Annotated in this window: 58 protein-coding genes, 2 tRNA genes, 2 pseudogenes and 3 riboswitches (1 of these 65 running past the window's edge); of the genes and pseudogenes, 53 read left to right on the forward strand and 9 right to left on the reverse strand. The window is 37.9% G+C overall.

Annotated features, from left to right (window positions below; all coding sequences use genetic code 11):
• Window positions 1-24 precede the first annotated feature (24 nt).
• Both BAZO_RS05165 and BAZO_RS05170 read left to right on the forward strand, forming a co-directional pair.
• A tRNA-Ile gene (locus BAZO_RS05165) sits at window positions 25-98 on the forward strand.
• A 32-nt stretch (window positions 99-130) separates the two neighbouring features.
• A tRNA-Arg gene (locus tag BAZO_RS05170) sits at window positions 131-204 on the forward strand.
• Window positions 205-265: 61 nt separating this feature from the next.
• Here BAZO_RS05170 and BAZO_RS05175 read toward each other — a convergent pair.
• Window positions 266-874: a LysE/ArgO family amino acid transporter gene (locus tag BAZO_RS05175; protein ID WP_003330266.1), complete on the reverse strand. Its 609-nt coding sequence runs from the start codon at window positions 872-874 to the stop codon at window positions 266-268.
• 259 nt (window positions 875-1,133) lie between these two features.
• Here BAZO_RS05175 and BAZO_RS21575 point away from each other — a divergent pair.
• The 7 genes and pseudogenes from BAZO_RS21575 (at window position 1,134) to abc-f (ending at window position 5,800) form a co-directional block, all read left to right on the forward strand.
• A pseudogene (locus tag BAZO_RS21575) lies at window positions 1,134-1,327 on the forward strand (helix-turn-helix transcriptional regulator).
• 520 nt (window positions 1,328-1,847) lie between these two features.
• Window positions 1,848-1,964, forward strand: a pseudogene (locus tag BAZO_RS21580) (sigma-70 family RNA polymerase sigma factor); the annotation flags it as partial.
• 110 nt (window positions 1,965-2,074) lie between these two features.
• Entirely contained in the window at window positions 2,075-2,779 is a 705-nt protein-coding gene (locus BAZO_RS05185; RefSeq protein ID WP_003330270.1) for a class I SAM-dependent methyltransferase, read from the forward strand.
• A 16-nt stretch (window positions 2,780-2,795) separates the two neighbouring features.
• Window positions 2,796-2,927 (forward strand): hypothetical protein, encoded by a 132-nt coding sequence (locus BAZO_RS23170; protein WP_267880049.1) that lies wholly within the window; start codon window positions 2,796-2,798, stop codon window positions 2,925-2,927.
• 64 nt (window positions 2,928-2,991) lie between these two features.
• Window positions 2,992-3,417, forward strand: coding sequence for a hypothetical protein (locus tag BAZO_RS05190; protein WP_003330271.1), 426 nt, complete (start codon window positions 2,992-2,994; stop codon window positions 3,415-3,417).
• Between the two features lie 204 nt (window positions 3,418-3,621).
• Entirely contained in the window at window positions 3,622-3,894 is a 273-nt protein-coding gene (locus BAZO_RS05195; RefSeq protein ID WP_003330272.1) for a hypothetical protein, read from the forward strand.
• Between the two features lie 271 nt (window positions 3,895-4,165).
• Window positions 4,166-5,800 (forward strand): ribosomal protection-like ABC-F family protein, encoded by a 1,635-nt coding sequence (gene abc-f / locus BAZO_RS05200; protein WP_003330273.1) that lies wholly within the window; start codon window positions 4,166-4,168, stop codon window positions 5,798-5,800.
• Between the two features lie 54 nt (window positions 5,801-5,854).
• Here the strand turns inward: abc-f and BAZO_RS05205 are convergent, their stop codons facing one another.
• Complete coding sequence (locus BAZO_RS05205; protein ID WP_081585642.1) at window positions 5,855-6,271, reverse strand: GNAT family N-acetyltransferase; 417 nt, start codon at window positions 6,269-6,271, stop codon at window positions 5,855-5,857.
• 100 nt (window positions 6,272-6,371) lie between these two features.
• On the opposite strand from BAZO_RS05205, the gene BAZO_RS05210 reads away from it, so the two are divergent.
• The 5 genes from BAZO_RS05210 (at window position 6,372) to BAZO_RS05230 (ending at window position 11,298) form a co-directional block, all read left to right on the forward strand.
• Entirely contained in the window at window positions 6,372-6,797 is a 426-nt protein-coding gene (locus BAZO_RS05210) for a hypothetical protein (protein ID WP_003330275.1), read from the forward strand.
• 24 nt (window positions 6,798-6,821) lie between these two features.
• Complete coding sequence (gene nosZ, locus BAZO_RS05215) at window positions 6,822-8,702, forward strand: Sec-dependent nitrous-oxide reductase (protein ID WP_003330276.1); 1,881 nt, start codon at window positions 6,822-6,824, stop codon at window positions 8,700-8,702.
• 56 nt (window positions 8,703-8,758) lie between these two features.
• A complete protein-coding gene (locus tag BAZO_RS05220; protein WP_003330277.1) occupies window positions 8,759-9,322 on the forward strand; it encodes a hypothetical protein in 564 nt (187 codons plus the stop codon).
• Window positions 9,319-10,644, forward strand: a complete 1,326-nt coding sequence (nosD, locus tag BAZO_RS05225; RefSeq protein ID WP_003330278.1) for a nitrous oxide reductase family maturation protein NosD — start codon at window positions 9,319-9,321, stop codon at window positions 10,642-10,644. The genes BAZO_RS05220 and nosD overlap by 4 nt, the downstream gene beginning before the upstream one ends.
• Window positions 10,645-10,707: 63 nt before the next feature.
• Window positions 10,708-11,298, forward strand: coding sequence for a YhcN/YlaJ family sporulation lipoprotein (locus BAZO_RS05230; protein WP_003330279.1), 591 nt, complete (start codon window positions 10,708-10,710; stop codon window positions 11,296-11,298).
• A gap of 91 nt (window positions 11,299-11,389) precedes the next feature.
• Here the strand turns inward: BAZO_RS05230 and BAZO_RS05235 are convergent, their stop codons facing one another.
• Complete coding sequence (locus tag BAZO_RS05235) at window positions 11,390-11,845, reverse strand: cupredoxin domain-containing protein (RefSeq protein ID WP_003330280.1); 456 nt, start codon at window positions 11,843-11,845, stop codon at window positions 11,390-11,392.
• Between the two features lie 161 nt (window positions 11,846-12,006).
• Window positions 12,007-12,102: riboswitch (glycine riboswitch) on the forward strand.
• A 2-nt stretch (window positions 12,103-12,104) separates the two neighbouring features.
• A riboswitch (glycine riboswitch) is annotated at window positions 12,105-12,182 on the forward strand.
• A 53-nt stretch (window positions 12,183-12,235) separates the two neighbouring features.
• Here BAZO_RS05235 and BAZO_RS05240 point away from each other — a divergent pair.
• The 4 genes from BAZO_RS05240 to BAZO_RS05255 all read left to right on the forward strand — a co-directional run bounded on the left by BAZO_RS05240 (window position 12,236) and on the right by BAZO_RS05255 (window position 14,480).
• Complete coding sequence (locus BAZO_RS05240; RefSeq protein WP_003330281.1) at window positions 12,236-12,847, forward strand: trimeric intracellular cation channel family protein; 612 nt, start codon at window positions 12,236-12,238, stop codon at window positions 12,845-12,847.
• A 63-nt stretch (window positions 12,848-12,910) separates the two neighbouring features.
• Entirely contained in the window at window positions 12,911-13,618 is a 708-nt protein-coding gene (locus BAZO_RS05245) for an MOSC domain-containing protein (protein ID WP_003330283.1), read from the forward strand.
• Between the two features lie 33 nt (window positions 13,619-13,651).
• Window positions 13,652-13,750: riboswitch (guanidine-I (ykkC/yxkD leader) on the forward strand.
• 74 nt (window positions 13,751-13,824) lie between these two features.
• Complete coding sequence (locus tag BAZO_RS05250) at window positions 13,825-14,166, forward strand: DMT family transporter (protein ID WP_003330284.1); 342 nt, start codon at window positions 13,825-13,827, stop codon at window positions 14,164-14,166.
• On the forward strand, window positions 14,166-14,480 hold the full coding sequence (locus tag BAZO_RS05255; RefSeq protein ID WP_003330285.1) for a DMT family transporter: 315 nt from the start codon (window positions 14,166-14,168) through the stop codon (window positions 14,478-14,480). The genes BAZO_RS05250 and BAZO_RS05255 overlap by 1 nt, the downstream gene beginning before the upstream one ends.
• Before the next feature lie 51 nt (window positions 14,481-14,531).
• Here the strand turns inward: BAZO_RS05255 and BAZO_RS05260 are convergent, their stop codons facing one another.
• Window positions 14,532-14,999 carry an acyl-CoA thioesterase gene (locus tag BAZO_RS05260; protein ID WP_003330286.1) on the reverse strand — a complete coding sequence of 156 codons (468 nt, stop codon included), beginning with the start codon at window positions 14,997-14,999 and terminating at the stop codon, window positions 14,532-14,534.
• 151 nt (window positions 15,000-15,150) lie between these two features.
• On the opposite strand from BAZO_RS05260, the gene BAZO_RS05265 reads away from it, so the two are divergent.
• Window positions 15,151-15,804, forward strand: a complete 654-nt coding sequence (locus BAZO_RS05265; protein WP_003330287.1) for a YczE/YyaS/YitT family protein — start codon at window positions 15,151-15,153, stop codon at window positions 15,802-15,804.
• Window positions 15,805-16,013: 209 nt separating this feature from the next.
• Here BAZO_RS05265 and BAZO_RS05270 read toward each other — a convergent pair whose 3' ends face one another.
• Entirely contained in the window at window positions 16,014-16,499 is a 486-nt protein-coding gene (locus tag BAZO_RS05270) for a hypothetical protein (protein WP_003330288.1), read from the reverse strand.
• Window positions 16,500-16,728: 229 nt separating this feature from the next.
• Between BAZO_RS05270 and BAZO_RS05275 the strand changes: the two genes are divergently transcribed.
• A complete protein-coding gene (locus BAZO_RS05275) occupies window positions 16,729-17,052 on the forward strand; it encodes a PadR family transcriptional regulator (protein ID WP_003330289.1) in 324 nt (107 codons plus the stop codon).
• Window positions 17,053-17,064: 12 nt separating this feature from the next.
• Complete coding sequence (locus BAZO_RS05280) at window positions 17,065-17,934, forward strand: hypothetical protein (RefSeq protein WP_003330290.1); 870 nt, start codon at window positions 17,065-17,067, stop codon at window positions 17,932-17,934.
• Between the two features lie 66 nt (window positions 17,935-18,000).
• Here BAZO_RS05280 and BAZO_RS05285 read toward each other — a convergent pair whose 3' ends face one another.
• The gene (locus BAZO_RS05285) at window positions 18,001-18,906 is read right to left on the reverse strand and encodes a YitT family protein (protein ID WP_003330291.1); all 906 of its coding nucleotides are present in this window, start codon (window positions 18,904-18,906) and stop codon (window positions 18,001-18,003) included.
• Window positions 18,907-19,011: 105 nt separating this feature from the next.
• Between BAZO_RS05285 and BAZO_RS05290 the strand changes: the two genes are divergently transcribed.
• The 11 genes from BAZO_RS05290 (at window position 19,012) to BAZO_RS05340 (ending at window position 30,652) form a co-directional block, all read left to right on the forward strand.
• Window positions 19,012-19,800: a class I SAM-dependent methyltransferase gene (locus BAZO_RS05290; RefSeq protein WP_003330292.1), complete on the forward strand. Its 789-nt coding sequence runs from the start codon at window positions 19,012-19,014 to the stop codon at window positions 19,798-19,800.
• A gap of 148 nt (window positions 19,801-19,948) precedes the next feature.
• Window positions 19,949-21,358 (forward strand): sigma-54 interaction domain-containing protein, encoded by a 1,410-nt coding sequence (locus tag BAZO_RS05295; protein ID WP_087946151.1) that lies wholly within the window; start codon window positions 19,949-19,951, stop codon window positions 21,356-21,358.
• A 17-nt stretch (window positions 21,359-21,375) separates the two neighbouring features.
• Window positions 21,376-22,230, forward strand: a complete 855-nt coding sequence (ablB, locus tag BAZO_RS05300) for a putative beta-lysine N-acetyltransferase (RefSeq protein WP_003330294.1) — start codon at window positions 21,376-21,378, stop codon at window positions 22,228-22,230.
• Window positions 22,231-22,460: 230 nt separating this feature from the next.
• Window positions 22,461-23,858 carry a lysine 2,3-aminomutase gene (kamA, locus tag BAZO_RS05305; protein ID WP_003330296.1) on the forward strand — a complete coding sequence of 466 codons (1,398 nt, stop codon included), beginning with the start codon at window positions 22,461-22,463 and terminating at the stop codon, window positions 23,856-23,858.
• Between the two features lie 77 nt (window positions 23,859-23,935).
• Window positions 23,936-24,208 carry a YokU family protein gene (locus BAZO_RS05310; RefSeq protein ID WP_003330297.1) on the forward strand — a complete coding sequence of 91 codons (273 nt, stop codon included), beginning with the start codon at window positions 23,936-23,938 and terminating at the stop codon, window positions 24,206-24,208.
• A gap of 97 nt (window positions 24,209-24,305) precedes the next feature.
• Window positions 24,306-25,646 carry an aspartate aminotransferase family protein gene (locus tag BAZO_RS05315; RefSeq protein WP_039957026.1) on the forward strand — a complete coding sequence of 447 codons (1,341 nt, stop codon included), beginning with the start codon at window positions 24,306-24,308 and terminating at the stop codon, window positions 25,644-25,646.
• 12 nt (window positions 25,647-25,658) lie between these two features.
• A complete protein-coding gene (locus BAZO_RS05320) occupies window positions 25,659-26,360 on the forward strand; it encodes a CoA transferase subunit A (RefSeq protein ID WP_003330299.1) in 702 nt (233 codons plus the stop codon).
• Window positions 26,345-27,007, forward strand: coding sequence for a 3-oxoacid CoA-transferase subunit B (locus BAZO_RS05325; protein ID WP_003330300.1), 663 nt, complete (start codon window positions 26,345-26,347; stop codon window positions 27,005-27,007). The genes BAZO_RS05320 and BAZO_RS05325 overlap by 16 nt, the downstream gene beginning before the upstream one ends.
• Before the next feature lie 49 nt (window positions 27,008-27,056).
• A complete protein-coding gene (locus BAZO_RS05330) occupies window positions 27,057-28,337 on the forward strand; it encodes a peptidase (RefSeq protein WP_003330301.1) in 1,281 nt (426 codons plus the stop codon).
• Between the two features lie 68 nt (window positions 28,338-28,405).
• A complete protein-coding gene (locus BAZO_RS05335; RefSeq protein WP_003330302.1) occupies window positions 28,406-29,731 on the forward strand; it encodes an aminotransferase family protein in 1,326 nt (441 codons plus the stop codon).
• Between the two features lie 57 nt (window positions 29,732-29,788).
• Window positions 29,789-30,652 (forward strand): hypothetical protein, encoded by an 864-nt coding sequence (locus BAZO_RS05340; RefSeq protein WP_003330303.1) that lies wholly within the window; start codon window positions 29,789-29,791, stop codon window positions 30,650-30,652.
• A gap of 60 nt (window positions 30,653-30,712) precedes the next feature.
• On the opposite strand, the gene BAZO_RS05345 is transcribed toward BAZO_RS05340, so the two are convergent.
• Window positions 30,713-31,717: a DUF3231 family protein gene (locus tag BAZO_RS05345; RefSeq protein ID WP_003330305.1), complete on the reverse strand. Its 1,005-nt coding sequence runs from the start codon at window positions 31,715-31,717 to the stop codon at window positions 30,713-30,715.
• A 195-nt stretch (window positions 31,718-31,912) separates the two neighbouring features.
• Here BAZO_RS05345 and BAZO_RS05350 point away from each other — a divergent pair, with 195 nt between their 5' ends.
• From BAZO_RS05350 to BAZO_RS05370, 5 genes are all read left to right on the forward strand, one after another.
• Window positions 31,913-32,590: an NAD(P)H-dependent oxidoreductase gene (locus BAZO_RS05350; RefSeq protein WP_003330306.1), complete on the forward strand. Its 678-nt coding sequence runs from the start codon at window positions 31,913-31,915 to the stop codon at window positions 32,588-32,590.
• Window positions 32,591-33,159: 569 nt separating this feature from the next.
• Window positions 33,160-36,057, forward strand: coding sequence for a 2-oxoglutarate dehydrogenase E1 component (locus BAZO_RS05355; RefSeq protein WP_411844575.1), 2,898 nt, complete (start codon window positions 33,160-33,162; stop codon window positions 36,055-36,057).
• On the forward strand, window positions 36,057-37,292 hold the full coding sequence (odhB, locus tag BAZO_RS05360; protein ID WP_003330308.1) for a 2-oxoglutarate dehydrogenase complex dihydrolipoyllysine-residue succinyltransferase: 1,236 nt from the start codon (window positions 36,057-36,059) through the stop codon (window positions 37,290-37,292). The genes BAZO_RS05355 and odhB overlap by 1 nt, the downstream gene beginning before the upstream one ends.
• Window positions 37,293-37,440: 148 nt before the next feature.
• Window positions 37,441-38,286, forward strand: a complete 846-nt coding sequence (locus tag BAZO_RS05365; protein WP_003330309.1) for an MBL fold metallo-hydrolase — start codon at window positions 37,441-37,443, stop codon at window positions 38,284-38,286.
• A 171-nt stretch (window positions 38,287-38,457) separates the two neighbouring features.
• A complete protein-coding gene (locus BAZO_RS05370; RefSeq protein WP_003330310.1) occupies window positions 38,458-39,642 on the forward strand; it encodes a polysaccharide deacetylase family protein in 1,185 nt (394 codons plus the stop codon).
• Window positions 39,643-39,710: 68 nt separating this feature from the next.
• Here BAZO_RS05370 and BAZO_RS05375 read toward each other — a convergent pair whose 3' ends face one another.
• Entirely contained in the window at window positions 39,711-40,421 is a 711-nt protein-coding gene (locus BAZO_RS05375; RefSeq protein WP_003330311.1) for a DUF421 domain-containing protein, read from the reverse strand.
• 176 nt (window positions 40,422-40,597) lie between these two features.
• On the opposite strand from BAZO_RS05375, the gene BAZO_RS05380 reads away from it, so the two are divergent.
• From BAZO_RS05380 to BAZO_RS05405, 6 genes are all read left to right on the forward strand, one after another.
• The gene (locus BAZO_RS05380) at window positions 40,598-41,608 is read left to right on the forward strand and encodes an acyltransferase family protein (protein ID WP_003330312.1); all 1,011 of its coding nucleotides are present in this window, start codon (window positions 40,598-40,600) and stop codon (window positions 41,606-41,608) included.
• A 293-nt stretch (window positions 41,609-41,901) separates the two neighbouring features.
• Window positions 41,902-43,152 (forward strand): ABC transporter substrate-binding protein, encoded by a 1,251-nt coding sequence (locus tag BAZO_RS05385; RefSeq protein ID WP_003330313.1) that lies wholly within the window; start codon window positions 41,902-41,904, stop codon window positions 43,150-43,152.
• A gap of 114 nt (window positions 43,153-43,266) precedes the next feature.
• Complete coding sequence (locus tag BAZO_RS05390) at window positions 43,267-44,127, forward strand: branched-chain amino acid ABC transporter permease (RefSeq protein ID WP_003330314.1); 861 nt, start codon at window positions 43,267-43,269, stop codon at window positions 44,125-44,127.
• 1 nt (window position 44,128) lies between these two features.
• Window positions 44,129-45,121 (forward strand): branched-chain amino acid ABC transporter permease, encoded by a 993-nt coding sequence (locus BAZO_RS05395; RefSeq protein WP_003330316.1) that lies wholly within the window; start codon window positions 44,129-44,131, stop codon window positions 45,119-45,121.
• Window positions 45,118-45,873 (forward strand): ABC transporter ATP-binding protein, encoded by a 756-nt coding sequence (locus BAZO_RS05400; protein ID WP_003330317.1) that lies wholly within the window; start codon window positions 45,118-45,120, stop codon window positions 45,871-45,873. The genes BAZO_RS05395 and BAZO_RS05400 overlap by 4 nt, the downstream gene beginning before the upstream one ends.
• Entirely contained in the window at window positions 45,866-46,576 is a 711-nt protein-coding gene (locus tag BAZO_RS05405) for an ABC transporter ATP-binding protein (protein WP_003330318.1), read from the forward strand. The genes BAZO_RS05400 and BAZO_RS05405 overlap by 8 nt, the downstream gene beginning before the upstream one ends.
• Before the next feature lie 75 nt (window positions 46,577-46,651).
• Here the strand turns inward: BAZO_RS05405 and BAZO_RS05410 are convergent, their stop codons facing one another.
• The gene (locus tag BAZO_RS05410) at window positions 46,652-47,131 is read right to left on the reverse strand and encodes a hypothetical protein (RefSeq protein ID WP_003330319.1); all 480 of its coding nucleotides are present in this window, start codon (window positions 47,129-47,131) and stop codon (window positions 46,652-46,654) included.
• Between the two features lie 221 nt (window positions 47,132-47,352).
• Between BAZO_RS05410 and BAZO_RS21110 the strand changes: the two genes are divergently transcribed.
• The 10 genes from BAZO_RS21110 to BAZO_RS05455 form a co-directional block, all read left to right on the forward strand.
• Window positions 47,353-48,030, forward strand: coding sequence for a YmaF family protein (locus BAZO_RS21110; RefSeq protein ID WP_003330320.1), 678 nt, complete (start codon window positions 47,353-47,355; stop codon window positions 48,028-48,030).
• Window positions 48,031-48,147: 117 nt separating this feature from the next.
• On the forward strand, window positions 48,148-51,432 hold the full coding sequence (gene pglX, locus BAZO_RS05420) for a BREX-1 system adenine-specific DNA-methyltransferase PglX (protein WP_003330321.1): 3,285 nt from the start codon (window positions 48,148-48,150) through the stop codon (window positions 51,430-51,432).
• A gap of 62 nt (window positions 51,433-51,494) precedes the next feature.
• The gene (locus BAZO_RS05425) at window positions 51,495-51,773 is read left to right on the forward strand and encodes a hypothetical protein (RefSeq protein ID WP_081585643.1); all 279 of its coding nucleotides are present in this window, start codon (window positions 51,495-51,497) and stop codon (window positions 51,771-51,773) included.
• Between the two features lie 44 nt (window positions 51,774-51,817).
• A complete protein-coding gene (locus BAZO_RS22920) occupies window positions 51,818-51,904 on the forward strand; it encodes a DUF1287 domain-containing protein (protein ID WP_235786706.1) in 87 nt (28 codons plus the stop codon).
• A gap of 113 nt (window positions 51,905-52,017) precedes the next feature.
• Window positions 52,018-52,299: a hypothetical protein gene (locus BAZO_RS05430; RefSeq protein ID WP_003330323.1), complete on the forward strand. Its 282-nt coding sequence runs from the start codon at window positions 52,018-52,020 to the stop codon at window positions 52,297-52,299.
• 212 nt (window positions 52,300-52,511) lie between these two features.
• Window positions 52,512-53,600 (forward strand): Fe(3+) ABC transporter substrate-binding protein, encoded by a 1,089-nt coding sequence (locus BAZO_RS05435; RefSeq protein ID WP_003330324.1) that lies wholly within the window; start codon window positions 52,512-52,514, stop codon window positions 53,598-53,600.
• Between the two features lies 1 nt (window position 53,601).
• Window positions 53,602-55,251: an ABC transporter permease gene (locus BAZO_RS05440; protein ID WP_039957027.1), complete on the forward strand. Its 1,650-nt coding sequence runs from the start codon at window positions 53,602-53,604 to the stop codon at window positions 55,249-55,251.
• Complete coding sequence (locus BAZO_RS05445; protein WP_003330326.1) at window positions 55,248-55,937, forward strand: ABC transporter ATP-binding protein; 690 nt, start codon at window positions 55,248-55,250, stop codon at window positions 55,935-55,937. The genes BAZO_RS05440 and BAZO_RS05445 overlap by 4 nt, the downstream gene beginning before the upstream one ends.
• Before the next feature lie 308 nt (window positions 55,938-56,245).
• Window positions 56,246-57,475: an MFS transporter gene (locus BAZO_RS05450; protein WP_003330327.1), complete on the forward strand. Its 1,230-nt coding sequence runs from the start codon at window positions 56,246-56,248 to the stop codon at window positions 57,473-57,475.
• 66 nt (window positions 57,476-57,541) lie between these two features.
• On the forward strand, window positions 57,542-57,671 hold the 5' end (the start) of the coding sequence (locus tag BAZO_RS05455; protein WP_003330328.1) for a GNAT family N-acetyltransferase. Its footprint extends 362 nt past the window's final position; 130 of the gene's 492 nt are visible here — the first part of the coding sequence; it begins with the start codon at window positions 57,542-57,544; its stop codon lies beyond the right edge, outside the window.

Below are 57,671 nucleotides of genomic sequence, written 5' to 3' on the forward strand. Positions count from 1 at the left end.
GATTCCCATCACCCGCTCCAATATGGGCCTGTAGCTCAGCTGGTTAGAGCGCACGCCTGATAAGCGTGAGGTCGATGGTTCGAGTCCATTCAGGCCCATTGTTTTCATTATAAATTATTTTTACTATAATGCGCCTTTAGCTCAGCTGGATAGAGCATACGCCTTCTAAGCGTACGGTCAGAGGTTCGAATCCTCTAAGGCGCGTAATATATACGCATGAATATGTAAAGAACCCCGAAACTCAATTTTGAATCGGGGTTCTTTTTTATATTAATGTAAAAATAAGATAGATTGCTGTTCCCCACATTATGAGAGCTGATATCTTATTAAGAACTGTAATAAATCCTCCTGAGTTGTTTAATCTACCAACTTGTCTTCCTACCAAAGCTAGTGCAATAAACCATATCCAAGAAGTAGTAATACAAGCTAAAGCAAATCCAAGTTTGTCCATTCCTGAATAGGATAATGAACTTGTTCCAATTACCCCAATCGTATCCATTATGGCATGAGGATTCAACAATGAGACCGATGTAGCAAAGGCAATTTGCTTTTTGGGAGAAAGAGCATTCGCTTCTGATGAGCTTGTATTTGATTTACTTTTCCAAGTGACAAAGCCCATATATGCTAAAAATAATACTCCAACCAATAAAAGAGTGAATTTTATCCATGGAATCCCGAAAACAATAACGGATACACCTAATACAGCCAAGGATATAAGGAACGTATCGCAAAGGGACGCTGTAATTATAACCGGTAATGCTCTACTAAATCTTGGTTGAGTTGCTCCTTGGTTGAAAACAAATACATTCTGGACGCCTAATGGAAGAATAAGTCCAAAGGCCAGTATAAACCCGTGTATAATAGCGCTTATCATTTAATAATCTACAACCCTTTCTACTATGTAACAGTCAAGTCACTAAATTATAACACTAGGAGTAGATTCAAATATATTGAGAAGCATTACTTTTTTGAAAAATAAAAGGGAGCTTCAGGTGAATCCTGTTCAAAATAGAGGGTGGCTTATTGTCACAATAATTCTTTACAAATAATACGCAAAAAGTGGTAAGCACATGTAAGATAAATGAAGTGTAAAGAATGTTTGACACCTTACAAAATCTAAAGGTGGCTTAGTCATGGAAAATAGAATCAAGGAATACAGAGAAAAGAATGGTTTTCACAAGGAAAATTAGGAGATTTGTGTAATGTGACAAGGCAAACAATCAATGCCATTGAAAATAATAAATATGATCCAAGTTTAGAATGGGTATTTAATTTATCTTATGTTTTAGGTCGTCCTATTGTACATTGGTCAAGCAGTTTTATTTAATAATCATGAGATAAGTTCAGTATTTGCAACAGATTTCCAAAATTTAGAGGATCTTGCGGAAGCATCACCTATTGTAATAACTGCACAAACTAAGGAAAAGGGTAAAAATCTTTACATATAGTGACGTTGAATTTGTTAAAACCAAAATAATGGTTCAAGATATTTTAAGAGATGAAACTAACCAATTAAAAAAAGGTGAATCTATCAATTTACTTCAAACCTATGTTAAGGAAGATCCGCTTGTAAAAAACATGAGAAAGTCCTACTTTTCCTTGAACAGTATAAGGGGAAAGTAATTTTCTTATGATGAAAATGCAAAGATGGCAGACCCAATGCCTAAAAGTGGTAAGCAAGAATATGCTGAAAAGACAAGGTTTGACGGATGAAGAAATAGCAGAATATTTTAAGTAAGGATTAGTATTTGGTGTTAAAATAAATACTTTTTTAATATTGAACCTATTATGATTTGATAATCGTCTAATAGCAGAACTTGAAGTAGGTTGAAAGGGAGGGTAGTAGATTGGACAGAGAAGAAAAAGACTCCATATTAGAAAAAATAATGATTGAATATGGTAATGAGTTGGTACGATTGGCGTTTTCTTATGTGAAAGATGCCGAGATAGCTAAGGATCTGGTATACTAACGAATCAGAAAGTAAAATAACTTGAATGTTTTACAAATTTTTCCTATAATAAATCTGTTAGCCAAGATTAGTTGAGCCAAGTTGAGAAAAGGAGAGACGAGAAAATGTGTAAAACTGAGTTGTATGCTCAATCGGGAGTTGCGATGACATGTCGCTCTTACCAAGAGTATAAAGAAATGTTTATGTTAAAAGAAGGCTTGTTAAGTAATGGAAGGATTCTTGATATTGCATCTGGGGCCTCTTCATTTACTGCCGAATTAAATCAAAAAGGATATGAGGCTATAGCAGTTGACCCTTTATACACCCTTACAAGTGAAGAAATGTATGATCTAGGAAAAAAGGAAATTAAAATAGCCTCTCAAAAGTTATCCCAAAATGAAAATCTTTTTATATGGAACGATTATAAAAGTCTAAAACATCACGATGAAATTCGAGAACGTTCTTTAAATCAATTTATAGAAAGTTATCGTGAAGATAATAATAAAGAAAAATATATTTCCGCAACCTTGCCGTTCTTACCTTTTGATAATGATACGTTTGCGTTAGTTTTTTGTAATCACTTTCTATTTTTATATCGAGAACAATTTGATTATAAATTTCATTTAGATGCTATTAATGAAATGATAAGGATTACACAAAAAGGTGGATCAATATTGATATATCCATTGGTTGATTTTAAAGATGGAATTTACCCGCATTTAAACAAACTAATAGATGACATAAGTGAAATTGGCATAAATATTAAAATTAACAAAACAGAATTTCGATTTCTTCCATCAGCAACTAACTTTCTCACTATTGAAAAATAAATGAGTAAAATGACGCTTGCTAAAATACATAGTAACGCCATTGGGTTTAACTAACGTTGGCGAATATGAAAGAAGAATAGCTACGGATTCAGCAGAAGTGGTGGCTGTACTTGAAAAAGATGTAAGGTTAGTTTCTCCAGTAAATTGACAATCTCTCTTTTAAATTAAAGATAATTCTCTATTCTTGAGGTGTGTATATTGAGGGGGGGAATATGGAGCTAAGAAAGCTAACTCACGATCGAGTCATTGATAAATTAATAAACAATAGAAAAATAGTAGTTGCTTGTTTAGAATTGGTTTCACCAATTTTCTTCTTCGTATATTTCCTTTTTATTGGATTTCCATGGCCTTGTATTCTATTTATGTTATTTGTACATATCATTTCATTAATATTCGATATTAAGGAAAAACAAAAGAAATTAGGATATTTATTCGGAATAGTTTTTAATTCAATATATCTAATAATGATTTTAGGCTTCATTACATATTTAACTAACAATGATTTCAATACTTCTCAATACCCTGCAGGTGAGAAAGAGTTCAGAACGGGAATTTTCAACTTTGTTTTAGTTATTTTAGCAGAAATTTTTAACACAATGACTGCTATCGTGTTGTTGATTAATGTAAAGAAGTTTTGACTTTTACAATAAGTATAATTTATTTTTACTGATTTTGGAATTTTAGTTCTGAATAAATTGGTGAACTAGCCAAGTTCAAAAGGAGGGGCAATTTTAAATAAATGTTTAATTAATATTTCAGTAAAATGGAAGTTAATTGGTTACTGTCCAAATAAACAACTGTATAATAAAGATGATAATGGAATTTCGAGAGAGGTGGAAACTTTGAGATTATTTTTCCAAGCTGTAATTTTTTCAATCGTTATTCACGTCATTTATATTGGGGGAAGTCTAGTTCATGGATTGAGTCAAACGTGGAACTTTGTACCGGATATAGAGAATGCCTATGAAAATGTAACGGTTCTTCAAAACGAGGTTTCATTTGGATATGTAGGAAGTCCCATGTATTTAGTTTTTACATTTATAGTAATGGCGCTAATTGGTGCTGCAGCCATTCAACTTTTAAAAAGAATCCGTTTAGCTAAAACAAGCGTTTAATGTTATAATGATAGTAATAAACAACAGAAGGGATGATGGGTGGCCGATGTTAAACTAATCTTATTTTTAAAAGTTTGAAATGAAAATATTTCAAATCATACAAAATAGGATTAGTCTGCCCATTTTTCATATATAACTTGAGCTATTAGTGAATAGCTTTATTTGAGTACACAAAAATGCGACTAATCCTTCCAACAAAATTGGGAGGATTTTTTAATTTCCGGAGATTTGTGGGGTTCGAATCCTCCCTACTATAAAGAGGGGCGATTATATGCGTGAATTATTAAAATTACAAAATATCGGATATGAAGTCAATGATGTCACGGTTTTTGAAGATGTGAATGCAAGTGTTCAAGAAGGAGATAGGATCGGCATTATTGGAAAAAATGGTGCTGGGAAGTCAACTTTGCTGCAATTAATAAACAAGACGTTAGTGCCAACAAAAGGGCAATTTAGATGGCTCGTTCAAAGTCCAGAGATTGTCTTGGTGGAACAGGAAACGAAAAATTTTTCAGTAGAGGAGTTGACATATTGCGAAAGTAAACTGCTTGAGAAATGGCATGTACCAACAGGTGATTTTTCACAATTAAGTGGTGGCGAAAAATTGAAGGCGCGGCTTGCCAAAGGGTTGGCGAGGGCTACTGATTTATTGCTTTTGGACGAACCGACAAACCACCTAGATGAACCAAGCAAGGAATTGCTTAAGGAACAATTGCAACAATTTAAAGGTACGATTATTTTGGTATCGCATGATCGCTATTTTTTAGATGAAGTTGCAACAAAGATTTGGTCTATTGAAGGTAGAAAGTTAATTGAACACAAAGGTAATTATTCAAGTTATATGGATGCCCGCAAACAGAAAAGATTAACACAAGCGCGGGAATATGAGAAACAGCAAAAAATGGTTGAACAAATTGAGGGACAAATCAACGAGCTTACTTCTTGGTCAAAAAAAGCACATGCCCAGTCCACGAAAAAAGAAGGTTTTAAGGAATATTATCGTGTAAAAGCAAAACGTATGGATTCGCAAGTAAAGTCAAAACAAAAGCGTCTTGAGAAAGAACTTGAAAAAGCAAAGGTGGAGCGGGTTGAACCGGAATACACTGTACGTTTTTCAATGAAGGCCAATACCAAGGTAGGGAAACGTTTTTTAGAGGTTAAGAATTTATCGAAGGCTTTTGATGGGAGAACTTTATTTAAAGACGTTAATTTTACAATTCAGCATGGCGAAAAGTTGGCGTTAATAGGACCGAATGGCAGTGGCAAAACGACTTTAATAAAAATAATTATGGGTGAGGAAACGGCTCAAGGAAATGTCTGGGTATCGCCTTCAGCTGAGATCGGCTATCTAACTCAGGAAGTGTTTGACCTGCCGCTTGCCCAAACGCCAGAACAGTTATTTTATCGAGAAACATTTGAAGTAAGAGGGCAAGTTCAAAATTTAATGAAGCACCTCGGCTTTACGGCATCACAGTGGAAAGAGCCGATTGCAGCTATGAGTATGGGGGAGCGGGTAAAGTGTAAGCTAATGGCTTATATTTTAGAGGAAAAAGATGTACTCATTTTAGATGAACCAACCAATCATCTTGATTTAGCCTCACGTGAACAGTTGGAAAACACTCTATCACTGTACAATGGGACACTTTTAGTCGTATCACATGACCGCTATTTTCTTGAAAAGACAACAAGCGGTAAACTCGAGATTTCGAATAATAGGATTCACAGGCAGTGGAAAGAACCAGTCCAGAATAATGATTCTAAAGAAGAGCTGCGGTTGAAGCTTGAAACTGAAAGACAAGAAGTGTTAGGAAAGCTGAGCTTTCTCACCCCAAAGGATCAGGCATACGCAGAGCTTGATTTGAAATTTAACGAATTAACAAAGCAAATCAAATCGCTTGGGAAGTGATTGCCAAAAGAAGTGGGACACAGGGTCGGGAACTGTGTCCCACTTTTAGTTAAGTTATCTCTTTGCAAGAACTTCCCGAAATTCTTCGTTACTTTCAAGTACTTTCTTTGCGTAAGTACACTCTGGGATAATAGCAATATTTTCTTCCTTCGCATATTCCACGATTCTATTCACTAATTTTTTCCCAAGCCCTTTGCCATTATGTCCTTCATTAACAATTGTATGCTTTACAGTAATGAGCTCTTTTCCATTTTCATCGGATCCGCTCGGCACAAATTGTATTCTTGCTATTACTTCTCCATTTTCCTCCATGTAAATTTCATTATTACCTAGCTTAAATTCGTCCATTCTATACCATCTCCTCAATTTGTTTTTTACCGCAAAATAAAATGATGTCCTTAAAAGGACGATACCATCTAATTTTCTTAACAGCAAGCATCGGGACACAGGGTCGGGAACTGTGTCCCACATTTTTTGTGTTTAGTGAATTTAACCCAAAAATAGGAATAATAAAAAATGATAGGAAAATACTAAAAAAAATTCAATGAATAAGGAAGGAAGGGGGGGCCTTATGGGCAAGAATGTAGCAATTTTTTTAATTTGTTTTGCCATAGCATTTGGTGGTGGGTACTTATTCTTTAAAAATAACCAAGCTTCAGAACCAGCACAAAACGGAGAACAAACAGATCAAGCTGCAAAGGATAAAGCGATCGATCAACAACAGGGTGATGCATCTGATAATGAAGGAAGAATCCTTGTTCAACGCGGTTGTATTTCCTGTCATAGTGTGTCTGCACTTAATATTCAAGGGGGGGCGACCGGTCCGGATTTATCACAAGCCTATGTAAATGTTGAGGGAAAGCACGGTGTGCCGATTGAGGAATTTCTCAAAAAACCGACATCTGCTGTAATGGCTGGTGTGCTTGGAGACAAACCCTTGACAGAGGATGAATTAAAAGCAGTTCTTGAAGCATTGAAGACTGCATCAGAGAAGTAAGAATGCTTGTTTGGAGGTGTTTTTATGAAGAAATGGATAGCGGCCATTACAGGCTTAGTGGCAGGTGGACTAGCTTCAACCGTTATTTTTGCTGACTTTGATAGAAATACGAATCAAGCAAATACAAATACCAATGCCTCAAATGTTGCTTCATATGCCGAAAGGACTTATGTTCCGTTTGGAGAGCATGATGAATATTATCTATTTGCTTCAGGAGGCCATTCCGGGCAAATGTTTATTTATGGTGTACCCTCAATGCGGCGTATTCGAACCATTCCAGTCTTTTCGCCGGATTCCGCAACAGGGTATGGCTATGACAAACATACAAAAGAATTAATGGGTGGATATACTTGGGGTGACCTCCACCATCCGGCTTTATCTGAAACAGATGGAGATTATGATGGAAAGTATTTATTTGCCACAGATGTTGCCAATAATCGTGCAGCAGTCTTGGACTTAAAAACGTTTACAACGATGGATATTTTAAAGGTTCCAAATACAGGTGGTCCGCATTGTGCGGCTTTTGTTACACCGAATACGGAGTATTTATTCTTGCCGACTCGTTTTGCTGTTCCTCTAGGTTTTGAATATGCACCATTAGACGAATATAACGAGAAATATAGAGGTGTAATGTCTGCAGTTACGTTTAATGAAGATAAGAAAAAGCTTGAGCTGGCTTATCAAGTTGCTTTGCCTCCATGGTCATTTGATTTGTCTGATGCCGGGAAAAAAGGTTCGGAAGGTTGGTCCGTTATGACAACTTATAATACGGAAGAAGCAACGACGGAAATGGAAATTAATGCCTCTCAAAAAGACCGAGATTATATCGTTCTTTATAATTGGAAAGAGCTTGAGAAAATGGTAGCAGATGGGCAATACGACATGGTTGGGGACGTAAAGATGATTTTTCCTGAGAAGCATAAGGGAGGTATATTCTTAGTACCGACGGCTAAATCCCCGCATGGTGTTGATGTTACTCCGGACGGTACGCGTTTTATTGCTTCTGGAAAACTCGCTCCAGCGATGACTGTCTTTTCATTCGAAAAAGCCTTTAAAGCTATTGAAGACAAAAAGTTTTCAGGAGAGTTTAACGGCATTCCAGTCTTGGATTATGAGTCTGTAATGGAGAGGGAAGTAAATCCTGAAAATGCCCTGGGGCCATTGCATTCGCAATTTGATGAAAAAGGTCATTGCTATACAACGATGTTTATTTCATCCGAGATTGTTAAATGGGACCCTAGTTCGGGTGAAGTTCTTGACCGGATCCCGGTACAATATTCACCGGGTCATTTAGCAGCCGCGGAGGGTGATACGGTAAGTCCGGATGGGAAATATCTTGTTTCCTTAAATAAAATTGCGAAGGATACTTATCTCGGAGTTGGTCCGTCCCATCCGGAATCTATGCAGCTTATTGATCTTTCTGGAGATAAGATGGAACTTATTTATTCTGCCCCTGTTGACCCTGAGCCCCATTATGCACAAATGGTCAAGGCAGATAAATTGTCCACAGACAAAATTTATGAAAAAGATGAAAAACGTCCGAATAGTATTTGGAATCAAAAGGATGCAGGCATTACCAGAAATGGAAACACTGTCGAAGTTCGTGGTGTTGCGATGAGATCTAAATTTATTTTCGATGGAGCTGCTGAACGAAAAGACGTTATCCATGTAAAAGAAGGAGATAAGGTCGTTATTCATTTAACAAATATTGACCTTGACCAGGATATTACACATGGCTTTGGAATTAATTCCTATGATTTGAATATGGAGGTTCAGCCAGGACAGACCAATACAATGGAATTTATAGCTGATAAAGCCGGTACTTATCCATTGTATTGCACAAACTTCTGCTCCGCATTGCATCAGGAAATGAACGGATATTTATTGGTTGAACCAAAAGGATAGAAGAAGGGCAGGGCATATAATGCCCTTTTTCTAATTCGTGAAAGGAGAACCTAATAATGAAGAATGCGCTTTCGATGCCATCGGTTATTTCATTGTGCATAGCTGGTATTTTACTGGCATTATCTATTTTTTTTTCATGGTGGGGGATGAAGTTTTATGCACCTCAATACCCGGAAGGATTGGATATCATCGTTTATCCATATAAATTAGCGGGAGAAATTGATATTGTAAATGGCTTAAATCACTATATCGGTATGAAAAATTTTAGCGAAGAGGATTTTCCAGAGCTGCAGTACTTGCCATACATTATCGGAGGGATGGCTTTATTAGCATTTATTGTGGCCTTAGTAAGGAGAAAAGGTTTGCTCTATGTCCTAATTGGTCTTTTTGTTGCGGGTGGAGCAATTGGAATTTATGATATCAATCGCTGGTTGAAGGATTATGGAACGAACCTTGATCCAAAAGCCCCGATTGAGGTTGAACCATTTGTCCCACCTGTTGTTGGTGAAAACACGATCGCTAATTTTGTAACGGACAGCTATTTCAGCTATGGTTCCTTTATTTTAGGAGCTGCCTTTTTGTGCGTCCTTTTTCCATTATGGAGGGATCGAAAACAATGAGAAAGAACAGGGTTTGGATAATAGGAATGATGCTTTTCTTTGTATTCATCTTTCCTACCCATTATTTTACAAAAGAAAAAAACTTACAAGAACTGATTGATGAAACCCCTTCTAATGGAATGCTTTTACTTCAAGATAAAACCTATGAGGGCAATGTAGTAATTTCCAAACCGATAACAATCAAAGGCTCTGGTAAAACTCATATTAAAGGAGACGGTACAGGCAATGTCATTCTTATCAAAGAGCCCGGACATGGAGTTCGATTGGAAAATTTGAAAATCTCCCATGGCAGCTTAAGTAGAAATTCATTGGAAGAGTATTCGGCGGTAAAGGTTTTATCTGACCGAAATGTGTTAAAGGATCTTACAATTAGTGATTCATTTCATGGAATTTATTTGAGCGGCTCACATGATAATAATATTTCACGAGTGCATGTTACTGGAGTGGGTGAAGGTGAAATAGGGGGTCAAGGGAATGGAATTCAACTGATTCGTTCCCATCGAAATCAATTGAGTGATTCGGATATTAAAAATTCACGTGACGGTATTTATTTTTATTATGCCAATGACAATGTAACAGAAGGTGTTGACGTCAGTCATACGAGATATGGGCTGCATTATATGTATTCCGATAACAATCGTTTCTATAACAACAACTTTCACCTTAATACAGGTGGTGCAGCCATTATGCAATCTAAGGGCATTGAATTAATTGGAAATGAATTTTCCTACCATCAAGGGACACGTGCCTTTGGTCTAATGATTCAAGCTAGCAATGAAAATAAAATTGAGGATAATCGCTTTTTCTATAATCAGCGGGGAATTTATTTTGACCTGTCACAGCATAATGACATCCTCCATAATGATTTTCACCAAAATCAAATCGGCGTTGAGCTCTGGACCAGCTCCAGTGATCAAATCTTTTCTTTAAATCGATTTTACAACAACACCATACCTGTTATTACAGTTGGTGGCCAATCGAATAACGAGTGGAGTATGGATCAGAAAGGAAATGAATGGGGGAGTTCAATCCCATTATTGGATTTGAATAGAGATCAGATTGGGGATATCCCGGTACGATATGAATCTTCACTAGCAAAGCTAATCGAGGATCAAGAGCTTGTTTATCTGTTTTTGCAGAGTCCTGCCATTTTGATTTACGAAAAAATAAATCAATTTTTACATAAGCAAGAAATCGTTTTTGAAGATCCTTATCCTTTGGTGGGCAATCAACAAACGAGCATGGGGATGGTCTGGGTGCTTCTTTTGCCCCTTATTCTTTTTTTCAGTATTTATGTTCAAAGAAGAAAGGCTCGTTCGTGAGAATTTGCATGCATAGCTATTTCATAAGTGAACAACATAGATAGTAAAAGGAGTGTGTAATAAATGAGGCCTAAAATCATGTTTATTTCTTTGATTTTTTTAGCTGGACTGGTAGGTTGTAATATCAATAACAATAACGCAGGCGAAGATGCACAGCCAAGGATGGGAGACAATGTAGGGCAGGTTACTAGTCCGGGTAACGGGACGAATACAACAAATATGACAAACACAACTAATCTAGGACAGCAATATGATGATCCATATAATCATAATTATAACGGATCGTATTCTGGGGAACAGGGTACCCAGATATCGAATGATGTTCGGTCAGCCCAACGAGTAGCCTCCAGAGCATCTGAAGCGGCTGAAGATATTGCTGGAGTAAATCGGGCTGTATCAGTTGTACAAGGGGCAGATATTGTTGTCGCTATTGACGTTAACCAAAAGGGTGATGAGCAGGGATTAGAGAAAAAAGTTCAACAAGTGATAGCGAAAAACGAGCAGGGTTATAATGTCTACGTTACATCAGATCCGGACATTAAAGAAAGAGTCCATACCCTATTTACGAATATGAATAATGTAAAGACAAGCTTTGTCTCAAAGGGAATTGGCGAAATCATTTATGATATTGGACATGCAGATGGACGCCGGTAGGCTGGGACACAGGGTCGGGAACTGCGGCTCGCCCAGCTCAATCCCGCAAAAGGGGGAAGCTCCATGTCGTGGAGCTTCTCCCTTTTTTCGTTTAATCAACCACAATATAACCGATCATTGGGATACTATGATCTCTATGGGCATGTGTATCACAAATCAAACGATAGGTGCCCTCTTCCTCAAACTGAAGCGGGACCATCGTAGTTCCGCCTTTTTTTACAATCCCACTGATATCCGTTCCTTCTATATGAAAAGGATGATCCTCACCGTTAGTAGCATTAATATAAAGATTTACTTTTTCTCCCTTTTCTAGAAAAATAGTTCCTGGATCCCAGCGTTGAACAACTAAATCTTTCCCATCTTTTGTTTTCGTATGGAATTCGATCGTAATCATATCGATTTCACGAATACTGTCATTTGACTGTTGCAGCCATACCGGTAAATCCCCCTGCTTTAGCAAAAAGTACCCGAAAAATCCAGCAACCAAAATGATAGCTGTAGTTAAAAAAAGTAGTAGTGTTTTTTTCGTCACAACAAAAAAGTTCATATGTTATAGCCCCTTTCGGAATGTGTCCTATTTCATAATTATGCCGAGAGGGTAGCTAAACTTGTCTTTTTTTAAAAATTTTTAAAATAAAAGTAAATAATTTCGTTTGACAATCCAACTGGTCATCGTCTACTGTATATTTAATCTAATAAATATTGCGGAAGACTGTAGTGGGAGAGAACGTAATTATACGTCACCGAAGGGGCAAATCTTAAATGAAAGATGAATCTCTCAGGTAAAAAGACCACTGTAGGACGCATCTCTGGAGAGTGCTTTAGGCCACCCACGGGGAATACCTTCAAATAATAGGTTAAACTCTCAGGTACAAGGACAGAGAAAAGAGTTTCTCTGTATTTTGTCATGTTTACTTATTTATAAGGGGGTTTTTTTGTGGTTTGGGATGTATTGAATGTCATTGGCACGATTGCCTTTGCAATAAGCGGGGCCATTATTGCAATAGAGGTGAAGTATGATATTATTGGTACTTATGCGCTAGGATTGATCACTGCATTTGCCGGCGGAGCTGTAAGGAACCTCTTGATTGGTATCCCCATCACCGTATTGTGGCAACAAACAGAACTGTTCATTATTGCAATAATCACTATTGCGATCGTTTTTCTGTTTCCAGAAAAAGTTGTTCATAGATTAAAAGAATTGAACCTCTTTGATGCAATAGGGCTATCTTCCTTTGCAGTGCAGGGTGCGATGTATGCACACTCAGTTGACCTCCCTATCATAGCTATTATGTTTTCTGCTGCGATTACAGGTGCAGGTGGCGGAATCATTCGCGATGTATTGGCTCAACAAAAGCCACTTGTATTCCAAAAGGAGGTTTATCTCCTGTGGGCTATGCTTGCTGGGTTCATTATCGGGATGGGGTGGGCTACGGAATCATACCAATTCTACACACTTTTTGTTTTGATTCTTATATTGCGTGTGATGTCCTATCAGTTCGGCTGGTGCTTGCCAACTAGAACTTCTAAAAGTTTACAAGGAAACTAAATAACATATTCGTAGAATCACGCCGTACTTGTGATAAAGTAAAATTCATAGGGGGGAGTGAATATGGATATGATCCTAAAAAAAGTATTTGTCGGTTTGCCACAAAAAGTCGGTGTAAAAGACGCAAAAAATCCGATGGAACGGGAATGGGAGAGCGGAATTTTTAAACAACCAATCCAAGGTCCTGTTTTGCTGACTAAAACGGGTTTATTAGGTGATGGACAAGCCGATAGGGAAAACCATGGAGGACCTGAAAAGGCGGTTTTTGTCTATCCTTTTGAACACTATGAAAACTGGCAAAAGGAATTAAATACAACAGAAATCGGCCCTGGTGCTATGGGTGAAAATTTTTTATTGGAAAATGTAAAAGAAGATATGGTTGCTATTGGAGACACGTATCAAATTGGGGATGCGATTGTTCAAGTATCTCAGCCTAGGCAGCCATGCTGGAAGCCGGCCCGTCGTTTTAAAATAAAAAATTTGGCTTTATTAATCCAAAATTCAGGAAGAACCGGGTGGTACTTTAGGGTTTTAAAAGAGGGGAATATCGAGGTGGGCCAAAAGCTTACCCTAATTGAAAGACCATACCCTAAATGGACAATTTCCAAGTGCAATGAGATTATGCATGGTACTTCGCCAAATCCGGAAGAGGTACGTGAATTTGCTCAATGTGAGTTGCTTGCCCAAAATTGGAAAAACACGTTAAATAAGCGGATAGCAACGGGCGAAACTTCTGATATACGAAAAAGAGTCATAGGACCAAATGAATAACTTGATTAATTTTCAATCGATTGTATAATATAAATGAATGTTTTCTAGGGTTCCGCAGTCTGCTGGCTGGTCTGGACCGAGAGAAAACTCACAGCCTAGGCTGTGTCACGGAGGGATAAAAGCCCGGGAGATGCTGTTTTTAACAGTGGTCTCTCAGGCTTTTTTGTTTTTTATCGGGAAATTTTTATGTAGGAGGTATCATATAGATGAACAAAAATTGGGCAACAGTGTTTATTGCCGCCTTTTTTGAAGTCTTTTGGGTAATTGGCTTAAAACATGCTGATAACTTTTGGACGTGGCTTGGTACTGCCATTTCGATTTTTATCAGCTTCTACTACATGATCATGGCAGGGCGGAAATTACCGGTTGGTACTGTATATGCTGTATTTGTGGGTATGGGAACTGCTGGAACAGTCCTTTCTGATATTGTCTTCTTCGGTGAACCATTTAATATCGGAAAAATTTCTTTAATTTTAGTTTTATTAGTGGGCGTCATCGGGTTGAAATTAGTGACGAAGGACGAGGTTGAGGAAGGGGTGAAAGTCTAATGGCGTGGGTATCCTTGTTTGTGGCCGGTCTTTTTGAAATGTTCGGTGTGGTCATGATTAATAAATTGCATAGGGATAAAAATTGGCAGGCAAAAGTGCTCCTGCTCCTTGGTTTTGGTGGTAGCTTTCTATTTCTTGCTCTTGCGATGAAGACCTTGCCGATGGGTACGGCTTATGCAATTTGGACTGGAATTGGCGCCTCAGGCGGTGCTATCCTTGGTATGCTTTTATATGGAGAGCCAAAGGATTGGAAACGCCTTGCTTTTATAACAATCATAATAGGATCGGTTATTGGCCTGAAATTGATTTCTTAGTATATGCGGTGGCTCAAGGAGGAGACAGGGGGTCTGCCCCCTTGTCCCCCTTTATTCCTTAATTGATAAGCGCCGCCTTTTCCGATCGGAAGCCTCGGCAAAAAGTTTTTTTTCTTCCTCTGTTTCAGGGATAATACCGAGAACGGGGATAGGCTTTTTATTTTCATCTATTGCAACCATTGTTGTGATGGCATTGGTTGTTAACGTTCTTTTGCCTGTTTCAAGATTTTCCGTTTCTACTTTTACATAGACCTCCATTGATGTTCTTCCTGTTGAAATGATGCTTGCCTCAAGAAAGAGGATGTCGCCAACTACGGCAGAAGAAACAAAATTTACAGTGTCTATAGAAGCTGTTACAACGGTACTCTTGCTGTGTCTCATAGCAGTAATTCCTGCTATTTCATCAATGTGTGCTAATACAACACCGCCGAAAATCGTCCCCATATGGTTTGTATCTTGTGGTAAGACAAGTTTTGTTTGAAATGTTCTAGATATGTTACTGGATATTTTGTCAGTCATTTAATTCCCTCATTTCCTTTTCTTATATCATTCATATTCTTTATAGTTTGCACGCAATCCTTTTTTATATTTCAAAGTAACTAATTTCGACAACCTTTTATCGGGAGAAAGGCTATTATAATATGAAAAACTTATTTTAGGAGACAGATGAATGGCTAATGCTGAATTAATAAAAAGATATGTCATATTTTTAGTTGGACTATTATTTATGGGGCTGGGGATTGCTTTAATAACCAAATCCACATTGGGTACATCACCAATTTCGAGTGTACCATATGTGGTGAGCTTAATCACTCCATTTACATTTGGTCAATTGACCTTTGCGCTCTCTTTGGTTTGTATTCTTATTGAAATTGCAATTTTACGGAAGGATTTTACGAAAGATCAATATTTGCAGGTGTTTGTAGGGCCCTTTTTTGGACTTTTTGTCGATTTGGGGATGTTTATTTTTTCTTTTATTATTCCCAATTATTATATTGAAAAACTTTTATGTGTTGTATTGGGATCGATTATCCTTGCGCTGGGAGTGTACTTGCAAGTGTTTGCCGGGGTTATTATAAATCCGGGAGAGGGAGTAGTTAAGGCAATCGCTGGTAAGTTAGGAAAAGACTTTGGGACGATAAAAATTCTGTTTGATTGGTTACTAGTCATTATAGCTCTTATTATTTCTTTAGGTTCACTTGGAGTAATAGAGGGTGTACGGGAAGGGACGCTAATTTCTGCCTTTCTTGTCGGTTTTTTTGTAAAAATATTCAACAAAATCTTTGTAAAGCATGTACAGATAGAAAGATGGTTTGCGAATTAATTAGACTAAAAGAAAAAGTGGACACATCCCAAATTAGGGTATCGTCAGGAAATGTGGAAAACATGTGTTAAGGGGTTTTTCAGAAAATCATGATCAATTAAACGTATAAGAAAAGCACGTAATTTACTTTCGATGGTAATTTACGTGCTTTTTTAATCTAAATTAATTTAAAGGTATTTCGTTTTTTGGGAATATTTTATCCGTGTTGTTTATTGATAAAGAATACCATAACCCTCGTAATCTACTGGAAATGAATGTGACTTTGGTTCGAATCTTATTTGAGCACCAGATAATGAATTGCTTTTTCCTGAAATGGTTACAGTATATGGGTCTGTATATGAACCAGATACATATTTATAACCCCAATCATCATCACCATACCACTTATGAATTGTTATTACATAGGTAATCCCCGGTGTTTGTATATCACTATAATTATTGTCTTGTGTAAGCGCCAATTTAACAGTGGATGTTCCGCTTATACCAAAAACACAGTCAGAGTAAAAATCAACTCCATCTTCTCTATTCCAGAAATTATATTCACATAGATTAATTGCATTTAACCCTATAGTTGTGTCAGAACCTTTTTGTATTACTTTATACTCATTGGTTTGTAAAGAGTCAAAATCTATCCTTACTTTATTTGAAACAATATTAAAGGGAACCTTTGAAATTTCACCGTTTTCAAAATTCAATGTAGCTACAAAGCTATTGTTATCATTATTTTTTTCGGTATCTTTTTCGGTGTTATTTCGGTGTCGGTATTTATGTAATAGTCTCCCGGAAATTGAATTTCCGAGGGACTATTTTAAAAAACTATTTTTTATAATATATTTCCATAAATACATTGGATATAAAAAACAATAGAATAATACCTTGTATAGCAGAGTATCTATTTGGTATAATTTTGGGGGAGGGGATTTGTTGGAATTCGAAAAGGAGATTTTAAAGGGTTATATCGATACTATAATTTTATCGATTATCTCTAAAAAACCAATATATGCTTATAAATTATCAAAGGAAATTTTGATGAATACCAAAGGGACATTTTCAATAAAAGAGTCAACATTATATTTAGCTTTAAAGAGGTTGGAGAAAAGTGGATTTATTATGTCTTGGTGGGATGAATCTAAGGGGAGTCCGAGAAGAAAGTACTATGATATTACAAATATAGGTATAGAAAGATTAGAAAACAAACAAAGAGAATGGCGTGAATTTAAACAAATTGTCGATTTTTTCTTAAATTAGGAGGTAAAATACTTGGAGAATTTATCTAATCTAATTGATGACCAGTCTGCATTACTAATTCATGAATTTTGTCAAAAAGTATGTTTTAAAATTAATGAATCTAAGGAGACAAAAGAAGAAATATATGAAGAGTTAAAAAGTAATATGGAAGAGGAAGTCATTGAACTTGTGAAAAATAATTTTACGTCTGCTGAAGCAACCAAAATGGTCTTGCAAGGGTATCATTCTCCTCAAAAAATGGTGAATAAGCTTAGTGAAATTTATAAAACAAAAAAATGGCTAAATGGAAAGTTGTTAAAATTAGCCGCTTTTTGTTTAATATTTAGCATAATATTTATATCTACTTTTTACTACTGGAATTTTAAGTATATAAAATTACAGGCTGAACAATTTTTTGATCTACTCCCAGATACAGTGGAGTTTATTGAAAATGGAGTTTCATTAGAAACTGAAGAAATGATTAAATATGGGGTAGATAATTTTTTAAGTGTACAAGCAGCTATGATAAGTATTGTAGAATATGAAGATGCTTATAACTTTAATGGTGAATATCAATATATTTACAATTCAAAAGAAAGGAATAGGCTCTTTGAAAAAGAGAGGGAACATATTTTCAATTTCCCCTTTTATGGTATTTCAAAGAGAATACCTAATAGCGATATAATTGTAGAAGCTCAAATTAAACTAATTCAACTTAGTAATAATATTCTATATTTCGGTATATTTTTATTTGCTTGTTACTGGTTTTTATTTTCAACTTGGGCAGTTTCAAACTTGAAGTATAATCATGTGAATAAATTACAATTAGCGGTTGTTATAGTTTTACTTTTTAATATAGTAGGTTATTTATTTTATGTAAAAAGGAATGTTGCAAGCTTATAGTCAGAGAAAAGAAGGCAAAGATTTTGTTATATAACAAGACTAAAGATTTTCTAATTTTATAAATTTTTATATATGAAAACCTTCGATTGTTACATCGATCATTTTCGATGCAATAACATAAGTTAGTACCGAATACAACGCTTTATCCCAACCAAAAACAAATCCTGCACTAAAAAAAATAAAAATATTAATGAACATGATAACTTTGCCAATAGAAAAAGTTGTCGCTCTGTTAACTAATATTCCTACTAATTCGGTGCCATCAAGGGAGCCTCCATAACGGATCACCAAGCCGACTCCAATTCCTAATAAAGCCCCACCAAGAATCGAAGCGACAAATAAATTTTTTGTTGGAACAGGTGCATTATATAGAAAATACGTGCCAAGTGATAAAATGCTTATCCCGATTAATGTCGTAAATACAAATCTTTTTCCGATTTTTTTATAACCAATATAGAGAAAGGGAAGATTTAATAATAAAAGATATAATTCTAATTTTAAACCGGTTAAATAAGAAAAGATGATCGAGACCCCAACGATACCGCCATCAATGATATGATTTGGTACTAAAAAGCTTTTCAAACCAAGAGCCGCAAACAGTGAACCGATTGACACGAAAAAAGTACACTTTACTAGATTTATAATGGGTAAACCGCTTCTTTCTATAGGTGAGAGCTTTGATGGGAGCGATTGTGCCATGATGAATGGCGGAATTAAAAATCCAATTGAACCTTCGATAAAAGCGAGTGGCATAGAGAAACCATAAGGGATTATTTTGCTTATTTCACCAGTAAACAGGGTAGTTGCACTGAATATTAGGGAACTGCTAATTAGGTTTTTTTGACCATTTTCTAAAAATGGATTAAGTAAAAGTCCAAGGTTTAGAATATCCAAAAAAAGATAAATAAGGCTGAATGTGACCCAAACAAATAAATAAAGTAATGCTAGATTTGTTAATTTTATTAAATACATTCAATTCGCTTCCCTTTCAATTTAACAAGACAGATGTTAAATTTTATGAAATGAGACTTTATTTTAAGACAAGAAGTAAGATTAAAAAAAGGAGGAATGTTCAAGATGAATGACGATAAGGTAAAACAAAAGGTTAAAGAGACTTTTGGTAAAAATGCTGAAAAATATATAAAGAGTGAATCCCATGCAAAGGGAGATGATCTTCCGCTGTTAGTGGAGTGGATGCAGCCGCAATCAAATTGGATTGTGTTAGATATTGCTACAGGTGGTGGGCATGTTGCGAAAACATTATCGCCACATGTGGCGACCGTTTATGCAACGGATTTAACGGAGCCAATGCTAAGTAATACAGCCAGCCATTTAAGTAAAGTTTGCACGAATATTTTTTACGTCATTGCCGATGCTGAAAACCTACCATTCTTAGAGGGGACGTTTGACGTTGTAACGTGCCGGATCGCACCGCATCATTTTCCAAATCCAAATAAATTTATAAAGGAAGCATCACGGGTCTTAAAACCAGGTGGGGAATTTTTACTAATAGATAATGTTGCACCAGAAGAGGAACATTTGGGTGTGTTCATGAATACTGTCGAAAAGCTGAGAGATGAAAGTCATGTCCGCTGCCTTTCCGTCAATGAATGGAAGGAACTATTTGCTTCAAACGGTTTGCAGGAGATTCAATCCCAAAATCGCAAAAAAAGATTTCAGTTTCCAACCTGGGTGGGAGTGACCGCCAAAAATCAACAGCAAATCGACACTGTAGAACAATATATTTTAAATGCGGATGAAGAATTAAAAACCTATTTTTCAATAGTAATGAGCGAAAATGAAGATCATGTACTATCCCATCAAATTGACGAGTGGATGGTTCTTTGTCAGAAAAAGGTTCAATAGTTAAATAAACGCAAAGAGCAGGGACTTCTAATCGAGTTTCTGCTTTTTTTCTTAGTAGTGGTAAGAAAAGCACTATAGAAATATATATAAATAATAGAATGCTGGGCCAGAGAACCCGACCCATGTCCCAGGAGGTGGTTAAGTGTTTTTGAAATCCTTTGAAACGAAACAGATGCTGGAAGCGATATTAGGAAGTATTGATGAAGCAATTCATGCTGTGAATTCAGAGGGGATCACGATTTTTTATAATAAAGTGGCGGCCAAACATGATGGGGTAGAAATAGATGAGGTCTTGGGGAAGCATGTACTCGAGGTTTTTCCGTCCCTAAATAATGAAACAAGTACGCTGCTAAAGGTGGTTGAAACAGGAAAACCGATCTATCAACAATCGCAAACCTATAAAAATACGAAAGGCGTGTTGATTGACACCATTAATACAACCCTGCCGATCAAAGTGGGAGATAGAATTGTTGGGGCGATTGAAATTGCCAAGGATTTATCAAGAGTAAAGCAATTATCCCAGAAGCTGCATGAGCTGCAGGAAAGAGTTGTGACCCAAAAAACGAAGCCAACCACTATTTCGGGTGCTAAGTATCATTGGGATGATTTCATTACCGCCTCTGAAACAATGAAAAATGTAAAGGCACATGCAAAAAGGGCAGCCTGCAGTACTTCTCCTGTTATCGTTTATGGGGAAACAGGAACTGGAAAAGAGCTGCTTGTGCAATCAATTCATAATGCATCACCGAGGAGTAATGGTCCGTTTATTGCCCAAAATTGTGCATCCTTACCGGAATCATTACTTGAAAGTATATTGTTTGGTACAAAAAAGGGCAGTTTTACAGGTTCAGTAGATCGTGCTGGTTTATTTGAGCTTGCCCATGGCGGTACACTTTTTTTAGATGAAATCCATGCCATGCCTTTGGACTTCCAAACGAAGCTTTTACGTGTATTGGAGGACGGCGTTATACGGAGGGTTGGCGGAATGGAATCCTATGCGGTAGATGTCAGAATTATTGTAGCAATGAATGAACATCCTTTAGATTGCCTGGAGAAAAATACGCTACGCATTGATTTATATTATCGCCTCAATGTATTTTTTATCGGTATTGTCCCATTAAGGGAAAGAAAAGAGGATATTTCGTTATTAGCTAACCATTTTATGAAAAAATATAATTACCAATTAAATAAATTCGTTATTAAAATTGACGATAAAGTGATCCTGCTCCTTGAAGGCTTAGAGTGGCCAGGGAATGTTCGGGAATTAGAAAATACAATCGAATACGCGATGAATGTCGTTGATGGTGATACAATTAAACTTGAACATCTACCGCCCATTCTGAAAGAGCCAGTCGAAACTATTAGTGTAATGGAGGAAAAAACCTTATTAAAACCGTTACGGGTTGCTGTTGAACAAACGGAAAGGAAAATGATACTTCAAGCGCTAAGTATAACGAAAGGAAATGTAGTAAAGGCCTCCAATATATTAAAAATCCCGAGACAAACGCTTCAATATAAAATGAAAAAGCATGGGCTTATAGGTGAGGAAAAAGAGTAGGAAGGGAGGGAACTAATTTGAAATCAACCTCTGAAACTAAAATTTTAAAAACTCCCGATTATACCATTCATCTCTATATCGATTATTTTAATAAACGGCTTCGCGTCGACGATTATCGTGGCAATGTAAACATGATCGTTCAAGAGCTGAATAAAGCGATGGACGGCTACAAATTTACGAAATTAATCTATTTTTCAAGAGTTGAACATTGGAGGCAGCTCCTTTCGATAGGCTTTGAGTTAGAAGGGATCATTAAGGGTTATTTTAATGGCTCAGATAACTATATCATGACTTGTTATAAAGAAAATGAACGGCGAACAAGTACCAGTTGGCTTCAAGAGGATGCGATTATTCAATCGATTCAAGAAAAAGGGAAAAAGATGCACGAAATCAAGCTTCCCAGCCAGTATAGAATTCGGAAAGCTAAGACGGAGGATGCCGTTAAGCTTGCTGAACTTTATAACAACGTTTTTCCTGTTTATCCAACACCAATGAATAATCCGGAATATGTAACGAAAGTGATGATAACTGGAGGGACTATTTTTTACGTAGGTGAATGCAATAATGAACTTGTCAGTGCGGCATCGGCCGAGATTAATGCTTCACTCCATAATGCCGAGATTACGGATTGTGCTACATTACCTGAGCATCGAAAATACGGCTTGCTAAAAAGGCTTATGGTTGAACTTGAAAAAGAACTAAAGGATGCCGGCATCTATTGTGCTTTTTCGCTTGCCCGTGCGCTTTCTTACGGAATGAATGCAGCCCTTTTTCAGCTTAGCTATCAATACAACGGCCGCTTAACTAATAACTGCTTTATTTTCGATAAAATTGAAAATATGAATGTATGGGTAAAAGATTTATCTTCCTAACCAGGGTCTAAACAAAATCACCGTTGCTGCCGATTTTTATGCAATGTGCTCATTTTTCGGCATATTGAATCCTTTAAAAGTGCTGGAATTTCGGCATTAATTTTACAAAAAGATATTGCAAACGCATTTTCCCTCTCCCTTAACGTTGGCACACTTCTTGCATATTATTTAAGTAAAGCTTTAATTAAAGGCAAAATAAGTGCTAAACAGAAAGTAAGGGGGAAATTACAATGCTTCATGATTTATATAAACCATCACGGCATTGGAAAGATATCGAGCTTTGGAAGGACGTATCAGAGGAGCAATGGAATGATTGGATTTGGCAGCTGACAAATACCATTCGTACACTTGATGATTTAAAAAAGGTGATTGATCTGACACCGGAGGAAGAAGAGGGCGTACGTATATCCACAAAAACAATCCCACTAAACATTACCCCATATTATGCATCATTAATGAATCCAACCGATTCCAGATGTCCGATTCGAATGCAGTCTGTTCCAGTTGGAAAGGAAATCTACAAAACAAAATATGATATGGAAGATCCGTTAGAAGAAGACGAGGATTCACCAGTTGCCGGTTTAACCCACCGTTATCCTGATCGAGTCCTATTCCTTGTCACAAATCAATGCTCCATGTATTGCCGCTATTGTACACGCCGCCGTTTTTCCGGCCAAATTGGCATGGGCGTTCCGAAGAAACAGATTGATGGTGCAATTGACTATATTCGGAATACACCAGAGGTCCGGGATGTCCTACTCTCAGGTGGTGACGCTTTATTAATAAATGATACGATTCTCGAATATATTATTAAAAATTTACGAGCAATCCCACATGTTGAAATCATTCGAATCGGCACAAGAGCCCCAGTCGTTTTTCCACAACGAATCACTGAAAACCTCTGCAATATTCTCAAAAAATATCATCCAGTTTGGCTGAATACTCACTTTAACACACCTATCGAAATAACCGAAGACTCAAAACATGCTTGTGAAATGCTTATAAATGCTGGAGTTCCTGTAGGAAACCAATCCGTTATATTGGCAGGCATCAACGACAGCGTCCCAATCATGAAAAAACTCATGCATTCGTTAGTGAAAATCCGTGTACGCCCATATTACATCTACCAATGCGATCTTTCAGAAGGAATTGGCCATTTCCGTGCCCCGATTTCAAAAGGAATAGAAATTATTGAAGGGTTGCGCGGGCATACATCCGGATATGCAGTACCAACCTTTGTTGTGGATGCTCCTGGTGGAGGAGGAAAAATTGCGTTACAGCCCAATTATATAATTTCACAAAGCCCTACAAAAACGGTCCTTCGCAATTTCGAAGGGGTCATTACCACATACCCAGAGCCAGAAAACTATGTAGGGGGCCGGGCCGACGACTATATAAGTGAATTATTCCCAGGACTCATAAAAACGCCATCTAAAACCGGAATTACCTCATTAATGAACGACGAGCAATTTAATCTTGTTCCAAAATCGCTACAGCGCCATGATCGCCGCCAAAATTTCAAACAAAGTCCAACCTATTCTAGCTTAAAAGAAAAGCGCGAAAAACGCGATGAACTCAAAGAGAAAAAGTTTCAAGCCCAACTTAAAAAAGAGAATGAAGGCGAATGAGCCACAGGGTCGGGTTCTCTGGTCCAGTTTTGCGAGCCAGAGGGTCGGGAACTGTGTCCCAGAAAGGAGTGAGATGAGTGAATTGTGAATGGTGCAAAGCTGCTAATGCAGTGGAAACAACCTGTACTGTCTACTGGGAACTTCCGGATGGGTCAAGAGCAATTGAAATTACGGATACCCCCGGGATTTCATGTCCGGACTGTGGTATGGAATATCAGCCTGAAAATTTTATTGAAGAAATTGAAGACCAACTCATGCTTATTGATACAAAACAAATTGCCAAAACAATACCCTACGAACAATTAATGCAATTACCTAAAATGCTAAAAAGAAATTACTTTAAATTTTGATTGTGTGGGAACGCTAGGACGGTTCTCGTATTCCATGGAACACACGAACCGTCCCCATGTTCCACCAACTTTGCTTCCAAGGAAAGAGGGGATTCGCTTGAAGCGTTCCTTATTGATTAAACCAATGATGAATGAATACTATCCAACTGTTACCCATGGAGATGGGATTTACCTATTTGATAATACCGGAAAAAAATATATCGATGGTTGCTCCGGTGCAGTCACCGCAAGCATCGGTCACACCAACCCCGAAATAATAGCAGCCATGTATGAACAAGCCAATAAAGTTTCCTTTGTCTATCGCTCACAATTTACATCTGAGCCGGCTGAAGAGCTCGCAAATAAGTTGAATTCACTTTTAAATGCAAAAGAAGACTATTGGTCCTTTTTTGTTAACAGTGGGTCTGAAGCAGTTGAGACAGCCATGAAGATTGCGATCCAGCACTGGCAGGAGAAAGGCAACTATCGGAAAAATAAAATACTTTCACGCTGGATCAGTTACCATGGAATCACCATTGGTGCCTTATCATTATCAGGTCATGTAAAACGTCGTGAGCGCTTTGTTCACATTTTAGAAGACTACCCGGTTGTATCACCTGTCTATTGCTACCGTTGTCCATTCAATCAAAAGTATCCGGATTGTCAGCTGTCTTGTGCCAACGATTTAGAAACAGCGATTGAGCGGGCAGGTGCAGATCAAATTGCTGCCTTTATTGCGGAACCAATTGTTGGTGCAGCGGGCGGTGCGATTACACCTCCGGATGGCTACTATCAAAAGATTAGAGAAATTTGTGACCGTCATCATATTTTGTTTATCGCGGATGAAGTGATGACCGGGCTTGGCAGGACGGGAAAAATGTTTGGCCTGGACCACTGGGGAGTAAGGGCCGATATCATGGCACTTGGAAAAGGGGTGAGTGCCGGCTATACCCCGATTGCAGCGGCACTTGCCAGCGAAAAAGTTATGGAACCGATATTAAACGGTTCGAACTCTATTATGAGCGGCCATACCCTAAGTGCAAATCCACAATCAACTGCCACGGCTCTCGCTGTTATTAATTTTATTGAAAAAAGTAAGTTAGTTGAAAATGTGCAGGAAAACGGGGAGTATTTGCTTCAAAAACTACAAGCATTAGCAGCAAACTCCCAAATAATCGGTGATGTCCGCGGTAAAGGGCTCATGATTGGAATCGAATTTGTTTCAGATGTAAAAACAAAACAACCATTCTCAAGTGGTGTGCAAATTACTAAAAAGATAGTCGATCAAGCGCGCGATAAAGGCCTACTTGTTTACCCGGCATCTGCCGGAAAAGAAGGAGCACAGGGTGATGCTGTTATTATTTCACCCCCATTTATCATCACCAAACAGGAGATTGACGACCTTGTTGCGGTTTTAAAAGAAACCATTGAAGCGGTTCAAAATGAATTAGTGGGATAGGAGGTAAACAACATGCAAGCACCTCCACAAAGATTAATAAATAAAGTGGTTCCTATTGAGGAAGCAATGGCCTTTATCGAGGATGGATGCACCTTAATGTTTGGCGGGTTTGGAGGCGTCGGAAATCCACCAACATTAATTAATGAAATCATCCGAAAAGAGGTTAAGGAATTAACATTAATAGGAAATGATACGGGCTTTCCTGATATCGGAATCGGCCGAATTGTAAGCCGTGGCATGGCTAAGAAAATCATTGTGTCACATATCGGCTCGAATCCAATTGCCGGAAAATTAATGATGGAAGGAAAAATGAAGGTTGAATTTTCACCCCAAGGAACATTAGTTGAACGAATTCGGGCAGGGGGAGTGGGCCTTGGCGGGATTTTAACAGATGTCGGTCTAGACAGTATGGTTGAAGAAGGAAAACAAAAAATAACTGTCGCCGGAAAAGATTATTTGGTGGAAACAGCCCTAACAGCAGATGTGTCAATTGTCTATGCAAAAAAGGCAGATACATTTGGCAATCTAATCTATGAAACAAGCGCCAGAAATACAAATCCATTAGTTGCAATGGCCGGTAAATGGACGATAGCTGAAGTAGAAGAAATTGTTGAAGTCGGTGAATTAAATCCGGAAGAAATCATAACACCGGGAATTTATGTCGATCGGGTTGTTAAAAGCAAAGGGGTCGATTGGAAATGGGCATGGGAGTAGATGTACGGAATCGAATTGCAAAGCGGGCAGCAAAGGAAATAAAGGATGGAATGATTGTAAATTTGGGGATCGGCATTCCATCTCTTATTCCTAACCATCTCCCAAAAGACATACAGGTCATGTTTCATGCGGAAAATGGGGTTTTGGGTGTAGGGAAATCTCCTGAAAAAGGGGCAGAGGACCCGACCCTTTGTAATGCCGGCGGATTTCCGGTGACGACAGTTCCGGGGGCATCATTCTTTGACAGTGCCACTGCCTTTGGAATGATCCGCTCCGGTAATGTTGATTTAACCGTTCTTGGCGGATTAGAGGTTAGTGAGAAGGGTGATCTTGCTAATTGGATTGTACCGGGAAAAAGGGTGCCCGGGATCGGTGGGGCAATGGAACTGGCCAAAAAAGCAAAAAAAGTCATTGTCCTCATGAATCATTGCAATAAATATGGTGAGCCTAAATTGCTGGAAAGCTGTGCACTGCCGTTAACGGCAAAGGCCTGCGTGAGTTTAATTATTACGGATATGGCTGTGATCGAAGTGACAGATCAAGGTTTTCTTTTAAAAGAGGTGATGGGACCTTACACAGTGGAAGAAATTAAAGAAAAAACGGCAGCCACTATGATTGTTTCGGAGAGCTTGCAGATTATTGATTAACAAGATGGAACATGAGAACCGTCCCCATGTTCCAAAGGAGGTTTGAGCCTTGGAAGATAACCGGCAGAAATTGTTACAGTCTCAAATTCATGACTGGCTTTTGAAAAATAAAGATTCTGGCACCCGGCTTTTACAAAAATTAGTGCAGGCTGACAGCACACAAGCAAATGAAAAAGGTGCACAGGGAATCGTCATAGAAGCTCTTCATGAAATCGGCTTGCGGGTTGATATTTGGGAGCAAGACGGTGATGAACTAGTACAACATCCTTATTTTGTATCGCCACGAACGGAATTTAAAGAAAGTCCCAATGTCGTCGGTGTAAAAAAAGGAACAGGCGGCGGACGCTCCCTTATTTTAAATGGCCATATCGATGTCGTTCCTGCCGGAGACTTCGAGCAATGGGAACATCACCCGTTTAGTGGGAAAGTGGTTGAAGGAAAATTATATGGGCGTGGTGCTACAGATATGAAGGGTGGGAATGTGTCACTCCTATTGGCATTATCGGCCCTTCAACAGCTAGACATACAACTAAAAGGGGACATTATTTTCCAAAGTGTAATTGAAGAGGAGAGCGGTGGGTCAGGTACGTTGGCGACTATTTTACGAGGCTATAAGGCCGATGCGGCGATCATACCAGAGCCGACCAATATGAGAATTTTTCCGAAGCAACAAGGGTCAATGTGGTTTCGGATTCATGTAAAAGGGCGAGCAGCCCATGGTGGCACCCGTTATGAAGGTGTAAGTGCGATAGAAAAAGCGCTATTGGTAGTTGAATATATAAACAAGCTTGAAAAAAAGAGAAACGAAAGGATTACCGATCCGCTTTACAGCAAAGTACCGATTCCAATCCCGATAAACCTGGGCAAAATTGAAGGGGGAAATTGGCCCTCCTCCGTGCCGGACCATGTAAAACTGGAGGGACGGATGGGTGTTTCTCCTGAAGAAACAATGGAAGAAGCTAAATTAGAGATGGAAAGCTGGATTGCAAAACTGCAAGAAGTAGACCCCTGGTTTGCCGAGCATCCGGTTGTTATTGAATGGTTTGGTGCCAGATGGGTACCTGGTGCAATAAATCTTGAACATGAATTAATGAATAAACTGATTACGAACTATCAGCAAATTCAAGGCGAGACCCCGATAGTGGAAGCTTCACCATGGGGGACCGATGGTGGTTTGCTGACAAAAGTCGGAGAAACTCCAACCATTGTATTTGGACCTGGCGTGACAGAAAAAGCACACCACCCTAACGAATACATTGAACTCGAAAAAGTATTTGAAGCCGCCGAAATCATTGCGCTAACAGCAATAGATTGGTGTGGTCTCCATTAAGCTTGGTGGGCCACGGGGTCGGGAACTGCGGCTCGAATTGGCCCGATTTAACAAAAGGGGTGATTCCTATGACCAAAAAACAAGTGGATATTCAACGATTGGAGGAGCTTGATAAAAAGCACTTTCTTCACCCAACAACTTCAATTAAAGAACAGCAGGAGGCAGGTCCAGCTTTTATTTTTCAAACAGGAAAAGGCATTTATCTTGAAGATATGAAGGGAACAACACTTATTGATGGAATGTCTTCCCTTTGGAATGTCAATGTTGGCCACGGCCGCGAGGAACTAGCCGATGCCGCCAAGGAGCAGATGGCTAAACTCGCTTTTACCTCATGTTTTAGCACGTTTAGTAATGAACCAGCGATTCTTTTGGCAAAAAAAATCACTGATCTGGCACCCGCGCCTTTGACTGCTGTTTTCTTTACATCCGGCGGTTCAGAAGCCAATGATACCGCTTATAAGCTTGCCCGCCATTATTGGCTTCTAAAAGGCCAACCGGAGCGAAAAAAAATCATCTCAAGAACAAAATCCTATCATGGCGTATCAATGGGGGCTACAAGCGCTACAGGATTGCAAGGCTTTCGTGAGTTTACAAAATCATTGGCGCCAGATTTCCACTTCGTTGACCATTTCGATACAGGGGCTTTACGCCGGTTAATTGAAGCAGAGGGACCCGAGACAATTGCGGCTATTATTGCCGAGCCGGTGCAAGGAGCTGGTGGGGTTCATGTTGCACCAAAAGATTATTTCAAGGAAGTAAAAGATATTTGTACACAATATGGGATTTTGCTCATTACCGATGAAGTGATTACCGGGTTTGGGCGTACCGGAAAGTGGTTTGGCATGGAGCATTATGGTGTTATCCCGGATATGATGTGCTTTGCAAAGGGAATAACAAGCGGATATGTCCAGCTTGGTGGGGTTATGATTTCGGAGCAAATCCATAATGATTTGAAGGAGCTTTCTAGTGGCACATTATTGCATGGTTATACGTATAGCGGGCACGCAATGGCCTGTGCTGTAGGGTTGAAAAATATTGAATTGATTGAGAAGGAAAACCTTGTTGAAAATGCAAGAGCAAGAGGAGAACAATTGCTTAAAAGCTTGGAATGGATTAAAAGCGAGAGAAAGATAGTAAGCGCTGTTAGAGGGCTTGGGCTTATGGCCGCTTTAGATTTTGTTGATCAAAATCAACAGCCATTTCAACCGCCTGTTTCTCCGTTCATTTTTAAAGAAGCAGCCAAACTCGGGTTAATTTGCCGAGCGGTAACATTAAATGCTCAAGATACGATTGTTCTTGCGCCGCCACTTATTATCTCAAAAGAGGAAACTGAAAAAATTATTCATATTTTAAAAGAAGCCATTAAAACAGTTGAATTAAACTATTACAATTAATTACCATCATTAACCCGCCCCTCCTAAGAAAAAATAGAAGTTAGGGGGGAGTAAGTGATGAAGTTTAAGGCCATTCATTTTTTTCTTTGTTTTATATTCATTTTTCTACCATCGAAATCCTTTGCCATAGAAGGAAATAAGGATCTATACGAGGATCAAGATGATCCACTTAGTTTTATGGTTGAAGTATTGCCTTGGGATCAAGTAAACAATATCATGCCCAAATATACAATCTTCACAATTATTGATGTCGAGACAGGCCTTTCTTTTAAAGTCCAACGACGGGCTGGAAGCCAGCATGCCGATGTACAGCCGTTAACCTACAAGGATACAAAAATCATGAAAAAAATTTACAACGGAAAATGGAGCTGGAACCGCAGGGCGATCCTTGTTCTTGTTGAAGATCAATTGCTCGCTGCCTCCATGCATGGAATGCCGCATGGAGCTGGAGCTCTGAAAAATGGCTTTCCAGGACATTTCTGTGTTCACTTTTGGGAAAGCACTACCCATAAAAGAGACAAAATGGATCCGGCTCACCAGCTTATGATTTTAAAAGCCGCTGGCAAGTTAGATGATTATTTTAATCAAATCGATCCATACAAGATGATTGAAATATTTGCGTTAGCTGTAAATAATCACGATAAAAATATTCTAGCGGAGACGATCGTTGATAATAAATACAAACAAAAGTTGACCACTAAAATGACAAAGGATATCTCGTACTTTAGTATAATGGGGGTGTCATTATTGCCGATGGAGGACCTGAACTACCAATTGGTAATGGAAGTCCCTGTCAAGGTTGAATTTCTTGATAAAAATAAAGGCAAATCAAAAAAGGTCATTCATTTTGTGGTCAGAAGAGATAGTCTCGTCGATAGATGGTATATTGAAGGGCAAACGATACTGAAGGAAATAAAGTAAAAGTAAAATGCCGTTGATTTTCATAAATAAAACGACTGTTAATTCCAGTCGTTTTTGCATTTATTTTTCTATAAGTTGGTCGCGATCATTAGCTTGTGGAGGCTCTTCCATCCAGCCGTGCTTTATCATTAAGCTTGCGCCTTCCTCTAAATATAATGAAATCTCAGGAATTAACGTTGCGTATTTTAACCCCAAATCCCTTCTTGGACTTGCTGCCATGGCTGCCCCATAAAATCCAACACCCGAAGCAATCATTGCCATAATGTGGAACATTAATAACTTATCCGAAAAAATTTTCTCTGTTGAATCAGAAATTGTAGCATCCCAAGACATTGGTACAGGTAAATCTTCATCGTGTAAAAAAGTACCGAAGATATCAATGTGTTTTTGAGCAATTTCTTTTCCTCTTTTGAAAAAGTCCTTTATTTCTTTACTTTCAGCTGTTTGAGCGAACCCGGTAATTAGTGCTTTTCCGATTGCATTCGTTTGAACATTATAAAACAAATGAGTAACCTCAACCGATGTCAGAGATCTCTTTTTACCGAAAAATCCTGCAAGATATTGTTTTGTTTCTACAAATTCCACTTTATCCGGAAGTGATAGGACGGGGGGCTTTACGTATGTACCTTGCTTTAACATTAAATTCCGTGTTAAATCCTGCAAGTGGACAGCCTTTTCCAATACCCTTTTAAAAAATGAGACAGTATCCTCACGTGTTGCAAGCCCTAAGGCAGAACCACCCGCACCCAATGCAATAATCGACAGATGCCGTAAATACATTAACTTATATGTATCTGAAAAAAGATTTTGGGCTGTTATATTAACATCCTGGTCCGAAAATCCTATAGGTATAGGGAAGTTTTCCTTTCTGAAAATATCAAGCAATAAAGAAACATTTTCTTTAGCAGTATCTATTGTCCACTCAATGATAGGCCGAACTTCCTCATCTTCAACATTTTCTAAAAAATAACGATTAACACATGTAGCCAATGTATCATTCATATATTGTGTCCATAGAGCGGATAGTTCTGCTGCTGTTAAAGGGATATTCATTTTATCTTCCACGAGTGCTACCTCCAATACCAAGTCGACTTTGTTATACTTAAAATCCCCCTATTTTTGGTAAATATGCACTCATAAAGGAAGGGCTCTATTGAGTTGCATGATTTAATCAAATATTTAATTAAAAATGGAATAGCAGGTATAATAAGGTTGGCTAAGGTATTGAATGAATGAAATTTTAATAAGTGGGTGGAAAAAGTGAGTGAAAAAGAGTCATTGAAAGAACAAATTATAAAAGCTTATAACTTTAGACATGCAACTAAACAATTTGATCCAAACAAAATAATTCCGGAAGATGATTTTAGATTTATTTTAGAAACAGGTCGTTTATCCCCAAGCTCCTTCGGAACAGAACCTTGGCGCTTTGTTGTCGTACAAAACCCAGAACTTCGGGAAAAAATTAAAAATGTATCATGGGGTGCGTTTGGAAAACTTCCTGAAGCCAGCCATTTTGTATTATTTTTAGCCAGAACAAGAGTGGATCTTACATATGATTCAGACTACTTGAGAAATCATTTTATTAATGTAAAACAAATGCCGGAAGAACATATGAGCAGATACCTCGGAAGAATCGAAGAATTCCAAAAATCAGACTTTAAGTTGCTTGATGGAGACCGCCCCTTATTCGATTGGGCTTGTAAGCAAACATACATCGCCCTTGGGAATATGATGACAGCCGCAGCACAAATTGGAATCGATTCATGCCCAATTGAAGGTTTCGATATCGAGAAGATGAATCAATTATTGAATGAGGCGGGTTTGACTGAAAATGGCCACTTTGGTTTATCAGTAATGGCAGCTTTCGGATATCGCATTAATGAACCAAGCCTGAAAACGCGCCGACCGTTTGACGATGTAGTAAAGTGGATTGAGTAGTGGTTGGGAGCGGGTGGGTGTCCGGATAACGACGTGTTGGACACCCGTGCCAAAACATTTGCCTTAAGTAGAGAACCGTTTGCAAAAAAGAGTCTATGGAGCCCTTACCTCAGTCTAGAAGCTGTCCTCGGTTACTTAAAGAATATATAGAGCCCGAACATCGGTCTGAAATCGTCTCCCGGTCACTAAAGGTGTCATAAACCTAAATACTAACCAAAAAGCCATTCCAGACCAAGTTCAGATACGCGCTGCTATTATCCGCTTTATGTAAGCAGCCCTTTATTAAATATAAAAGGTTGATCGACCAATCCCTTATGCCCTAAAGTTTGTAGTAAGAATCCTGCGAATTACCGGTTATTTTTGAATACCATTTATTATTTTCGATATAATAGTCACCATCGAGATTCTTAATCTCAAAAAGGTAGATGGTTATATTGCATAAAAATACAATTCCCCAAAATTTGATTTGTGTCAAAGATGTCTTCTTTGGTGTTTATTATACTTTAGATAAAGAAAACTTTAATAAACTAAACCAAATCCAAAAGCAACAAAAATTGCTTACTTAGGAGATGTCAGTCATGAAAAATACTAGTCAAAAGCTTGTATGGGAACAGTTTTATGGTCCGAATCTTGGCTATGTTTATGACCAGTATGAAAAGTATATAGAGAATCCGGACGGGGTTGACCCAACAATTAAAGCTTTGTTTGACGAATTAGGGGCACCACCGAATGACACACCAAAACCAAACCCAGCCACAAAAACAAAAGCAGAATCCAGCCCTTCGGCGCAAACCACAAACCAACCTAGTATTAGCAAAGTTGTCGCAGGTTGGAAGCTGTTAAAAGATATCCGCACTTTTGGACATGTAGCGGCAGAAATTAAACCGATAAAACTGAAACAACAGGCTAATCCTGGATCCCCAGAGGATTTAAGCTTCTTAAATATAGAAACATATAATCTAACAAAAGAAAAATTAATGGAAATGCCGGTTACATGGCTTTGGGAGGATGCACCGTCCCATATACAAAACGGCTGGGAAGCATACCAATATTTAAAGGGTGTTTATACTCAAACAATTGCCTATGAATTTGAACATATTCATGATCGAGAAGAGCGAAAATGGCTCGAACAGTATATAGAACATAAGCAAATCGATTCTAAGCAAACAACGAATCAACGAATTAAATTGTTGGAACGATTAATTCAAGTCGATAGCTTTGAGAAATTTTTGCATAAAACGTTTGTCGGTCAAAAAAGATTCTCCATCGAAGGATTGGATGTATTGGTACCAATGCTTGATAAATTAATCGAGGAAAGCGGTAAGGCTCAAACAGACAATATAATGATTGGAATGGCCCATCGCGGTCGATTAAATGTGTTGGCCCATGTCCTTGGCAAGCCTTATGAACTAATTTTTTCTGAATTTCATCATTCACCAAATAAAGACCTTATACCATCAGAAGGATCGCGGGGAATTAATTACGGCTGGACAGGTGATGTAAAATATCATCTTGGTGCAGACCGGGATGTCAAGGATGCGCCTAACCATACCATTCATATTAATCTGGCTAACAATCCAAGTCATTTAGAGTTTGTGAACCCGGTTGTGCAGGGAAAAACCCGAGCATCACAGGAGAATAGAGAGCTAAATGGATTCCCTAAGCAAAATAAACAAGCATCACTTAGTGTTTTAATTCATGGGGATGCCGCTTTTCCAGGCGAGGGTGTCGTAGCTGAATCATTAAATCTTAGTAAATTAAAGGGATACGATACGGGAGGCACTATTCACATTATTGCCAACAACATGATCGGTTTCACAACGAATTTTGAAGATTCACGTTCCACAAAGTATTCAAGCGATCTTGCTAAAGGGTATGAGATCCCAATTATACATGTAAATGCCGATGACCCGGAACGTTGCCTTGACGTCATTATTTTTGCATATGAATATCGTAAAAAGTTTAATAAGGATATCCTAATCGACCTAATGGGCTATCGACGATATGGTCACAATGAAATGGATGATCCAGCAGCAACACAACCACAGCTATACGAAATGATTAACAAGCACGAAAGGGTTTTTGAAAAATACGGGCATGAGCTGATTGCGAAAAAAGTACTATCTGAAGAAGAAGCTAAACAGAAACAAGATAACGCAGAAAAAAACCTAAAAACTATCTATGAAAAATATATGGAAGAGGAAAACAGCAAAAGTCAAACACCATTGGTATCCAAAATTATTATTGAAGGAATTCCAAATATTAATACGTCTGTTCCAAACAACTTTTTAAAAACAATAAATAAAAGTCTATCAAAGTGGCCGGAAAAATTTTCAGTCTATCCAAAGTTGGAGCGGATATTAAAAAGGCGAGAAACTGTATTTGCTGAAGGTAATAAAATTGATTGGGCTTTGGCCGAAACATTGGCGTTTGCAACTATTTTAGCTGATGGTATCCCGATTCGATTAACAGGTCAGGACAGCGAGCGTGGTACCTTTGCTCATCGTCACCTTGTCCTTCATGATTATAAAACAAATGAAGCCTTTGTTCCATTGCACCACATTCCCGAAGCGAAATCGTCCTTTTCTATATATAATAGCCCGCTGTCTGAAGCTGCGGTACTTGGATATGAATATGGTTATAGTGTTAAAGCAAAGGAAGCCCTAGTATTATGGGAAGCTCAATTTGGTGATTTTGCTAATGCTGCCCAGGTTATTGTTGATCAATTTATTTCATCAGGGCCTGCTAAATGGGGACAAAAATCAAGTCTTGTAATGCTCTTGCCACACGGGTTCGAAGGCCAGGGTCCGGAGCATTCAAGTGCACGGCTGGAGCGTTTCCTGCAAATGTCAGCGGAGAACAACTGGATTGTTGCTAATGTAACAAGTGCTGCTCAATATTTTCATATTTTAAGAAGGCAGGCATTACTGACAGGTACAGAGGGTGCTAGACCGCTAGTTTTAATGACACCAAAAAGCTTACTTCGTCATCCGCTTACAGGTTCACCAAGCTCTGAATTGAGTAATGGTCATTTTCAACCAATCCTTGAACAGGAGGGAACAGGAACTAAGCCAGAAAAAGTGAAAAGACTCATTCTTTGCAGTGGCAAAGTGGCCGTCGATCTTGCGGTAGAATTAGAGCAATTACCGAGCGAGGAGAAAGAATTATTGCATATTGCACGAATCGAACAGCTTTATCCGTTCCCGAAAAAAGAAATGAATGAGTTGATTGGGCGTTTTTCGTATCTTGAAGAAGTTATTTGGGTCCAAGAGGAGCCGCGAAATATGGGGCCATGGACTTTTATTCAATCTAATTTCTCTGAAGTTGTTCAGAAGGATTTAAAAATCGGCTATATAGGTCGTCCAAAACGTTCAAGTCCGGCAACAGGTGATCCTGTAATTCATAAACAGGAGCAATCAATGATTATTCATGATGCGTTACAGTTTGAGAAAGGTGGGGAAAGATAATGATGGAAATTAAAGTACCAGAACTTGCTGAGTCCATTAATGAAGGAACGATTGTTGAATGGTTAAAACAAGAAGGCGACTACGTTCAAAATGGGGAACCAATTGCTGAACTTGAAACAGATAAAATTAACGTGGAGATCAATAGTGATTTTAGCGGAATTATAAAGCAATTTTTATTTATGCCGGGGGACACTGTGCAAGTTGGTCAAGTTATTGCGATTTTAGATGAGAATGAAAATCATTTTGGCAACGTACCTGAACCCGAGCTTAAACCTGAATCCCTCATCCTAGAAAAAGAAAAGCCAAATAATAACTTAGTTGCATCACCTGCAGCTAGAAAAAGGGCAAGAGAGTTGGGTGTTTCATTAGATGAAATTCCATACAAGGATCCGTTGGGCAGAATAAGAGTTGAGGATGTTGAGGATTATAAGAAATCGCATCGAGACCTTACAAATAATGAGCCAAATCATCAACCAGCCAATACTGTAACTAAAAATCAATCTAATCAGTTAAAAGTGGATGAAAAAGATCAACAAATTGAAAGAGTGAAAATGTCAAGACGGCGCCAAACTATTGCTAATAGACTGCTGGAAGCGCAACACAATGCAGCGATGCTAACAACATTCAATGAGGTCGATATGACGGCCATTATGGATGTTAGAAACCGTCGTAAAGAATCCTTTAACAAAAAACATGGTGTTAAGCTAGGGTTTATGTCCTTTTTTACAAAAGCCGTTATAGGTGCTTTAAAAGAATTTCCGTTTTTAAATGCGGAAATACAAGGTGATGAAATCCTAATCAAGAAATTTTACGATATTGGAGTTGCCGTTTCTACTGATGACGGACTAGTTGTTCCGGTAGTCCGTGATGCAGACCGATTGAGTTTTGCTGGCATTGAAAAGGAAATTGGAGTTTTATCTGAAAAGGCTAGAAATAAATCACTTGGATTAAAAGATTTGCAAGGAGGAACTTTTACCATTACAAATGGCGGAATATTTGGTTCGCTTTATTCAACTCCAATTCTAAATGCGCCTCAAGTAGGCATACTTGGGATGCATAAAATTCAAAGGCGACCAGTTGTCATAGATGATGAAGATACAATTGAAGTAAGGCCGATGATGTATATTGCGTTATCCTATGACCATCGAATCATTGATGGCAAGGATGCCGTCCAATTCCTAGTCAAGATAAAAGAACTATTGGAAAGCCCAGAAGATTTATTGTTAGAGGGCTAATGGACCGCAATGGGGCAGAGTTCCCGGCCCTGTGGCCCAAAGGGCAACAGAACCCGACCCCCTGGTCAGTCCAGACTTAGTACAAATAGTAAACCCGATTAGTGGGATAATAATTTTGAACAGAAATTTATGGACACAGGGGGTTAATATGGACAAACAAATGCATTATGGCAGTGATTATAAGTTTATACCGACTACCTCGATAGGGAGCGGCATTGGAATACAGGTTTTGCCGGATATATATTGCTATACTGTCCAGATTGTTAATATCGTGTTTGTTGGTAATCCTGGTACAGATGATTTTGTGTTAGTTGATGCCGGGATGCCAGAATCGGCAAGTGAGATTATTTCTGTAATGGAAGAAAAATTCGGGGGAAATAAGCGCCCAAGGGCTATTATTTTAACGCATGGACATTTTGATCATGTTGGAGCAATTATCGAGTTGGTCGAGCAGTGGCAGGTGCCTGTTTATGCACATGAATTAGAAATACCATATTTGACAGGGCAAATGAGTTATCCGGATCCTGACCCAACGGTTGAGGGGGGGATGGTGGCCAAAATATCACCTCTCTTCCCAAATGAGCCAATCCATTTAGGGAACCATGTTAAACCTCTCCCAGCGGATGGTAGTGTCCCTTATATGAAGGGGTTTCGCTGGATTCATACACCGGGGCATACACAAGGGCACGTCTCTTTTTTCAGGGAGGCAGATAAGGCGTTAATTGCCGGGGATGCCTTTGTTACTGTAAAACAGGATTCTCTTTATAAGGTACTAACACAGGAATTTGAAATAAATGGTCCACCAAGGTACTTAACTCCTGATTGGAAGTCAGCCAAAGAATCTGTTATTAAACTTGAAGCATTAATACCGACAGTGGCTGTAACCGGGCATGGCATGCCGATATCAGGAGACTTACTCACAACAAGTTTAGAAAAGTTAGCAAGGGAATTTGACAGCCTTGCTGTACCAGACTACGGAAAATATATTAATTAAACATTTATTTGAAATTTAGGAGTCCGCTCCATTCATGATGAGCGGGCTTTTTTAGTTGCAAAAAACTAAAGGTATGTCGCCAAATTGTGACAGCTTCATTATGAAAAGTCTAGTAAAATAGAAGTATAGTTTACTATTTTGCAAAAGATTTCCGATGAAAGTAGGGTGCTTATGTTTAGTTTTTCCAACTCAGCAAGAAATATCATAATTATGGTCTTACTCCTTTTGTCTTTTCTTCTAGTAAGCACTAATACTAAGGCGGCAACAACTGAATCGCTAATTTTCGTTGCCGTAAATGATGAATTAGTTGAGTTTTCAGATGCTAAGCCTTTTAACTTTGAGGGCGTTACCTATGTGCCTTTAAGGTCGCTGGCAACTACAGTTAAAGCCGTGGTTTTGTATGATCCAATTGAAAACTCAGTTACTGTAACTAAAGACAGCCAATCTATGAAAATTTTAATAAAAGAAAATATGTATGTAACAGAATCACTTGAAAAGCTGCCTATTTCAATTAAAACGGTGAATGACCGGACGTTATTACCGTTAAGGTTTATCGCTGAATATTTGCAATTGGAGGTTACTTTTTATGCGGAGGGGCCAATAGCAAGATTACTAGATCATAATGAGATTTTTCAATTAACAAATGAACAGCTGTATCTAAATAATAAAGAAACCATTGAAGCTGAAAAAGAAAAGTGGAAAGCGGCAATCGAAGCGCAGAAATTGAAAGAGGTCAACAGCGCTAAAATTGCTTATCTTACCTTCGATGATGGCCCTAATTCAAACACAGCTCAAATTCTTGATATTTTACAAAAATACGAAGCGAAAGCAACGTTTTTTATGGTCGAGCCAAAGATTTGGAAGTTTGAAGAAGAGGTCCAGCGTATGGTAACGGAGAACCATACAATTGCTTCTCATAGTGTGACACATGATAAAAACAAAGTCTATCATAGTCCAGAATCGCTTTTAAATGAAATGAATGTAACGCGTGCTACATTATTTTCAGTCACAGGGATTGATAGCCGTTTAATTCGTGTTCCATATGGAAGCAAGCCTTATTTAACGAAAGATTACCGAGATTTATTAGCAAGCAATAATTTCCAAGTATGGGATTGGAACGTTGATAGCAACGATTGGAAATATTCAACTGAGAAGATCATTTCAACAGTAAAGTACCAAGTGGCAAATCAGAAACAAAAAAATAGGGCACCTGTTATTCTTTTTCATAATTCGTCGAGTACGGTAGAAGCACTACCAGAAATCATTGAATTTTTGAAAGCAGAAGGGTATGTATTAGAAGCTTACGATCAAGACCATCATTTTATGGTGAATTTTTGGAACGATGAACGGATTTAAGTAATTTTGCCCAAAAAAGAGAGGTTTTATCCATTCCTATTGATTGGATAAACCTCTTTTATTTAGTATTAACGTTTTTCATACCAAAGGATTTTCATTTTATCGGTATTATCTAGTGTCGCAAGCAAAATCTCTTTGATGTTAGTATTGTACGTTGTTTTGAGCTTGTTTACTATCCAAGATTCATCCTTACCGGATTGAGTTAGCTCTTCGTAATCTATTTTACCTTCCTTAATTATCGTTCTAGGAAATGTAAAGGGCTTTGTCGTTATGTTCATGTCTAAAGGAGTTAGCATTCGATGCTCTGTGTTTAATACAAATGAAAATGTACCATCTGCTTCCCATAATGCCAACTCTACCACTTGAATATCCTCTATTTTTTCTTTTCTCAATTCGGCCAAAAGATAATCTACAGATATTCTTGCTTTAGTTAAATTTTCATATATGATTTGGCCATTTTCAATAACCGGAAATGGAGAAGGGTCAATCCAATATCTGAACCTATGCCATTTTAGTGCCAAAAATATACAAAAGCAATATAAAAATACTAAGACACTCATTGTAATCATCGAGCCCTTCAACCCTAATCCCTCATCAGACAAGGGGTGGGCAATGATGTTTCCAATTAATATAGCCATAATATAATCAAGCAATCTTAATTGCGATATAGACCGTTGCCCCATTATTTTACCGACAAGGAGTAAAAAGAAAAAACCAACCAATGCCCTTAACACCCATTGAATGGCAGTAAGCGATTCCTGACCTTGAAAAAAATCCATATAATCACATCTCCAACTGAACTAGTGAGGTTTCGAATAATATTATCTCCTTAAGAGATTGGAATAGAAGAGGAATTTTTTGTCTGAATAAAAACGAAATAAAAAATAATTGCTATTTCTAACTGGAAATATATACTACTAAATGATAGCGTGCTTTATATGGAGGTTTTTTAAAAATGAAACAACGAGAATTCTATTATGATAATGCCAAGTTTCTGCTCATTTTCCTAGTTGTCATTGGTCACTTTATAACTACTTTTATTGGCAATGGGGTCATTGAACAAATTTATATTTTCATTTATTTATTTCATATGCCGGCTTTTATTTTAGTGTCGGGCTACTTCTCAAAAGGGTTTCAAAAGGAAGGCTATGTTTTAAAAATAACGAAGAAAATTTTAGTGCCATATTTCTTTTTTCAAATTATTTATTCGGTCTACTATTATTTTCTTCTCGATAAGAGTGAGCTAACGATTGCTATTTTTAAACCACAATGGTCATTATGGTTCTTATTAAGCCTTTTTTGTTGGCACCTGCTATTGTTTGTTTTTACTAAAATCAAATACAGTTTGCTTGTATCTGTGTTAATCGGAATAATTGTAGGATATTTTGATGCAATTGGAGGCTACTTGAGTTTGTCAAGAACCTTTGTCCTTTTCCCTGTATTTTTACTTGGATTTTACATGAAAAAGGAGCATTTCGAGAAGCTGACTTCAAATAAAGGAAAGTTGCTATCCGCCGTAGCAATAGTCATCATGTTATTTATAATCCACTACATCCTTGTTGATATGCCAAAAGAATGGATGTATGGTTCCAAGTCCTATGAAAAACTTGGGGCAGGGTGGGAAGGTGGCATCATTCGTCTCCTTTATTACGGAATGAGCTTAATCATGATCTTTAGCTTTTTTGCATTTGTTCCAAAGAAAGAGTACTTCTTTTCTAAATGGGGGACGCGCACACTTTATGTCTATCTTTTGCATGGATTTATCATTCGCTATTTCAGAACGACTAATCTGGTCCCTTTTATTAAAGAAACAGGATCGTATCATTTGTTATTAATCTTTGCGGTTATTGTGACGCTAATTCTAGTAAGCAAGCCTGTTTATATTATAGCCCAGCCGGTATTAGAGCTTCGGATGGATGGGGTAAGAACTATATTTCAGCGTAAAAAAGTGAAGAGTAGAGTATAAAAATCACCTTGTTATTAAGGTGATTTTTTAGCATTTTAATATAAATAATTTAAAAAGTGTTGCGTATAACGGAACAAGATTATTGATATAGGAAACATGATATATTAAGATTTAGTAGAGAGAAAACTCAGAATATTATGTAAACATGTCGAAAAAAGGAGGTATTTATCGAAAAATATAGATAAAGATTGAAAGCGCTTAAACTTGTAATCAAGGGTTAAAAGTTGCAAAAGGAAAATGGATAAGTGGTCAATACATAAACGTGACCGTAGCTGCTAAAGGGGGAAAAGAAATTGGAGAAAAAGAAGGTTAATTCTAAGTTGAAGTTATGGAGTCTTACCCTAATTGTGATGATTCTGTTTATTACGGGCTGTGGTGGAGCAAAACAAGAAACTACGACTTCCCAATCAGAAAAGCAAGGTACAGATACTGCGACGGAAGCTGAAACTATTAAAATTGGTTTAATCTTATCAACAACTGGTACATTTGCACCGTTGTCTGAAGGTATAAAAAATGGATTTGAATTATACCTTGAGCAACATGATGGCATGTTAGGCGGGAAAAAGGTTGAACTAAAATTAGAGGATGATGAGGCAAATCCTCAAGTTGCTTTACGAAAATATCGTCAATTGGTTCATAGTGAGAAGGTAAATTTTTTAGTAGGGCCGATTTCATCAGCTGTAGTGTATGCATTACGAGATGAGGTTGAAAAAGACAAAATTGTTTTAATTGATGCAAATGCCGCGGGTGATGACCTTGCTTGGGCTAAGAAAAGTGATTACGTTTACCGTACTTCTTTCTCGAATTGGCAAAATGGACATAGTACAGGTGCTTATTTAGCAAATAATGTTGGAAAAACAGCGATTGCAATCGCACCGGATTATCCAGCTGGTAAAGAAGTTGTAAGAGCATTTAAAGCTGCTTTTGAGGAAGCTGGCGGTAAGGTAGTGAAGGAAAGTTATCCAAAATTAGGTACAAATGATTTTGCAACATATATTACGGATGCTGCTAATACGAAACCAGATCTTGTTTATGCGTTCTTTGCAGGTAGTGATGGTATTCGCTTCGTTCAACAATACAAAGATTTTGGTCTACAAGGAAAGATTCCATTAGGAGGTTCATTAGAGTTTGGTGATGAATTGATCATTCAACCTACAGGTGACGCAACTGAAGGTATTATCTCAGGAGTTGTATACTCACCATATTTAGATAATGAACAAAATAACCAGTTCGTTGAAGCATACCAGAAGAAATATAATAAGCTTCCAAATATGTTTTCAGTTGAAGGGTATGATTCAGCCCAAATCCTTGATAAAGCAATTACGGAAGCCGGAAGTATTAAATCAGAAGATGTAATAAAAGTATTGAAAGGAATTTCATTTGATAGTCCACGTGGACCTATTACAATCGATCCGAAGACTAACAATCCAATTCAAAACTTCTATGTTTCAAAAAATACGAAAAAGGATAATGTAATTGTTCCAGAAGTACTAGAGACAGTTGAAAAATTAACAATGCCGGAAACTTCACCATTTCCACAATAAGGGTTCAATATAGGTTGGGGGTTAGGGTTAGGTCCCTATCCCCCAATCATTATTTCTGAAATGAATGTAAAAATTTACCTACCAGGTAAAGTGAAAGAAAGTGAGGAATAGTCTTTGTCAATAATTTCAGTTCAACTACTGACAGGATTAGCATACGGTATGTTGTATTTCATGATTGCTGCTGGATTGACTATTATCCTAGGAGTCATGAACGTTGTTAATTTAGCACACGGCACATTATTTATGCTCGGTACGTATATCGCATTTACTTTTATTAGTCAACAATATAGCTTTTGGGTTGCTATGCTACTTTCGGTTATCTTGACAGCTATTTTAGGAATCATAATTGAAAGATTATTAATTAGACGTGTATATGGGAAAGAGTTAGAGCAAGTGCTCTTAACATTTGGTTTAAGTTTTGTAATTGCGGATTCTGTAAAATGGTTTTGGGGAACAGAAATGCAAACGATACCTGTTCCGGCCATGCTCGACTTCTCGATATCTGTTGGGGAAATGGTTTTCCCTGCGTACCGTTTGTTTGTCGTACTTATTGGCTGCTTATTAGCCACGCTGCTATGGTACTTAGAGAGCAAAACTCGTATTGGAGCAGTCATTCGTGCTGGTGTAGATGACCGTTCAATGGTGGGTGCGCTTGGAATAAATGTGGGACTGGTATTTACCGGTGTTTTTGCATTCGGTGCCGCCCTTGCAGGACTAAGTGGTGTACTAGGCGGTCCTTTAGTAGGTATGTATATCGGTATGGATTCTGAAATTCTAGTAACTTCCTTAATTGTTGTCGTTGTCGGGGGCCTAGGGTCGTGGAAGGGGTCCTTCATTGGGGCTATTATTATTGGACTTATTGAAACGTTAGGCAAAGTTTGGTTCCCATCATTATCCATGCTTATTGTATTCCTACTTATGATGATTGTGCTCATCATCCGTCCACAGGGTCTTTTCGGAAGAGAGGTGGCATAACATGAAAAAACTGAGTATCTACACAGTCCTGCTTGCTCTATTTGTAATTATAATGCCGTTACTATTATCCGATTACGGTGTCAATTTGACAGCTGAAATTTATATAATGGGCATCTTTGCGATGAGTTTAGGTTTAATTATGGGGTTTGCAGGGCTAGTTTCACTCGGTCACGGCGCATTCTTTGGCATTGGAGCCTACACAGTTGCACTAGGGGGCCAATACTTGCAAAATACCTATCTTTTGTTACTGCTATCAGTTATCATTTGTGGCTTGGTCGCATTAATTACGGGGGCAGTTTTTATCCGAACATCTAAATTTTACTTTTTGATGATCACCTTAGCATTTGGGCAATTAATGTTTGCGCTGTTTTGGCAGATGAAGGACTGGACAGGCGGTGCTGATGGCATGTCCGTTTCAGCTATCATGAATTTCGGTTTTGGCGAAATTTTGACGCCTATGGCCATTTATTATGTAATGGGTGCTGCCTTTATAGGTGCATTTATTCTTTTATATTTATATGTAAATTCTCCTGCAGGTAAGATTACAAGAGGAGTCATGGAAAATGAATCAAGGATGAATGCGCTCGGCTATAATATTCGAATCTATAAACTATTAGCCTATTCGCTTTCAGGTGCACTAGCGGGATTAGCTGGTTCGCTCTATAGTTATTATAATCTTTATGTGTCACCAGACTTATCGGGCTGGATGTTCTCAGGTCAAGTTTTAATCATGGTCATTATCGGCGGTGTCGGCACTTTAATGGGACCTGCTCTTGGGTCTGGCGTTTTTATCTTTTTACAAAATTATATCAGTTCTTATACAGAGCGCTGGCCGCTTATTATGGGTGCCCTTCTAGTGATCCTTGTTCTTGCAGGGAAAGGTGGCATCCTTCATTGGTTCCAATATTTAAGCTTTAAATTTTTATCTCGTAAAAAAAATACTAGTAACAGTTCCTCTGCTAAACAAGTTGAAAAAGAGGAGGTAGTCAGTTGAGTTTACTAAAGGTCGAAAATATTAGTAAATCTTTTAATACACTTCAAGTGTTACAAAATGTTTCACTAGAGGTTCAGCCAGGTGAACGACATGTCATTATAGGTCCAAACGGTGCGGGGAAAACTACTTTATTCAACTGTATTACAAGCCATCTGCCTATAAATAGCGGGGCCGTTTATCTGGAAGGAAAAGAAATTAGTAAAATTCCCTCTCACCACCTAGTCCATCTCGGGATGTCACGGACGTTTCAAAAAAATAATTTATTTGGAAATTTGACAGTTGAAGAAAATCTCCATTTGGCCCTAGCTTCAACGAAGCCTTATAAATTTCAAGTGTTTCATGCGCTTTCAACCTACAAGGATTTAAGAAAGGAGACAAATGAAATACTGGAGCAGTGGAGAATTAATGATCGCAAAGATATTTTAGTTAATAATTTATCTTATGGGGAGCAACGTTTATTAGAGGTTCTACTTGCAATGGCAAGTAAGCCGAAAATTCTCCTTTTAGATGAGCCAACGTCAGGAATGTCGCCAGCAGAAACAACGCAGACTTCAGAAATGATTCAAAGCCTGCCGCGTTCGACTACGCTTTTGGTCATTGAACACGACATGGAGGTTGTATTTGCAATTGCTGATCGATTAACTGTTCTCCATCATGGTGAAGTTATTTTATCTGGAACTCCGGAAGAGATAAAAAACAATGAACTCGTTAAGGAAATTTACTTCGGTGGAGGTGCAAAAGCCCATGCTTGAGCTTGCTGATGTTCATACTTATTATGGAACGAGCCATATTTTACAAGGGGTTACGTTTTCGGTGCCGAGCGGTAAATGCGTGGCTCTTCTAGGCCGTAATGGCGCCGGGAAATCAACAACGATTCACACCATTGCAGGTCTATTAAAACCCAAAAAGGGGGACATTCGCTTTCAGGACCACAAAGTAAGCACTTTGCCCTCACACCAAATTTCTCGTCTTGGAATCGGTTTAGTTCCGCAAGGAAGAAGAATATTTCCTTCTCTTACAATCAGGGAAAATTTAACGATGGCAGCTAGAAAAAGAAAGGCCAATGATAGCGGAACGGATTGGGATATCGAAAAGGTATATGAACTGTTTCCAGTATTAAAGGAAAGGGAAAAAAATATGGGTACGCAGTTATCGGGCGGACAGCAGCAAATGCTGGCAATTGGACGGGCGCTGATGACTAATCCACAGTTTCTGTTAATGGATGAACCATCTGAGGGACTCGCACCTGTTATTATCGACCAAGTGGGTGAGATCGTCTGTAAGCTGAAAGAGACCGGACTTTCGATTTTAATGGTAGAGCAAAATATCTCACTTGCCTGCCAGGCAGCGGATGAGATTTTAATCATGAATAAGGGTACGATTGTTTGGAATGGTACACCAGTTGAATTGTTAGAAAATGAGGATATCCAGCATAAATATTTGGGAGTCTCATAGTTTTTATAAGGATTTTATGTGATAGTGAAAGAAAGGGTAGACTCCAATCGTTCTTGAGTCTACCCCTTGCCTTTACTATTCTTTATTTTTTCTAGTTTGATTAATCCGACGTTGGAATACTACATAGATTGGGAACGGAATAATGATCCAACCTAAGCTTTTTATTAAACCATTAACAGCGCGCTGTTTAGCGTTTTCTATTTGCTGTTCAATCATTGCGTCGTATTGCCTCTGAAGCTCCTCTTCTGTATATTCCACTTTTTCAGCTTGTTCTTTTTCATATTTATAATTATTGATTTTCATATCTTTATACTCTTCAAATGATTGATAGTATGGATTTGGAGATACGTAATCAGCAGCAGACATAAAGGCAAAGACGCCGCCGCCGATAACCATAATTAACGTAATGAAAGCAACTGCATATTGATAAATTTGTTTAATCATCTCTTCCCTCTCCTCCTGATCTGCATTGAACACCCGTTTTGTTCCTAATGTTAAGAATAGGATTAAAGCAATGGTGCCGACTAACGCTAATAAAATAAAAGAAATCGCCATGATTTCACCTCACTATTCTAATCCCCTAAAACCAAAATTTTCATCCTCCATATATAGACGATGAAAGGGTGTAAAAGGTTTCCTTAATAGTGCAACAAAATTCATATCCGGAGGTATGTGTAATTAACCAATAAATAGGCCATTATCCGGGTTGCTGTACAAGGTCACTGGCTCATACGTTATAAGTGTCTACGTCAACTAAAAAAAGAGGAGTTGTCAAAATGCATTATTATAACTCGACGCCAAACCCTTATTTTGGCATGCAGCCAAACGCTTATCAAAATAATAATGGTCAACCATATTACGGCTATGGTCAAATTGCTAATCCAACTGAAGTTAGAAATCAATATCCCGGGATAGATTTGTATGGCAGTGGGAACCAGACATCATATGTAAACCCATATAGTGCAGGGTGGGGTTCTTATAATTATCTTGGTGAAATTGAAAATTCTGTCCGTGAAAATGAAGAGCTTTTAGATGAACTCGAAATGATTGATTATGAAGAAGGCGACAATAACTGGTTTGAAGAATCCGAAATGGTCGAACAAAATATTTATAGACAACATCAACAACATCAGCAACAACATAAAGGACCGAAGCACGGAAAAGGCGGCGGTCATACACATGCTCACTATGGTGCAACAACTTGTCAGGATGGTCATACACACTTACACCCCGGTGTAACAAGCACACCAATCGAGACACAACAAGGTCATGTCCACAAAATTTCCGGCCATACGTCGTTTGATGACGGTCATATTCACTCCTATGAGGAGTATACAGGTCCAGCAATTCAATTGCCGAATGGCTATCATACCCATTACGCAGAAATTAGAACTACTGAAAATGACGGCCATGTTCACATAATCAGAGGTTTTACATCACCTTCTAAAAGTTAGTGGATAATAACGTGAGCAAGGAATCGTAATAGATTTCCTTGCTCTTTTTTCTGAAACAGATAAAATAAAAATAAATTCAAACATGTTTCGAAGAACAGGAACTAGGGTGGTGATAGCATGAATCGTAATTCTATCAAAAGGTTCGCAAATGATGCACGACGGGAACTCCTGCAAAAAATTGAGAACAAGGCAAAACAAATCGAAATTACAGATGCAGCTATCATTGAGGAAACAGCTTATAAATGGTTTATCCGAATCATAGCACTTCGCTTTATGGAAATGAACGGATTATTGCCGGAAAAGGTGTTTGACAACATAAATAATTCGTCTAAACACACTTTGAAAAAAACAATCTTTCGGAATTGTGACGAATTACATCCATATTTTCCTTCTCTATTTTCAAAAGATGAAACATACCTTAAATCCTTGTTTCCTGAAGAACTTCTAAACGAACAATCCTTTATTACCAAACTAACAGACCCTTTGATCATACCGGATGAGCTTATGTCTCGGGTCGAAATTATCGGTTGGCTCTATCAATATTTTTTTGCAGAAGAAAAGGAGCATGTGATCAAAGCGAAAAAGAAATACACAACGGCTGAAATTCCGTACGCCACCCAAGTATTTACACCTGATTGGATCGTCCGGTATATGGTACAAAATACTTTAGGCCGTTACTGGATTGAATCACATCCTGAACACCGTGACTTGATTGCAAATTGGGAGTTTTATATAGAAAACCAAGACGATGAGGTTCGCTTCGAACAAAATCTTGAACCATACATAGATCAAAAAATAAGAATTGAAGAAATCAAGTGCTTTGACCCGGCAATGGGGAGTGGGCATATTCTTGTCTATATGTTTGATGTTTTATACGAAATTTATTGTAGGTGCGGCTATAACAAGCAGGAGATTCCGAGGCTTATTATTGAATATAATCTTTATGGTGTTGATATTGATGACCGTGTCTACGATGTAGCTGTTTTTTTGCTTACAATGAAAGCAATGCAATATGATAAAAATTTCTTAACAACCGCTGTCCAAGATGGCCTCAAAATGAACCTTGTTTCAATGCAAGAAACAAATCATGTAACGCATGAAGATATCACTTGTTTTGTCGGAGAAAAGAATGAAAGGGCTTTCTTGGAAATTGAGAATTTTATTAACCAATACATTAACGCAAAGACATTCGGTTCTTTGTTGCAGATAGATTCAGTCGATTTTGATTTTTTAAAACAAAATTATGAAGGGTTGCGCCAATCTAAAACAAAATTAGCCAAGCTTATGCCAGCCTTACTGAAACAAGCGCAAATATTTCAAAACAAATATGATGTGTTAGTCACAAACCCACCCTATATTGGAAATCGGTATTTAAATAGCGATTTATCAAACTATATTGAAACCTTTTATCCGCTCGGGAAAAAGGATCTATTTGCTGCTTTTATGCTTGCTGGTTTTAAGAAGGTAAAGAAGTACGGACTGCTAGGATTTATGACACCATATGTTTGGATGTTTATTTCTTCCTTTGAAGGGCTCCGGTCCCATATTATGTATAAAAAGGATATTAGTACCCTGATCCAGCTCGAATACTCAGGCTTCGATGGGGCCACTGTACCTGTTTGTACTTTTACATTAAGAAATTATAAAGCAGGTATACCAGGGCAATATATCAATCTGGCTGAATTTAAAGGGGTAAACAACCAGCCACTCAAAACGCTGAAGGCTGTTAAAAATCCAAAGGTGGATTATCGTTACAGTGTTAATGCTGATATTTTCAAAAAAATACAAGGCCATCCGCTTTCCTTTTGGGCGGGAAAGCAAGCAATCCATGTCATTGAAAATGCGGAAAAATTAGAAACGATTGCAAAAGCAAGGGTCGGGCTGCAAACGAGTGACAATCAGCGTTTTTTGCGGTTATGGCATGAAGTGGATTTTCAGAAAATTGGTTTTGGCATGAAAGATCGGTCCGAAGCTAGGGAAAGCAAGTTGAAATGGTTTCCTTATAACAAGGGTGGCGAATATCGGAAATGGTATGGCAATCAGTTTTACGTTGTAAACTGGGAGGACGATGGCAGGGAAATTAGAGAGTTTAATACTTATCTAAACGCTTCGAGAGATTCTAAAATTGGGATTGCCAACACCGAATTTTATTTTAAAGAAAGTGTTACATGGTCATTTGTAAGCTCCAGTTACTTTGGGGTCAGGTATTCAGAAAAGGGGTTTTTATTCGATACAGGGGGCTCTTCGGCTTTTGTGGACGGTGAATTAATCTATTATGTAACGGCCTTTTTGTGCAGCAAGCTCGCTTATGAATTTTTAAGAATCCAAAACCCAACATTGAATTTTCAGCCGGGGAATATCGCTAATTTGCCATTTGTGATTCCAGAGGATCAAGCTGTTGTTGGGGAAATCATTCGTCTTGCAAAGGAAAATATCGCGATTTCAAAAAATGAATGGGACAGCTATGAGACCTCATGGGATTTTAGAGTTCATCCATTGTTGAAATTTAAAGGTGAGGAGAAAACAATTGAGCGGGCCTTTGAAAACTGGAAGAGACATAGTCAAAAAATGTTTTCGACTTTGAAATTAAATGAAGAGAAGATTAATAAATTATTTATCGATATTTATGATTTAGGGAATGAGTACACAGCTGAAGTGAAGGATGAAAATGTAACAGTTAGACAAGCCAACGTGGAAAGGGAAATGAAAGCCTTTATTTCATATGCTGTTGGCTGTATGTTCGGCCGTTACTCATTGGATGAGGTTGGTCTTGTTTATGTGGGCGGAGGCGGAAAATTCGATGAAACACGTTATAAAACTTATATGGTAGCTGATGACAATATTGTACCGATTTTATCCAAAGGGAATTTTGGAAATGGTATTTTTACAAGATTCGTGGAGTTTATCAAAATTACCTTTGGCGAGGAGACGTTGACTGAAAATCTCGAATTTATAGCGAGTGCAATCGGTGTGAAAAAAGGAGAAAACCCTAAGGATTCGCTTCGCCGTTATTTTTTACAAGACTTCTTTAAAGACCATCTTAAAGTATATAAAAAACGGCCGATTTACTGGTTATTTACCTCTGGGAAGCATCGAGTTTTTAATTGCCTAGTTTATGTCCACCGGTATGATGCGGATACTTTGGCGCGGATCCGAGATGACTATTTACATGATCAGTTAGGATTGCTAGAAAGAGAAAAGTCGTCGCTGCACAAGATGATGGATAGTGGCAGTGTGAAGGCTGAAAAGGAATTAAAGGTTCTCAAAATGAAAATTGAGGAACTAGAAAAGTATAATCAGCAGTTGCACGAGCTAGCGGAACAACAAATTGAAATTGACTTGGATGATGGAATTGTTGTGAATTATGGAAAATTTGGAGGATTGGTGGCACAAATCAAATAAGGAATGCTGAATAAAAGGAAGCAAAATGGTAAAATGGTGGAAAAGTAAAAGAAAGAGTGATCATGTTGCAGTTCCTTTTATTAGAGGCAGGGCTGGGTATTAATGTGGGAGACATAATCTTTCAGTTAATGTCATTTTTAATATTGTTAGGTATTCCGTTGGCCCTCATTTTTATACTTTCAAAGGCACGTAGAAAAAGAAATGACCGATTGAACAAAATAGTGATGCTTATTTTAGTTAGTATAGTTAGTTTTTTCCTATTTGCTTTTTTCTTTCGAAATGGTATTATCCTCGATCATCTAGGTATTGAGATTAATGTTCCGTTTATTTTCATCATGTAGGCATTGTCTCTGATAAGCGGGCCAAAGATGGAACGCCGTATTTTATTCATAACATTTTTCCTTATGCCGCAGAGGTAAAACTATCATCCTTTAAGACGCCAATAACAGGCCATTACCGGTGGAAATACTGATTTCACAAATATGACATGATAATTTACGAAATGCATGTTCTCTCCCTATAAAAAGGTAGTATAATATAATCAGAAAGTGAAATGTTTCACAAACTAATAAGGAGAGAATAAAAATGAAAGCCCAAATTATTAATTTCCCTAAATATCCAAAGCACTACCACGAGTTCTACTATTTTAGGGAATATTTCCATGTGTTCTGTTCCGCTATTGTGGCTTGGACGCTAACTGTTTTTGTGATCACCTACGAACATATCAGTGTCGCACTAGGAATTGGCTTAGGTATTTGGCTGTTTGGTATAGGTTTACTAGTAGACTTTATGATTCGTTTAGGTTTGAAACGAAAAGAACAGGAAAAACAACAACGATTACATAAATTGAAAAAAGTTGATCTTTAGTTCGATGATTGTCGATTATCATATATCTTATAACTTAATGGAAAAGGACGCACATAGTATTCAAGTATGTGTGTCCTTTTTTATTTATAAAAAAGTAGTAAAAATATTACTTTATTGTATTGACGTAACCATTGAATCTAAGTACAATGAAGAGGAGCTTAATGATAACGGTTATCATTATCATTTAAAAAATCAGAAGGTGGTAAAGAATCATGCAAATAAGAAAATTTATGAAACCTCTCCTTGCAAGTGCGCTCCTTACGATCGGACTTGTAGGTTGTGGCACAAATAATGCAGAACAACCCAAAACTGAAGCTGGTTTGGATACAGCACCAAAAACAACAGAGTCCGGGGAAGTAAACGTATATACTGCAAGACATTATGAAGTTGATGATGAGATTTTTAAGAAATTCACTGATGAAACAGGAATTAAAGTGAATGTAGTAAAAGGGAAAGAAGCCGAGCTTATTGAGCGCATCAAAAGAGAAGGAGAGAGCTCACAAGCAGACCTATTCATTACAGTTGATGGTGGAGTCCTTGCCAATGCAAAACAAAATGGTATTCTTCAACCGGTTAACTCAGATGTAATTAATGAAAATGTACCAGAGCATTTCCGTGATACTGATAATAATTGGATCGGTATGGCAACAAGAGCACGTATTATTGCCTATGCAAAGGACCGTGTGAAACCAGAAGACTTGTCTACATATGAAGATCTAGCAACGGATAAATGGGCTGGAAAAGTATTAGTTCGTTCTTCAACAAGCATGTATAATCAATCACTGCTTGCATCTTTTATTGAATTAAACGGAGAAGAGAAAGCTGAAGAGTGGGCAAGTGGTATTGTGAAAAACTTTGCTCGTCAGCCGGATGGCGGTGACCGTGACCAAGCAAAAGCAATTGCAGCAGGTACTGGTGATGTAGCGATCATGAACACATATTATGTTGGGCTATTAGCGAATTCGGAAGATCCTGAAGAAGTAAAAGTGGCGGATAACATTGGTGTGTTCTTCCCGAACCAAGAAACAAATGGTACTCACGTTAATATCAGCGGAATTGGTTTAACAAAGTACAGCAAAAACAAAGACAATGCTATTAAGCTAATCGAATATATCACGAGTGTTGAAGCACAAGAATTTTTATCAGCAAATAACTATGAATTCCCGGTTAATCCAAATGCCAAAAAACCAGAGTTGCTAGAGTCTTGGGGAGAATTCAAAATGCAGGAACTTAACTACGATACTTTAGGAGAGCATAATAAGAAGGCAATAGAAATCTTTAATAAAGTTGGTTGGAAATAAGATGAAAACTGAGGCTGTAAAGCGATTTGTTCAAAAGGAACTGAATGGTTGGTGGATTATTAGTATGGTGGGTGCGGCAGTTATTCTGCTGCCCATCCTTTTTGTGTTTTTTACTTTATTCCAAGAGCCGAATGAAAATTGGTTCCACATGAAGGAATATTTACTCAAAAATTATATCCTTAATACTTTCACCCTCGTCATCTTTACCGGAATCGTATCAGCATTTTTAGGTGTAACATTGGCATGGATTGTTGCTGCCTATGATTTTCCATTAAAAAACTTTTTTAAATGGGGCTTAATGCTGCCGCTGGCTATACCTCCTTATATTGCAGCCTATACCTACAAGGCTATGCTCGGCTATACTGGGGTCGTGCAAACAACATTGCGAAATAAGTTTGATTATCAAATTGATGCGGAACTGTTATCGATATCATCACTAAGAGGTGCGGTTTTCATTTTCGCGTTTTTTCTATTTCCGTATGTTTACATCATTACAAAATCTTTTTTGGAAAATCAAAGTTCATCTTATATTGAAAATGCTCGGGTGCTCGGTAGAAAGCCAGTAACCATCTTTTTTAAGGTAGTACTGCCCCTTTCGCGACCGGCTATTGTCGGTGGGATTGTACTAGTAATCTATGAAGTCTTGAGTGACTATGGACTAACAAGCTATTTTGGCATTCATACAATCACAACCGCTATTTTTCAAACGTGGTTTGCGATGTACGATGTGCAAACAGCGATGAGACTGGCTGCTTGGTTAATGGTGATCATCGTAGGTTTGTTCTTTTTAGAAAGACTTCTAAGACAACGTCGCCGTTATAATGTAAATAATAAATCACGGCCGTTAACGCCGATGAAACTTAAAGGCTTTTCTGCCTTTGGAGCTTTCATGTATTGTTTTGGAGTATTTCTAATTGGATTTTTCATTCCATTTATTCAATTAATTTCATGGGCGAAACTAACCTTTGCTAAAGTATGGGATGACTCGTTTATTACACTGCTTTATCAAACAGTATATGTGGCTATTATTTCAACGTTCTTAATACTTATTTTTGCAGTTATTGTTGCGAATGTTTCGAGAAAACATACGCCGTTTTCATTTATTCTCTCAAAAATTGTAACATCAGGCTACTCAATCCCGGGCGCCATCGTTGCCATTGGTGTTCTAGCGGTCTTTATTACATTGGATAAATGGTTAGCGCCGCTATATTCACAAATGGGGTTAGGGAATGCACCTTTAATATTAAGCATGTCGCTCGGAATGTTAATTGTTGGTTATGCAATTCGCTTTATGGCCACTGGATTTAATGCGATTGAGGTTGGTTTTGAAAAAGTAGGGACTAAATATACGGAAGCATCAAGGATACTAGGAAACGGAATTACAAAGACTTTCTTTAAAGTGGACCTTCCTTTAATAAAGGGTGCTCTTGCTAGTGGTTTTATTCTAACGTTTGTTGAAATTACAAAAGAGTTACCATTGGTATTGTTATTAAGACCTTTTAATTTTGATACATTAGCTACCAAAACATACCAATATGCGAATGATGAACAAATTTATGAAGCCTCGATTACGTCGTTAATGATTATTGGGATTAGTGTATTGTCTGTAATTGTCTTTCAAATAATAGATAGGAAGAAGGTGAAACAATGACTATTTTAGAAATTAAAAATCTAACATTTTCGTTTTCACAAGCAGCTGAACCAGTCATTAAAAACTTTTCATTTTCGATGGGAAAAGGTGAAATTGTCGGTATTTTAGGGCAAAGCGGCAGCGGCAAAAGTACGTTGCTTCGCTTAATATCAGGTTTGGAGATGGCCCAAATAGGAATGATAAAAATTGCTGGGACGCTAGTGCTTGATGAAGGGTTATTTCTTCAACCTGAAGATCGAGGCGTAGGGATGGTATTTCAGGATTACGCTTTGTTTCCACATATGAATGTTAGAGACAATATTCTTTTCGGTCTAAACCGGCTTCCAAGAAAGGACAGAAAAGAGCGAGTGAAGGAAATGCTGGAGCTGGTGAAAATGGAGCAATTTGAGTCACGATACCCACATGAATTAAGTGGAGGTCAACAGCAACGGATCGCACTCGCACGTGCACTGGCCCCGAAACCTAATTTGCTGCTAATGGATGAGCCGTTCAGTAATTTAGATGCGGATTTAAAGGAATCCATTCGTGAGGATCTACGGACAATTCTAAAAAAGGCAAATATGACGTGTATTGTTGTTACACATGACAAAAATGATGTAGATGCGATATGTGACCGCAGTATTGTTTTCGGCCAACCCCAAAATAGTAAAGGGAATAAGAATGGAAAGATAACGATTGTTCAGTAAAAGGGTTAAATAAATATTTGATTAATGGAAATACTTTAAAACTCCTTGTGTTTTATTGGAAAATCAATTACTATTTGATTAGCAAAAAAGGAAGGGTGACCTTGGAACAATGATCTTTTAATCCTATTTTAAGAAAAAATTCGTAAAGAGCAACTTTAAAGATACGAGCGATTTTCTGGATAGGATTAGTATGTACATTGTTGATACAAACCATTGGTCATTGTGTCCCTTTTGTTGTAGGGATAAATGAATTTTTGATGTTGTATTGTACTGCCTCCTGTCCAGAATTATGACAGGAGGTTTTTTATTTGGACGGAGTTCAGGCTAAATCGTCGGGTTTATTTCAAAACCGTGTATTTCAAGCAATAATCATTTCAGGTTTATTTTTACAAATCGGTATATGGGTTCGAAACTTTGCTGTATTGCTTTTTGTAATGGAAAAAACGAATGGGGATTCGTTTGCAGTTTCGATGATCTCTGTTGCTGAATTTGCCCCGATATTTATTTTTTCCTTTATCGGCGGAACATTTGCCGATCGCTGGAGTCCGAAAAGGACGATGGTATGGTGTGATGTTTTAAGTGCGTTATCGATATTTGCGGTACTAATCACTCTAGTATTTGGGACTTGGCAGATCGTGTTTTTTGCAACATTAATTTCTGCAATCCTATCACAATTTTCGCAGCCCTCAGGCTTGAAGTTGTTTAAAATGCATTTGCCAATGGAACAAATGCAGCAGGGGATGTCGTTTTATCAAACGATCTTTGCCGTATTTATGGTATTGGGACCAATTGTCGGAACATTTGTATTTGAATCGTTTGGTATTAATGTATCAATTGCGATCACTGGAATTGCCTTTCTTCTTTCTGCTGTTGCCCTAGGTTTCCTTCCAAAAGATCGTAAACTGGAAGAAAATAATGGTGACACGACTTTATGGGAGGAAATGAAAAGTGGTATAAAGTATGTGTTGCAAAAGAGAGATTTAAGTTTACTTGGACTATGCTTTATGGGTGCCGGGCTTGGACTCGGTTTTATTCAACCGCTTGGGATTTTTCTAATCACAGAAAGACTTGGATTGCCGAAGGAAAATCTGCAATGGCTTTTAATGTCTAACGGCATTGGTATGATCCTTGGGGGCGCGGTCATTATGATGTTCGCGAAAAACGTTGCACCTCAAAGGTTGTTAACCTTTGGAATGCTATCAAATGCCATTGGCATCGCAATTGTAGGTCTTTCAACAAATTTGTGGCTAACGTTGGCTGTTGAGTTTTTTATCGGCTTCATGATGCCATGTATTCATATTGGTATCAATACATGGATCATCCAAAGTACGGAAGCGGCATTTATCGGAAGAGTAAATGGAATCCTAAGTCCACTCTTTACAGGGTCAATGGTTATAACAATGAGTATGGCAGGGATATTAAAAGAACAATTTTCATTGGTTATTATGTTTGAAGCGGCCGCTATCTTGTTTATTGTTGGCATGAGCTTTATCTTGCCTTTATTTAATAATTCAATAAATGTCAAAATAGTTGAATAATTTATGGTAAAATGGCTTTAATAAAGGCCATTTTTTTTTATCAAATTTGGAGGAGCGGGATGCTGGATGACGGAGTGGAGGCAAAATGATTTTTTAATTTCAACAGATAAAAATTTATTGGATATCAATGTAATTTATAATTTCCTTGGGCATGAGTCTTATTGGGCGAAGGATCGTCCTCGGGAAATCGTTGAGA

It is taken from the genome of Schinkia azotoformans LMG 9581, assembly GCF_000307855.1.
Classification (GTDB): Bacteria; Bacillota; Bacilli; order Bacillales; family Bacillaceae_J; genus Schinkia; species Schinkia azotoformans.

Coding starts and splice junctions, on each gene's coding strand:
- BAZO_RS05175 (WP_003330266.1), bottom strand. CDS start 874: ATGATAAGCGCTATTATACACGGGTTTATACTGGCCTTTGGACTTATT.
- BAZO_RS05185 (WP_003330270.1), top strand. CDS start 2,075: ATGTGTAAAACTGAGTTGTATGCTCAATCGGGAGTTGCGATGACATGT.
- BAZO_RS05190 (WP_003330271.1), top strand. CDS start 2,992: ATGGAGCTAAGAAAGCTAACTCACGATCGAGTCATTGATAAATTAATA.
- abc-f (WP_003330273.1), top strand. CDS start 4,166: ATGCGTGAATTATTAAAATTACAAAATATCGGATATGAAGTCAATGAT.
- BAZO_RS05205 (WP_081585642.1), bottom strand. CDS start 6,271: ATGTGGGACACAGTTCCCGACCCTGTGTCCCGATGCTTGCTGTTAAGA.
- BAZO_RS05210 (WP_003330275.1), top strand. CDS start 6,372: ATGGGCAAGAATGTAGCAATTTTTTTAATTTGTTTTGCCATAGCATTT.
- nosZ (WP_003330276.1), top strand. CDS start 6,822: ATGAAGAAATGGATAGCGGCCATTACAGGCTTAGTGGCAGGTGGACTA.
- BAZO_RS05220 (WP_003330277.1), top strand. CDS start 8,759: ATGAAGAATGCGCTTTCGATGCCATCGGTTATTTCATTGTGCATAGCT.
- nosD (WP_003330278.1), top strand. CDS start 9,319: ATGAGAAAGAACAGGGTTTGGATAATAGGAATGATGCTTTTCTTTGTA.
- BAZO_RS05230 (WP_003330279.1), top strand. CDS start 10,708: ATGAGGCCTAAAATCATGTTTATTTCTTTGATTTTTTTAGCTGGACTG.
- BAZO_RS05235 (WP_003330280.1), bottom strand. CDS start 11,845: ATGAACTTTTTTGTTGTGACGAAAAAAACACTACTACTTTTTTTAACT.
- BAZO_RS05245 (WP_003330283.1), top strand. CDS start 12,911: ATGGATATGATCCTAAAAAAAGTATTTGTCGGTTTGCCACAAAAAGTC.
- BAZO_RS05250 (WP_003330284.1), top strand. CDS start 13,825: ATGAACAAAAATTGGGCAACAGTGTTTATTGCCGCCTTTTTTGAAGTC.
- BAZO_RS05255 (WP_003330285.1), top strand. CDS start 14,166: ATGGCGTGGGTATCCTTGTTTGTGGCCGGTCTTTTTGAAATGTTCGGT.
- BAZO_RS05260 (WP_003330286.1), bottom strand. CDS start 14,999: ATGACTGACAAAATATCCAGTAACATATCTAGAACATTTCAAACAAAA.
- BAZO_RS05265 (WP_003330287.1), top strand. CDS start 15,151: ATGGCTAATGCTGAATTAATAAAAAGATATGTCATATTTTTAGTTGGA.
- BAZO_RS05285 (WP_003330291.1), bottom strand. CDS start 18,906: ATGTATTTAATAAAATTAACAAATCTAGCATTACTTTATTTATTTGTT.
- BAZO_RS05290 (WP_003330292.1), top strand. CDS start 19,012: ATGAATGACGATAAGGTAAAACAAAAGGTTAAAGAGACTTTTGGTAAA.
- kamA (WP_003330296.1), top strand. CDS start 22,461: ATGCTTCATGATTTATATAAACCATCACGGCATTGGAAAGATATCGAG.
- BAZO_RS05320 (WP_003330299.1), top strand. CDS start 25,659: ATGCAAGCACCTCCACAAAGATTAATAAATAAAGTGGTTCCTATTGAG.
- BAZO_RS05325 (WP_003330300.1), top strand. CDS start 26,345: ATGGGCATGGGAGTAGATGTACGGAATCGAATTGCAAAGCGGGCAGCA.
- BAZO_RS05335 (WP_003330302.1), top strand. CDS start 28,406: ATGACCAAAAAACAAGTGGATATTCAACGATTGGAGGAGCTTGATAAA.
- BAZO_RS05340 (WP_003330303.1), top strand. CDS start 29,789: ATGAAGTTTAAGGCCATTCATTTTTTTCTTTGTTTTATATTCATTTTT.
- BAZO_RS05355 (WP_411844575.1), top strand. CDS start 33,160: ATGTCAGTCATGAAAAATACTAGTCAAAAGCTTGTATGGGAACAGTTT.
- odhB (WP_003330308.1), top strand. CDS start 36,057: ATGATGGAAATTAAAGTACCAGAACTTGCTGAGTCCATTAATGAAGGA.
- BAZO_RS05365 (WP_003330309.1), top strand. CDS start 37,441: ATGGACAAACAAATGCATTATGGCAGTGATTATAAGTTTATACCGACT.
- BAZO_RS05370 (WP_003330310.1), top strand. CDS start 38,458: ATGTTTAGTTTTTCCAACTCAGCAAGAAATATCATAATTATGGTCTTA.
- BAZO_RS05375 (WP_003330311.1), bottom strand. CDS start 40,421: ATGGATTTTTTTCAAGGTCAGGAATCGCTTACTGCCATTCAATGGGTG.
- BAZO_RS05380 (WP_003330312.1), top strand. CDS start 40,598: ATGAAACAACGAGAATTCTATTATGATAATGCCAAGTTTCTGCTCATT.
- BAZO_RS05395 (WP_003330316.1), top strand. CDS start 44,129: ATGAAAAAACTGAGTATCTACACAGTCCTGCTTGCTCTATTTGTAATT.
- BAZO_RS05405 (WP_003330318.1), top strand. CDS start 45,866: ATGCTTGAGCTTGCTGATGTTCATACTTATTATGGAACGAGCCATATT.
- BAZO_RS05410 (WP_003330319.1), bottom strand. CDS start 47,131: ATGGCGATTTCTTTTATTTTATTAGCGTTAGTCGGCACCATTGCTTTA.
- BAZO_RS21110 (WP_003330320.1), top strand. CDS start 47,353: ATGCATTATTATAACTCGACGCCAAACCCTTATTTTGGCATGCAGCCA.
- pglX (WP_003330321.1), top strand. CDS start 48,148: ATGAATCGTAATTCTATCAAAAGGTTCGCAAATGATGCACGACGGGAA.
- BAZO_RS05425 (WP_081585643.1), top strand. CDS start 51,495: ATGTTGCAGTTCCTTTTATTAGAGGCAGGGCTGGGTATTAATGTGGGA.
- BAZO_RS05430 (WP_003330323.1), top strand. CDS start 52,018: ATGAAAGCCCAAATTATTAATTTCCCTAAATATCCAAAGCACTACCAC.
- BAZO_RS05435 (WP_003330324.1), top strand. CDS start 52,512: ATGCAAATAAGAAAATTTATGAAACCTCTCCTTGCAAGTGCGCTCCTT.
- BAZO_RS05440 (WP_039957027.1), top strand. CDS start 53,602: ATGAAAACTGAGGCTGTAAAGCGATTTGTTCAAAAGGAACTGAATGGT.
- BAZO_RS05445 (WP_003330326.1), top strand. CDS start 55,248: ATGACTATTTTAGAAATTAAAAATCTAACATTTTCGTTTTCACAAGCA.